Annotated in this window: 47 protein-coding genes (1 of these 47 running past the window's edge); 14 read left to right on the top strand and 33 right to left on the bottom strand. The window is 69.5% G+C overall.

Annotated elements, in window-relative coordinates:
- Both I8N67_RS11570 and I8N67_RS11565 read left to right on the top strand, forming a co-directional pair.
- Positions 1 to 832: the 3' portion of a siderophore-interacting protein gene (locus I8N67_RS11570; protein ID WP_200302777.1), read on the top strand. It extends 14 nt beyond the left edge of the window; 832 of the gene's 846 nt are visible here — the last part of the coding sequence; its start codon lies off the left edge, out of view; it ends in the stop codon at positions 830 to 832.
- 195 nt (positions 833 to 1,027) lie between these two features.
- On the top strand, positions 1,028 to 2,665 hold the full coding sequence (locus I8N67_RS11565) for a serine hydrolase (protein WP_200302775.1): 1,638 nt from the start codon (positions 1,028 to 1,030) through the stop codon (positions 2,663 to 2,665).
- 17 nt (positions 2,666 to 2,682) lie between these two features.
- Here I8N67_RS11565 and I8N67_RS11560 read toward each other — a convergent pair whose 3' ends face one another.
- Positions 2,683 to 3,537 carry an N-formylglutamate amidohydrolase gene (locus I8N67_RS11560; protein WP_200302773.1) on the bottom strand — a complete coding sequence of 285 codons (855 nt, stop codon included), beginning with the start codon at positions 3,535 to 3,537 and terminating at the stop codon, positions 2,683 to 2,685.
- A gap of 204 nt (positions 3,538 to 3,741) precedes the next feature.
- Between I8N67_RS11560 and I8N67_RS11555 the strand changes: the two genes are divergently transcribed.
- Entirely contained in the window at positions 3,742 to 5,256 is a 1,515-nt protein-coding gene (locus I8N67_RS11555; RefSeq protein WP_200302771.1) for an amino acid permease, read from the top strand.
- Between the two features lie 117 nt (positions 5,257 to 5,373).
- Here I8N67_RS11555 and I8N67_RS11550 read toward each other — a convergent pair whose 3' ends face one another.
- Both I8N67_RS11550 and I8N67_RS11545 read right to left on the bottom strand, forming a co-directional pair.
- Positions 5,374 to 6,792, bottom strand: coding sequence for a cytochrome P450 (locus tag I8N67_RS11550; RefSeq protein ID WP_200302769.1), 1,419 nt, complete (start codon positions 6,790 to 6,792; stop codon positions 5,374 to 5,376).
- 1,258 nt (positions 6,793 to 8,050) lie between these two features.
- The gene (locus I8N67_RS11545; RefSeq protein ID WP_200302767.1) at positions 8,051 to 8,239 is read right to left on the bottom strand and encodes a hypothetical protein; all 189 of its coding nucleotides are present in this window, start codon (positions 8,237 to 8,239) and stop codon (positions 8,051 to 8,053) included.
- A gap of 181 nt (positions 8,240 to 8,420) precedes the next feature.
- Here I8N67_RS11545 and I8N67_RS11540 point away from each other — a divergent pair, with 181 nt between their 5' ends.
- The 3 genes from I8N67_RS11540 (at position 8,421) to I8N67_RS11530 (ending at position 11,312) form a co-directional block, all read left to right on the top strand.
- Entirely contained in the window at positions 8,421 to 9,137 is a 717-nt protein-coding gene (locus I8N67_RS11540; RefSeq protein WP_200302765.1) for a hypothetical protein, read from the top strand.
- A 135-nt stretch (positions 9,138 to 9,272) separates the two neighbouring features.
- Positions 9,273 to 10,349, top strand: a complete 1,077-nt coding sequence (locus I8N67_RS11535) for a terpene synthase family protein (protein WP_200302763.1) — start codon at positions 9,273 to 9,275, stop codon at positions 10,347 to 10,349.
- Between the two features lie 21 nt (positions 10,350 to 10,370).
- Positions 10,371 to 11,312 (top strand): RluA family pseudouridine synthase, encoded by a 942-nt coding sequence (locus tag I8N67_RS11530; protein WP_200302761.1) that lies wholly within the window; start codon positions 10,371 to 10,373, stop codon positions 11,310 to 11,312.
- A gap of 18 nt (positions 11,313 to 11,330) precedes the next feature.
- Here I8N67_RS11530 and I8N67_RS11525 read toward each other — a convergent pair whose 3' ends face one another.
- The 6 genes from I8N67_RS11525 to I8N67_RS11500 form a co-directional block, all read right to left on the bottom strand.
- A complete protein-coding gene (locus I8N67_RS11525) occupies positions 11,331 to 12,803 on the bottom strand; it encodes a cytochrome P450 (protein WP_200302759.1) in 1,473 nt (490 codons plus the stop codon).
- 128 nt (positions 12,804 to 12,931) lie between these two features.
- Positions 12,932 to 13,552 (bottom strand): GTP-binding protein, encoded by a 621-nt coding sequence (locus tag I8N67_RS11520; RefSeq protein ID WP_200302757.1) that lies wholly within the window; start codon positions 13,550 to 13,552, stop codon positions 12,932 to 12,934.
- Positions 13,533 to 13,943: a DUF742 domain-containing protein gene (locus I8N67_RS11515; RefSeq protein WP_200302755.1), complete on the bottom strand. Its 411-nt coding sequence runs from the start codon at positions 13,941 to 13,943 to the stop codon at positions 13,533 to 13,535. Before I8N67_RS11515 ends, I8N67_RS11520 begins: the two co-directional genes overlap by 20 nt.
- Complete coding sequence (locus I8N67_RS11510) at positions 13,940 to 14,347, bottom strand: roadblock/LC7 domain-containing protein (RefSeq protein WP_200302753.1); 408 nt, start codon at positions 14,345 to 14,347, stop codon at positions 13,940 to 13,942. The genes I8N67_RS11515 and I8N67_RS11510 overlap by 4 nt, the downstream gene beginning before the upstream one ends.
- Entirely contained in the window at positions 14,344 to 15,981 is a 1,638-nt protein-coding gene (locus I8N67_RS11505; RefSeq protein ID WP_200302752.1) for a sensor histidine kinase, read from the bottom strand. Before I8N67_RS11505 ends, I8N67_RS11510 begins: the two co-directional genes overlap by 4 nt.
- A gap of 338 nt (positions 15,982 to 16,319) precedes the next feature.
- Positions 16,320 to 16,964 carry a TetR/AcrR family transcriptional regulator gene (locus I8N67_RS11500; RefSeq protein WP_200302750.1) on the bottom strand — a complete coding sequence of 215 codons (645 nt, stop codon included), beginning with the start codon at positions 16,962 to 16,964 and terminating at the stop codon, positions 16,320 to 16,322.
- Between the two features lie 192 nt (positions 16,965 to 17,156).
- Here I8N67_RS11500 and I8N67_RS11495 point away from each other — a divergent pair, with 192 nt between their 5' ends.
- The 4 genes from I8N67_RS11495 (at position 17,157) to atzF (ending at position 24,310) form a co-directional block, all read left to right on the top strand.
- Positions 17,157 to 17,984, top strand: a complete 828-nt coding sequence (locus tag I8N67_RS11495; protein ID WP_200302748.1) for an urea amidolyase associated protein UAAP1 — start codon at positions 17,157 to 17,159, stop codon at positions 17,982 to 17,984.
- Complete coding sequence (locus I8N67_RS11490) at positions 17,981 to 18,628, top strand: urea amidolyase associated protein UAAP2 (RefSeq protein ID WP_234045509.1); 648 nt, start codon at positions 17,981 to 17,983, stop codon at positions 18,626 to 18,628. Before I8N67_RS11495 ends, I8N67_RS11490 begins: the two co-directional genes overlap by 4 nt.
- A complete protein-coding gene (locus I8N67_RS11485) occupies positions 18,625 to 22,149 on the top strand; it encodes a 5-oxoprolinase/urea amidolyase family protein (protein ID WP_200302747.1) in 3,525 nt (1,174 codons plus the stop codon). Before I8N67_RS11490 ends, I8N67_RS11485 begins: the two co-directional genes overlap by 4 nt.
- A gap of 511 nt (positions 22,150 to 22,660) precedes the next feature.
- Positions 22,661 to 24,310 (top strand): allophanate hydrolase, encoded by a 1,650-nt coding sequence (gene atzF, locus I8N67_RS11480; RefSeq protein WP_200302745.1) that lies wholly within the window; start codon positions 22,661 to 22,663, stop codon positions 24,308 to 24,310.
- Positions 24,311 to 24,517: 207 nt separating this feature from the next.
- Here atzF and I8N67_RS11475 read toward each other — a convergent pair whose 3' ends face one another.
- From I8N67_RS11475 to I8N67_RS11425, 11 genes are all read right to left on the bottom strand, one after another.
- Positions 24,518 to 27,367 (bottom strand): DEAD/DEAH box helicase, encoded by a 2,850-nt coding sequence (locus I8N67_RS11475; protein WP_200302743.1) that lies wholly within the window; start codon positions 27,365 to 27,367, stop codon positions 24,518 to 24,520.
- A 191-nt stretch (positions 27,368 to 27,558) separates the two neighbouring features.
- Positions 27,559 to 28,521, bottom strand: coding sequence for a twin-arginine translocase subunit TatC (tatC, locus tag I8N67_RS11470; RefSeq protein ID WP_200302741.1), 963 nt, complete (start codon positions 28,519 to 28,521; stop codon positions 27,559 to 27,561).
- Positions 28,522 to 28,571: 50 nt separating this feature from the next.
- Positions 28,572 to 28,859 carry a Sec-independent protein translocase subunit TatA gene (tatA, locus tag I8N67_RS11465; protein ID WP_200302739.1) on the bottom strand — a complete coding sequence of 96 codons (288 nt, stop codon included), beginning with the start codon at positions 28,857 to 28,859 and terminating at the stop codon, positions 28,572 to 28,574.
- A 258-nt stretch (positions 28,860 to 29,117) separates the two neighbouring features.
- Positions 29,118 to 29,312 (bottom strand): hypothetical protein, encoded by a 195-nt coding sequence (locus I8N67_RS11460; RefSeq protein ID WP_200302737.1) that lies wholly within the window; start codon positions 29,310 to 29,312, stop codon positions 29,118 to 29,120.
- A gap of 10 nt (positions 29,313 to 29,322) precedes the next feature.
- A complete protein-coding gene (locus I8N67_RS11455) occupies positions 29,323 to 29,583 on the bottom strand; it encodes a hypothetical protein (RefSeq protein WP_200302871.1) in 261 nt (86 codons plus the stop codon).
- Between the two features lie 65 nt (positions 29,584 to 29,648).
- A complete protein-coding gene (locus I8N67_RS11450) occupies positions 29,649 to 30,728 on the bottom strand; it encodes a helix-turn-helix transcriptional regulator (RefSeq protein ID WP_200302735.1) in 1,080 nt (359 codons plus the stop codon).
- Positions 30,729 to 30,743: 15 nt separating this feature from the next.
- Positions 30,744 to 31,697 (bottom strand): helix-turn-helix transcriptional regulator, encoded by a 954-nt coding sequence (locus I8N67_RS11445; RefSeq protein ID WP_200302733.1) that lies wholly within the window; start codon positions 31,695 to 31,697, stop codon positions 30,744 to 30,746.
- 222 nt (positions 31,698 to 31,919) lie between these two features.
- Complete coding sequence (locus I8N67_RS11440) at positions 31,920 to 32,291, bottom strand: FKBP-type peptidyl-prolyl cis-trans isomerase (RefSeq protein WP_200302731.1); 372 nt, start codon at positions 32,289 to 32,291, stop codon at positions 31,920 to 31,922.
- 61 nt (positions 32,292 to 32,352) lie between these two features.
- Positions 32,353 to 33,345, bottom strand: a complete 993-nt coding sequence (locus I8N67_RS11435) for an FKBP-type peptidyl-prolyl cis-trans isomerase (protein ID WP_200302730.1) — start codon at positions 33,343 to 33,345, stop codon at positions 32,353 to 32,355.
- 130 nt (positions 33,346 to 33,475) lie between these two features.
- Positions 33,476 to 34,837 carry a Pup--protein ligase gene (gene pafA, locus I8N67_RS11430; protein WP_200302728.1) on the bottom strand — a complete coding sequence of 454 codons (1,362 nt, stop codon included), beginning with the start codon at positions 34,835 to 34,837 and terminating at the stop codon, positions 33,476 to 33,478.
- A gap of 9 nt (positions 34,838 to 34,846) precedes the next feature.
- On the bottom strand, positions 34,847 to 36,106 hold the full coding sequence (locus I8N67_RS11425; protein WP_200302727.1) for an MFS transporter: 1,260 nt from the start codon (positions 36,104 to 36,106) through the stop codon (positions 34,847 to 34,849).
- Positions 36,107 to 36,231: 125 nt separating this feature from the next.
- On the opposite strand from I8N67_RS11425, the gene I8N67_RS11420 reads away from it, so the two are divergent.
- On the top strand, positions 36,232 to 37,245 hold the full coding sequence (locus I8N67_RS11420; RefSeq protein WP_200302726.1) for a LacI family DNA-binding transcriptional regulator: 1,014 nt from the start codon (positions 36,232 to 36,234) through the stop codon (positions 37,243 to 37,245).
- A 78-nt stretch (positions 37,246 to 37,323) separates the two neighbouring features.
- Here I8N67_RS11420 and prcA read toward each other — a convergent pair whose 3' ends face one another.
- The 6 genes from prcA to arc form a co-directional block, all read right to left on the bottom strand.
- Positions 37,324 to 38,061: a proteasome subunit alpha gene (prcA, locus tag I8N67_RS11415; RefSeq protein ID WP_200302725.1), complete on the bottom strand. Its 738-nt coding sequence runs from the start codon at positions 38,059 to 38,061 to the stop codon at positions 37,324 to 37,326.
- Positions 38,062 to 38,128: 67 nt separating this feature from the next.
- Positions 38,129 to 38,974, bottom strand: a complete 846-nt coding sequence (gene prcB / locus I8N67_RS11410; RefSeq protein ID WP_200302724.1) for a proteasome subunit beta — start codon at positions 38,972 to 38,974, stop codon at positions 38,129 to 38,131.
- Complete coding sequence (locus I8N67_RS11405) at positions 38,926 to 39,516, bottom strand: endonuclease VII domain-containing protein (protein ID WP_200302723.1); 591 nt, start codon at positions 39,514 to 39,516, stop codon at positions 38,926 to 38,928. The genes prcB and I8N67_RS11405 overlap by 49 nt, the downstream gene beginning before the upstream one ends.
- A gap of 8 nt (positions 39,517 to 39,524) precedes the next feature.
- Positions 39,525 to 39,740: a ubiquitin-like protein Pup gene (locus tag I8N67_RS11400; protein ID WP_030606474.1), complete on the bottom strand. Its 216-nt coding sequence runs from the start codon at positions 39,738 to 39,740 to the stop codon at positions 39,525 to 39,527.
- Between the two features lie 189 nt (positions 39,741 to 39,929).
- A complete protein-coding gene (gene dop, locus I8N67_RS11395; protein ID WP_372443689.1) occupies positions 39,930 to 41,441 on the bottom strand; it encodes a depupylase/deamidase Dop in 1,512 nt (503 codons plus the stop codon).
- A gap of 234 nt (positions 41,442 to 41,675) precedes the next feature.
- Positions 41,676 to 43,442: a proteasome ATPase gene (arc, locus tag I8N67_RS11390; RefSeq protein ID WP_200302722.1), complete on the bottom strand. Its 1,767-nt coding sequence runs from the start codon at positions 43,440 to 43,442 to the stop codon at positions 41,676 to 41,678.
- A gap of 245 nt (positions 43,443 to 43,687) precedes the next feature.
- Here arc and I8N67_RS11385 point away from each other — a divergent pair, with 245 nt between their 5' ends.
- A complete protein-coding gene (locus I8N67_RS11385) occupies positions 43,688 to 43,993 on the top strand; it encodes a ferredoxin (RefSeq protein WP_200302721.1) in 306 nt (101 codons plus the stop codon).
- 90 nt (positions 43,994 to 44,083) lie between these two features.
- On the opposite strand, the gene I8N67_RS11380 is transcribed toward I8N67_RS11385, so the two are convergent.
- The 3 genes from I8N67_RS11380 to I8N67_RS11370 form a co-directional block, all read right to left on the bottom strand.
- Positions 44,084 to 44,659 (bottom strand): hypothetical protein, encoded by a 576-nt coding sequence (locus tag I8N67_RS11380; protein WP_200302719.1) that lies wholly within the window; start codon positions 44,657 to 44,659, stop codon positions 44,084 to 44,086.
- Between the two features lie 251 nt (positions 44,660 to 44,910).
- Complete coding sequence (locus I8N67_RS11375; RefSeq protein WP_200302718.1) at positions 44,911 to 45,813, bottom strand: tRNA (adenine-N1)-methyltransferase; 903 nt, start codon at positions 45,811 to 45,813, stop codon at positions 44,911 to 44,913.
- A gap of 120 nt (positions 45,814 to 45,933) precedes the next feature.
- A complete protein-coding gene (locus I8N67_RS11370) occupies positions 45,934 to 47,499 on the bottom strand; it encodes a site-2 protease family protein (protein ID WP_200302717.1) in 1,566 nt (521 codons plus the stop codon).
- Between the two features lie 218 nt (positions 47,500 to 47,717).
- On the opposite strand from I8N67_RS11370, the gene I8N67_RS11365 reads away from it, so the two are divergent.
- Positions 47,718 to 48,656 (top strand): RecB family exonuclease, encoded by a 939-nt coding sequence (locus I8N67_RS11365; RefSeq protein ID WP_200302716.1) that lies wholly within the window; start codon positions 47,718 to 47,720, stop codon positions 48,654 to 48,656.
- Positions 48,657 to 48,671: 15 nt separating this feature from the next.
- Entirely contained in the window at positions 48,672 to 49,343 is a 672-nt protein-coding gene (locus tag I8N67_RS11360) for a response regulator (protein WP_200302715.1), read from the top strand.
- An 83-nt stretch (positions 49,344 to 49,426) separates the two neighbouring features.
- On the opposite strand, the gene I8N67_RS11355 is transcribed toward I8N67_RS11360, so the two are convergent.
- The 4 genes from I8N67_RS11355 to metH all read right to left on the bottom strand — a co-directional run bounded on the left by I8N67_RS11355 (position 49,427) and on the right by metH (position 57,529).
- Positions 49,427 to 51,010: an ABC transporter substrate-binding protein gene (locus I8N67_RS11355; RefSeq protein WP_200302714.1), complete on the bottom strand. Its 1,584-nt coding sequence runs from the start codon at positions 51,008 to 51,010 to the stop codon at positions 49,427 to 49,429.
- Between the two features lie 95 nt (positions 51,011 to 51,105).
- Positions 51,106 to 52,707 (bottom strand): ABC transporter substrate-binding protein, encoded by a 1,602-nt coding sequence (locus I8N67_RS11350; protein ID WP_200302713.1) that lies wholly within the window; start codon positions 52,705 to 52,707, stop codon positions 51,106 to 51,108.
- 417 nt (positions 52,708 to 53,124) lie between these two features.
- Entirely contained in the window at positions 53,125 to 53,832 is a 708-nt protein-coding gene (locus tag I8N67_RS11345; RefSeq protein WP_200302711.1) for an HAD family hydrolase, read from the bottom strand.
- A gap of 169 nt (positions 53,833 to 54,001) precedes the next feature.
- The gene (gene metH, locus I8N67_RS11340; RefSeq protein ID WP_200302709.1) at positions 54,002 to 57,529 is read right to left on the bottom strand and encodes a methionine synthase; all 3,528 of its coding nucleotides are present in this window, start codon (positions 57,527 to 57,529) and stop codon (positions 54,002 to 54,004) included.
- Between the last annotated feature and the right edge of the window lie 142 nt (positions 57,530 to 57,671).

The raw sequence follows: 57,671 nt of genomic DNA, 5'->3' as shown, positions 1-57,671 counted from the left end.
GGTACGCAGGACCCCGAAGCCCCACTCCGCGCGCGTCGTCCGCACCGAGCGGCTCACCCCGCACATGCAGCGCGTCGTCCTCGGCGGCGATGGTCTCGCCGGGTTCTCACTGCGCGGCAGCACCGACCATTATGTGAAGTTCCTGTTCGGCCCCGAGGGTGTGACCTACCCGGAGCCCTTCGATCTCGAACGCATCCGCGCGGAGTTCCCCCGGGACCAGTGGCCGGTGACCCGGACGTACACCGTGCGTGCCTGGGATCGCGAACTGAGCGAGCTGACCGTCGACTTCGTGCTCCACGGTGACGAGGGCATCGCCGGTCCCTGGGCCACCCGCGTCCAGCCGGGCGAGCTGATCCGTTTCCTCGGCCCGGGCGGTGCCTACGCGCCCGATCCGGAGGCCGACTGGCATCTGCTCGTCGGCGACGAGAGCGCCCTGCCCGCGATCGGCGCCTCCCTGGAGGCTCTCCCCGACGGCGCCCGCGTCCACGCGATCGTCGAGGTCGCCGGGCCCGAGGAGGAGCAGAAGATCAACTCCGATGTGGATGTCGTCTGGCTGCACCGCGGGGACCGTCCCGTCGGCGTCGCCCTCGTCGAGGCCGTACGCGCGCTGGAGTTCCCCGAGGGCCGGCTGCACGCCTTCGTCCACGGCGAGGCCGCCTTCGTGAAGGAGCTGCGCCGCCTGCTGCGCGTCGAACTCGCCATTCCGCGCGAGGACTTGTCGATCTCCGGCTACTGGCGTCTCGGCCACGACGAGGACGGCTGGCAGGCGTCGAAGAAGGAGTGGAACGCGCGCGTGGAGGCGGAGCAGGACGGGGTGTCCGCGACGGCGTGACCGTCATGGTGTGGCGCGTGACCGTCATCGCGTGACCCGCGTGTCCACGAGGGTGGGCCCGTGTGACCTGCGGGTCCACCACCGCGCGCCCCCGTGTGACCTGCAGGTCCACCACCGCGCGCCCCCGTGTGACCCCCGGCGGCCGGGCCGCCTCCTCCACAGGACAAAGCCCGGCTCACCCGTTTGAATGAACGCATGGGTGCTCGACGGACGAGGACACATCGCGGCGGCAGGGCCCGGGGCGCGACGGCCCTGGCCTCGCTCCTGGTCCTCGGCGGTGCCCCGTTCGGTGTCGGCACCGCCTCGGCGGCTCCCCCGCCGCAACCGCCGCCCCAGCTCACTCAGGACGACGTCGACCGGGCGGTGGACGCGCTCGACGGCATCGTCGACCGCGCCATGGACCGGACCGGGGTGCCCGGCGTCGCGGTGGCCGTCGTGTACAAGGACCGGGTCGTCCACCTGGACGGCTACGGCAAGCGGCACGTGGGCCAGGACGGCGAGGTCGGCCCGGACACGGTGTTCCAGCTGGCGTCCCTGTCGAAGCCGCTGGCCTCGACCGTGGTCGCCGGGGCCGTCGGCGACAAGACGGTCGCCTGGGACGACCCGGTGGCCGGCCGGCTACCCGGTTTCGCCCTGAAGGACCCCTGGGTCACCGACCACGTCACCGTCGCCGACCTCTTCTCCCACCGCAGCGGCCTCCCCGACCATGCCGGGGACCTCCTGGAGGACCTCGGCTACAACCGGGAGTACATCCTCGGCCACCTCCGTCAGGAGCCCCTGACCCCGTTCCGCGCGAGCTACGCGTACACCAACTTCGGCGTCACGGCGGCGGGCGAGGCCGTGGCCGACGCCGCCGGGACAAGCTGGGAGAAGCTCTCCGAGGACACGCTCTACAAGCCGGCCGGCATGGACGCCACCAGCTCCCGCTTCAGCGACTACGAGGGCACGAACGACAAGGCCTTCGCCCACGTCCGCGCCGACGACAGCGACCACGACAGCGACAGCAGCGGCAGCGGCAGCGGCAGCGGCTGGGAGGCGAGGCACGTCCGGGACGCCGACGCCCAGTCACCGGCGGGCGGCGCCAGCTCCACGGTCCGCGACCTCTCCCGCTGGCTGCGCCTCCAGCTGGCCAACGGCGAGCTGGACGGCGACCGGATCATCGCCGCCGACCCCCTGGAACGCACCCACGTCCCCGAGATCGTCTCCAACCCACCGCCCGCACCGGCGGGCCGCGCCGGCTTCTACGGCCTCGGCTGGAACGTCGCCTACGACGACCTCGGCCGCCTCCGCCTGAGCCACTCCGGCGCCTTCGCCCTCGGCGTCAACACCAACGTCACGATGCTGCCCGGCGAGCAGCTCGGCATCGCCGTCCTCACCAACGGCGAACCCGTCGGCCTCGCCGACGCCGTCTCGTTCGACTTCTTCGACACGGCCCAGCACGGCAAGCCGACCGAGGACTGGCTGGACCTGGCCGGCCAGATCTACGAGCAGGAAGCCCAGAAGTCCCACTCCCCCACCGACTACACCAAGCCCCCCGAGGACGCCTCCGACGCGCGCCCCGACCCCACCTACACGGGCACCTACGGCAACGCGTACTACGGCCCCCTCACCGTCACCGAGACGGGCGGCGAACTGACCCTGCGCCTCGGCCCGAAGCCCATGACCTTCGCCCTGACCCACTACGACGGCGACACGTTCTACTTCGAGACGGTCGGCGAGAACGCCAGCGGCCCGTCCGGCGTGACGTTCAAGGGCGAGGAGGGCGGCAAAGCGACGACGGTGACGATCGAGGCGTTCGACGAGAACGGCCTCGGCACCTTCAGGCGGGGCTGACGTAACGGGGCAGGGGCTCAGGGGCTCAGGCGGCCGGACACCGCGTCCACAAGCCGCCCGAGCGCGTCCGCCAGCGCCTCCAGCCCCTCCTCCGCCCCCTCCCCCTCCCCCGAGCCCACCCCCACCGGACCACCCGGCTCCGCCATATAGGCATCCCGCCGGATCTCGATCATCAGGGCGCTCACGCGTGGGTCACTCCCGTAGTACTTGAGTGGGACGTACGCGCCGCCGAAGGGCGTGTTGACCTCCGTCCCTCCGAAGCCCGCGAACGCCTCCTCCGCGAGGGCGAGGAGGGCGGGCGGGGTGTGGAAGGGGTCGTGGCCGAGGCAGACGGGGGGCCGGGGGCCGTCGGCGTGGAGTTCGTAGGGCAGGGGCTCGGTCGGGTAGGAATGGACGTCGATGACGACCGCCCGGCCCACGGCCTCCAGACGGCGCGTCACGGCATCGGTCATGGCGGCGGCGTAGGGGTGGAAGTAGCGGTCGATGAGCGGCTGTCCGTCGAGGGCACGTCCGTCGTGGGCGGCGGGGCGCAGGGGCCGGCGGTGCGTGGTCCGGGTGTAGACCGCGCCCATGCCGGCGGCCAGCATCTCCTCCCGCTCGTCCGGGAACCGTTCGGGGTCGACGACCAGTCGGGACAGCCGGTTCACGAACGTCCATGGCCGGACGGCCGACCGGACGGCGGCCGTCTCGGCGATGCGGTCCGTGTGGGCGTCGGTGATGTGGTCCAACTCCCGCTCCAGCGCGGCGTCATCGAGCAGAATCCCGGCCCGTACGGAGGCCGGGATCTCCCGCGAACCGTGCGGTACGTGCAGGATCACCGGCGAGTCCGGCGCCCCCGGCCCGGCCCTCCAGGGGGCCATCGCGTCATTCATCGAGCATCCTCACCGCCGTTGGCCGGAACCGAGCGCGCCCGTCTTCCGGAGCCGTAGAACCCGTAGTACACCCTCACTTCAAGGCCGTGAGGAAATGGGCGCGGCCGCGACACGGTCGCGTGACGCGCGTGAAACAGGGCGTCCCTAATTTCTGTCGCCCGACAGGAATTCTCGCGCCGCTCTGTGCGAAAGCAGGTTGCCGCCATGACGAGCACCGCCCCCGCCGACGTCCGGCCGGATCCACCGCACTCCTCCGACGACCGTTCCCTGACCGAGTTCGGCTACCGCCAGGAACTGCATCGCAGCCTGAGCAGGTACGCCTCGTTCGCCGCCGGTTTCTCCTTCATCTCGGTCCTCACGACCGTCTTCCAGTTCTTCGCCTTCGGATACGCGTTCGGCGGCCCGGTCTTCTTCTGGACCTGGCCGGCGGTGCTCATCGGCCAGCTGATGGTGGCCGCGTGTTTCGCGGAGCTGGCGGCGCGCTATCCGCTCTCGGGCGCGATCTACCAGTGGTCCTCGCGCCTGTCGAACGTCACCTTCGGCTGGTTCGCCGGCTGGATCATGGTGATCGGACAGATCGTGGTGGTCGCGGCGGCGGCGCTCGCGCTGCAGATGGTGATGCCCGCGATCTGGTCGGGCTTCCAGCTCGTCGGCGGCGACCCGGCGCCCACCACGGCGACGGGCGCGGCGAACGCGGCCGTGCTCGGCGTGATCCTGCTGGTCCTCACCACGCTGGTGAACGTGCTCGACAACCGGGTGCTGTCCGTGATCAACCGGGTCGGTGTCACCGCCGAGATCATCGGCGCGATCCTGATCGTCGTTCTCCTGCTCACCCACTCCGAGCGCTCCCCCGGCATCACCTTCCACACCGCCGAGGGCAGCACGGACCTCCTGGGCGCCCTGCTCGTGGGGTCGTTCATGGCGGCGTACGTGATGATCGGATTCGACAGCGCGGGTGAGATGAGCGAGGAGACCCACAACCCGCGCCGCACGGCACCCCGCACGATCCTCACGGCACTCGGCGCGGCCGGCCTCCTCGGCGGGCTCATCGTCCTCGGCGGTCTGCTCGCCGCGCCCAGCCTCACCGACGGCCGGCTGGGCATGGACGGTCTGAGCTACGTCCTGACCAGCAGCCTCGGCGACGGAGTGGGCCGCGCGCTGCTCGCCGACGTGGTGGTGGCCATCACCGTGGCCACGCTCGCGATCCAGACGTCGGCCTGCCGCATGCTCTTCTCCATGGCCCGCGACGGCCAACTCCCCTTCGGGAAGCGGCTCGCCAAGGTCAACCCGCGCACCGGCATGCCCACCGCCCCCGCCCTGGTCGTCGGCCTCCTCGCCGCCGCCCTGCTCCTCCTCAACTTCGCCTCCCCGGAAGCCTTCCTGGCCATCGGCACCACCTGCATCGTGATGCTGTACCTGGCGTACGCGATGGTCACCGGCCCCCTGCTCGTACGGCGCCTGAAGGGCACCTACACCTCCGAGGGAACCGACGAGACCGGCAAGCCCCTCTTCTCCCTCGGCCGCTGGGGCATCCCCATCAACGCCCTCGCCCTCCTCTACGGCCTCTTCATGACCGTCAACCTTGCCTGGCCCCGCGCGGAGGTGTACGACCCGGCGGGCGGCCACTGGTGGTTCCAGTGGTTCACGGTGCTGTTCCTGCTACTCACTGTGGGACTTGGCGTCGTTTATCGGCTGACTCGGGGCCGGGGCGCGCGCTGACTCGGGGCCGGGCGCGCGCACTGCCGCAGAACCTGCCCGGACTCCCCGGGAACCGACCCGGTAGCCGCCGTGGTGTCCCTCATGGGTCGGCCAGTAGCCGCCGCGTCCGGTCCAGGATCACGCTCGGTTCGCGGTCGCCTGTGCGGGTGCTGCGTCCTGGGGCTTCGTGCCCCCCTGGCCGGCCCGCGCGACGGTGCGCATGTACAGCTCTTTGGGACCCAGCGCGAGCGCATACGGTGCCGCCCTGACCCGTCGTCGGCCCGAGGTGTGCTCCAGTCGCCACCGGGCGGCAATGGTCGCCAGCACGAGGGTGGCTTCGGTCATCGCGTAGGCGTCACCGATGCACTTGCGTGCGCCCGTCCCGAAAGTCAGGTACGCGTCGCGAGGGATGGCTTTCACTCGCTCCGGCGCCCACCGGTCCGGATCGAAGTTCTCCGGGTCGGTGTACAGGTCGGCACGATGGTGAATCTGGTAGGGGCTGAGGACGACATCGGTGCCGGCGGGGATCTGCCGACCGCCGAGTTCGGTGTCGACCGTGGTCGTCCGGGTCAGCAGCCAGCCGGGCGGATACAAGCGCATGGTCTCGGTGACGATGTTCCGGGTCATCTCCAGCCGGGGCAGATCCTCGAAGGTGGCGACGCCGTCGGTCAGCACCTCGTCCACCTCGGCGTGGAGTCGCTCCGCGATACGGGGGTGACGTCCCAGCAGGTGGAGTGCCCAGGCCAGGGCTTTGCCTATCGTGTCCGTGCTGGCGAAGAGGAAGGACATGACCTGATCCCTGACCTCTTCGTCGGACAGTCGCGCTCCCTCCGCCCCCGGGGCCGCGAGGTCGTCCTGGGCTGCCAGCAACATGGACATCAGGTCACCGTGGTCGATGCCGTCTGCCCGGTAGTCGGCGATGATGCGGTTGATGGTCTGCTGCGACCGGGTGTAGGCGCGGTCGTAGCGGCGCTTGCCAGGGGTGGGGATGGCGTCGGTATGAGGTGGCAGAAGCATCCGCCGGAACACGCCTTCTTCGAGGGTCACCAGGTCGGCGGCCAGTGATTCCCGGAGAGCTGCGGGCGCGGCGGAGAAGATCGTGGCCGCGGTGGTGCGAAGGCTGATCGTCGTCGTTTCGGCCAGGACATCGATCGTCCGGCCTGCCTGCCACGCGTCGGTCACCGCGCGGGCCTGTGCCCTCATCTCCTGGGCGTAGCCCGGCAGGCGCCCACGGTGGAAGGCCGGCTGGATCATTCGTCGCTGCCGACGGTGGTCCTTGTGCGGGCAGGTTCCGAGACCGTTGCCCAGGAACTCGCGGCTGCGATCGAAGAGGAAGCCGCCTTTGTCGAAGGTGCGGTCGTCCAAGAGAACCCGGCGGGTGAGTTCGGGAGCGCAGACCACGAGGGCGTCGAAGGGACCGAGCCGGATCGTGACGAGGTCGCCGACGGCGGGCAGTGAACGCAGGAAGCGCAGTGGGTCACGCAGGAAGCGCAAAGTGTGGCCGAGCAGCGGCAACGCCCCCGGCGCGGTGACGAACGAGTAGTCGGCCTGTGTCATCGGTCCTCCACCGTTGTGGCGGGCGCCGCCGCGGGACAGGGCTGCGTGAAGCCCGGTCACAGGACCGGCGCAGCCCGCCGGATATCGGCCGAGCACCCACTGCGGCGGGCGGATACTCTTCCACCCGAACGGATCAAATCGCGCCGTACTTCAAAGATTTCAAGGCCCCAAGGCCTCAAGGCCTCAAGGCCTCAAGGCCTCAAGGCCTCAAGGCCTCAAGGCCTCAAGGCCTCAACGGGCAGATCGTCCCTGGCAGTGGCCGGGGACTTGCGGTCCAGGAGCTCGAAAGGGCGGTCGTCGACCGCGCGTCGTGCGCTCAACAGGCCCAGCCAGGCGTTCACCCGGCGGCCTGGATCTCATGCGGCAACCTCCTTGGAGGTGAACCGCGATCGCCGTGCGATCACAGCCCAGGGTCCCAACGCCCGTATTTCCCCTGGAGAGTGCCCTGTCAGTTCGGAGCACAAGCCAACTGCACGAGGGCGCACGGAAGTATGAACTTACCGCACGGAGGTGCGAACATACCCTTCCCGCTCTCCCCGCGACTTCGTGCGCCCCCGTTCCGCCCCTCGGCGTGCAACTACCAGTTGCACAAACCTCGTTGCGAGACGCGCCGAGGCTCAGGGAAGGAACCACCGCGCGCGCAGGGCGTACGACTGCACGCATGGCGCCGTATGGCGGGAGGGAAGGCTATCCCTGACCCTGTACTTCGGCATGCCCCGATCGGATCCCCATGGCTTTCGCCTGCGCTGCGGAGATGAGCCGCTATGAATAGTTTCCGTAAAACATGTCACTCTCTGGGAGAAGCGCCGGCACTGGCCCGGGAGACGCAGCGCTGCCTCGACCGGGCTGCTGCCGCAGGCCTGGAGACACAGCAGCCCAACGGCTCGTGGGCGACACCCCCACGACCACGCATCCTGGAGAACGCCCTCGCGGCCTTCGCCCTGGCCAAGGCAGGATGCCGTTCTCCACACCAGGATCGTGTGCATGCGTGGCTGCGGCAGGCCGAACCCCAGCGGCACGACGCCTTCACAGCGGCCGCGGACGAATGGCTTCGCGCCCTCGCCCTTGATGTCACAGACCCTCCGGCCATGCCCGCTCTACCACACGTCGGTGCCGCACACCGGCGTCGCCGGATACTTCTGCAGACCCTCGGCGTGGCAGCGGGCGTGCCGGATTGCCTCCCGCACGAACTCCTCACCCACGCGACAGAGGCCCTCAGCCATGAAGGCGGCGCTTCGCTGACGGGTTGGCATCGAGCTCAGCTCCTGTCCGCCCAGATCATCGCCAGGGACGCGGCCGGCTTGCCGGTGGACGACGACGTCGTTGCCGCGTTGACCGCCGAGCAGGCCCCGGACGGTTCGTTCCACGCCATGCCGCTGGTCACCGCCATGGCCTGCTTGGCGCTGACCCGGGTCGCACCGGGACGAGCTGCCGCGCGCCGTTGCATGGCCAGGCTCCTGGCAGACCAACACGCGGATGGGACATGGCGGTTCACCACGTTCGACATCTGGGACACCGGCCTGATGGTGCGCTGCCTGCGTGGCCACTCCGTTTTCGACACCCATGCCCGGCCCGGGGCATTGACTTTCCTGGCCCGGGCCCAGTCGTCTCGAGGGGGGTGGGGAAGTGTGTCGGCAGCGATCGCGGGCAATGGCCTGGCCTGCGACGCCGACACCACAGGGAACACCCTGCTCGCTCTGGCCGGCACAGAACAGGGCCGCAAGGCGTGGCCGGCCGCCGCCGACTACGCGCGCGACCACCAGGACCACCGGGGACTGTGGACCACTTGGACAACCACCAGTGACACCGTGGCCCAGGACACCGTCGCGCACATGGTCGCCGGAATACTCGCCCACGCCCCCGAGGAGGTCGGCGTGCAGCAGGCCGCTCGCTGGCTTCTCCAGCAGCACCGCGGTGCCGGTCGCTGGACCGCCGACTGGTACGTATTCCCCGGCTATCCCGCAGCGGAGATCGGCCCCGTGGTGGGCTGGGACACCGTCGCGGCCCGCTCGGAGGCCAGGACGCTGGCGGCCACCCAGAACGGGGACGGCGGCTGGCCGGCCTTCCCTGGGGCGAGCGGTTCGAGCCCGGCCGCGACAGCCCTCGCGGCAACCGTTCTCACCCGCTCCCGCGCCGGCACACCACAGGCGCTCCGGCGGGCCGCATGCTTCCTCATCGAAAGCCAACTGGACGACGGCACCTGGATCGAACCCGCCCCCTATATGTGTGGCCCACGCCCGTTCCTTACGGATGTGGCGTCCCAGGCACACGCTCTGACCTGCCGCGGACTTATCGACCTTGTGCGACACACGGCCGCGGGCCCTCTCCCGTCTCCGGCGGTATGAACCCTGACAGGCCACTCTCACTACGCGACCAACTCGCTCAGCCCCTTGGGCCGTTCCCTACCGGCCCGCCCGGACGCGACTTCACCCACCGTCGGCCGGCCGCACCTCGGGCCGGCGACCAGGAAGGGAGTACCCATGAACGAGTCGCCGCGTGGACCGCTCTCCATACCCTCGCTGTGGTGCCCGATCCCCAGCCAGATCCACCCGCAACGAGCCTCGATCACCGCGTTCCAGCTCGAGTGGAGCATCCGTCACGGACTCGCCATGAGCCGCCACGAGATCGAACGCCTCGCCACCGCGGACATCGCCGGGCTCGCGGCTCGCTTCGTTCCGCGTGCCACGCTCGCCGGCGCCCAGACCATGGCCGCCCTGCTCACCTTGACGTTCGTCATCGACGACCTGAACGACGACGGACGGCTGCGCGGCCTGCCCGACGACTTCGCACGCTACGCGGCGACGCTGTCCCGCGCGCTCGACCGGAGTCGACCCGCAGAACCGGCCGACCCATCGGTGCGGGCTCTGAACGACATCGGCCGGCGTCTCAGGCACGCGGCATCTCCGGCACTCACCGCACGGCTCGTACGAGACTTCCGAGTCACCCTCGCCGCCGAGGTGCGCGAGAGCGCGAACAACGTCCGCCGTCTGCCGCCCGACCTGGACACCTATGTGCGGAACCGTCTCGCCACCACCTGGGTGCTGCCGCTCGCGGATCTCGCCGCCACCGTGGACGGTGTCGAACCGGCACTCACGGATCTGGACCGGCCACAGGTACGGGCCCTGACGGAGATGACCAGCCTGATCCTGGGCTGGGACAACGACATATGTGGCTACGCCAAGGACCGTCACGACGGTACCGAGGACGTCAACAACCTCCCTGACGTCCTCGCCCGCACCACTGGCTCCGGCCCCGCCGAGGCCCTCACCCAGGCCGTGTCGATGCGCGATCGGGTGCTGGCGTACTGGCTGCGTCTGTGCCGCGAGGTCAACGAGACCGCGGGTCCCGCGCTGGCCGGCTACCTCGCGAACCTCGCGTCCATGATCCGCGGACACCTCGACTGGGCCGCGACCTGTCCCCGCCACACCGTCCCTCAGGGCGGCTCCGTCATCCGGATCCCAGCCGCCCGCCGTGCCTGCGGCACCCCCGCCCCGGACCCGCTGAGGATCCCCTCGATCGCCTGGTGGAGGAATCTGCCGGACACACTCGCCGGGTGACCTCTCGATACGCTGGATGTGATGAGACGCCGTAGCCCGCCCCCGCCTTCTCCCCTGCCACAGCGTGACGGGGTGGACCCGATGCGCGTACGGCTGCCGGTCGGCGACGCGTGGGCGACGGTGCGGGATCATCTCGTGGCGCGGCTGGCGGCCGGAGCCGGAGTGATCGACGCCATGCTGGACGAGGGACGGATCGTGGACGTCAGCGGGCGTCCGGTGCCGCGGGACATGGCGTACGTGCCGGGGATGTCGGTGTGGTTCCACCGGGAGCTGCCCGACGAGGAACGGGTGCCGTTCACGGTCGACGTCCTGTACCGGGACGAGCATCTGGTCGTGGCCGACAAGCCGCATTTTCTGGCTACCACCCCGCGTGGCAGCCATATCGCCGAGACGGTCCTGGCACGGCTACGGAGGCAGTTGGACATCCCTGCGCTGGGCGCGGCACACCGGCTGGACCGGCTGACGGCCGGGCTGGTGCTGTTCACCGTACGGCCGGAGGAGCGAGGCGCGTACCAGTCCCTGTTCCGGGACAGACGGGTGACCAAGGAGTACGAGGCTGTGGCGCCGCACGATCCAGCGCTGGTCCTGCCCCGCACCGTACGCAGCCGGATCCTCAAGGAACGCGGGGTCCTTGCGGCCCGCGAGGTCGAGGGTGAGCCCAACGCCGTCAGTCGGGTCGAGTTGCTGGAGCATCGGGACGGGCGCGCCCGGTACCGGCTCATGCCGCGTACCGGACAGACTCACCAGCTGAGGGTGCATATGAGCGCGTTGGGGGTGCCGATCCTCGGCGATCCCCTCTACCCGGTGGTGACCGGCCCCGTGACGGTCGGTGACTTCCGGCGCCCGCTCCAACTGCTGGCGCGGTTGCTGGAGTTCACCGATCCGATCACGGGGCGCGAGCACCGATTCGTCAGCCCGCGGGGGTTGCGGTCCTGGTCGCACTACGAGGAGTGGGCCGGATAGCCCCGGTGCCCGGTCGCCTCACTTGCCGCCCCACCAGCGCAGGCTCAGGAGACGCCGGAACAAGGTGGGCCGACGAGCCGGCTCGGGCGTCGGCTCGGCGGCCGGGGTGGCGGGTTCAGGAGCTGTGGACGGTTTCTGCTGCGTGCCGACGCGCCGGTTGTTCGGGTTCTGCCTCGGTACCGGGTTGACGGAGGGTCGCTCCATGACGTCTTGCTGAGTCTTCGGCGCGAACGTCACCGGCAGCTCCACCAGGTGCCGGTTCGAAATGGACTCCCGCCAGCACAGCTCGTGCTCCTCGCAGGCGAGTTGCACGTCCGGGAGGCGCGTCAGCAGTGCGTCGACACCTACGTCGGCGATGGCGCGGCCGATGTCCTGACCCGGGCACTCGTGCGGGCCGCCGCCGAAGGCGAGGTGGGAGCGGTTGCCCTGCATGTTGGCCTTGAGGTCGGGGCGGACCTTCGGGTCGATATTGCCCGGCGCGATGCCGAACAGCAGACCGTCGCCCTTGCGGATGCGCTGGCCGCCCAGCTCGGTCTCCTGCTTGGCGAAGTAGGCGAGGACCGTGCTGAACGGCGGCTCGTCCCAGAGGGACTGCTCGACCGCCTCGGGAACGGTCATCTGGCCGCCGTTCAACTGGGCACGGAAGCCGGGGTCGGTGAGCACGATGCGCATCACATTGGCGAGGAGGTTGGCGGTCGCCTCGTAAGCGGCGTAGAGCACCACCCGGAGATGTTCACTGACCTCGTCGTCGGTGAGCCCGGCCGGGTGTGTGATGAGGTGGCTGGTGAAGTCCTCCTGGGGTTGGGCGCGGCGGCGGATGGTGAGCCGGCCGAGGACGTCCACGACGTAGGCGTTGCTGGCGATCGCGGTCTCGGTACCCTTGAGCGCGTCACGAGCGGCCTGCACCATCCGGTCGTTGTACTCCTCAGGCATGCCGAGGATCTCGCACAGGACCGCCATCGGCAGATGCTCACAGAACTGGCCGACCAGGTCGGCCCTGCCCTCCTCGCAGAACTGGTTGACGAGGTGCTGGGTCGCGCGGTTGATGTGACGGCGAATGCCCCGGAAGTCGATGGTCGACATGGCGCCCGAGACCGCGCCGCGCAGTCGAAGGTGCTCGTCGCCCTCGGCATGACAGCAGATGGGCTGCCATGCGATGTGCGGCATGAGCGGGTGATCGGGCCTGATCGTGCCTTCCTGCAGAGGAACCCACAACCGGGTGTCCCTGCAGAACTGCGAAGGCGTGCTCACCATGTGCATGTTCTCGCTGTGCCCGAGCACCACCCAGATCGGCACGTCGTCGTGGAGCAGGGCGGGGGCCACGGTGCCGTGCTCGGCCCGTAGTTTCTCGTACACGGCTCCCAGATCCTCCGCCTCGGGGCCGTACAGGCGGCGCAGCCCGCCGGGGGCCATGCCGTGGGCGGGGCATCCGGGGGGTGGCCCGAGCGTGAGGTCGTCCGTTCCTGCGGGGGAATGGGATTCAGGCGTCACGATGATCGCTCCGAAACTGAAGTGGATCCGGTGTCTGGGGAGTTGCTGGGGCGACCGGGAGGGGACTTCCGTGCAGGACGACACGGCTCCCGGTCAAGGGACTTGGTGGGGGGGGAATCAATCGGCGCTCATGCCGACGCTCCCGTCGCGGTCAGCGAGTGCAGGAAGCGCATGAGGGTCATGAGGACGTCGCGGCTGGAGGCCCGGCGGCGCGCGTCGCAGCGGATGATCGGGATCTCCTCGGCCAGGTCGAGCGCCTGGCGCAGTTCCTCGATCGGGTAGCGGGGCGCGTCCGGGAAGTCGTTGATCGCGACGACGAAGGGCACCCGGCGTTCCTCCAGGCGGCCCATGACGTCGAAGCTGACCTCCAGCCGGCGGGTGTCGACCAGGACGACCGCGCCGAGGGCCCCTTCGAACAGGCCGTTCCACAGGAACCAGAACCGCTCCTGTCCGGGGGTGCCGAACAGATAGAGCACCAGCTGGTCCGTGACGCTGATGCGGCCGAAGTCCATGGCCACGGTGGTGGCCGTCTTGGACTTGGAGCCGAAGTTGTCGTCGACTCCGATGCCGGCCTGCGTCATGGTCTCCTCGGTCGTCAGCGGCCTGATCTCGCTGACGGAACCCACCATGGTCGTCTTGCCGACCCCGAAACCGCCCACGATCACGATCTTCGCCGCGGCCTGCGCGCTGTGCGGCAGGTGGTCCTCGGTCCGTGGACCCGTGATGGTGTCAGAGCTTTTGAAGTCCATGCATCACCGCTTCGAGGAGGGAACGGTCCGCTTGCGCCTGCCGGACGACCGGTGCGCGCGCCTGTACCAGTTCGGCCGTCAGCAGCTCGGTGAGCAGGACGGTCACCACGCTGATCGGCAGGTTGAGATAGGCCGAGATCTCGGCCACGGACAGGGGTGCCTGGCAGATCCGGAGCAGCGCCGACTGCTCCGGCGCGGCGGACGGCGGCGGCTCGGCGCGCGCCACGATTAACGTGACGAGGTCGATCGGGGCCCGCTCGTTGTCCTCCCCCGTGAGGATGTAGAGGCGCTCGGGAGGCCGCTCGCCCCTTCCGTCCTCGGGCACCTCCGGGGGAGGCGGGGGAGGTGGTTCCTGCTTGGGTTGGCGCCGCCGGCGTTGCGGAGGAGTCATACGGTCTGCCCGTTGCGGCGCGGCGGACTGGTGAGGTGGGCGCCGATCCGGTCGACGAGGTCGCGCATGCGGTTGCTCATCAGCCCCGGCTCCGCGATCTCGTTGGCGAGCACCGCGAGATAGGCGTTGGAACCGGCGGCCATCAGGTAGAAGTAGCCGCCGTGGATCTCGATGATGACCATCCGCATCTCGCCGTCGCTCTGCGGGATCTCCCCGGCCACGGCCCCGGCCAGGCTCTGCAGTCCCGCGCAGGCCGCGGCGACCCGGTCGGCGGCGTCCGGATCACCGCCGTGGCGGGCGATCCGCAGTCCGTCGGCGGAGAGCACGACGATCTGCTGGATGCCGGGTACGCCGTCGGCCAGATCCTTCAGCATCCAGTCGAAGTTGGCCCGTTGCTGGATCACTTGAGGTCCCCCTCGTCGTCGGCCTCCGTGCGGGCCGGCTCGGTGTTCGCGGTGAGAGCGGTGGACGCCGTGGGGTCGTCCGGGTTGCTGGCTGCGTTCGGGTCGGGGTCGCCCTTCAGCCCGGCCATGAACGCCTCGACCCACATGCCGGGCGGCGGCAGTTCCTTCTCCGGCTCGGGCTCCGGCTGCCACACGGGCGCGGCGGCCATGGCGGCCTCGGCGGCGGCTTCCGCGGCGGCGGCCTCGGCGTACTGCTGGCTGAGCGGGATGGTCTGCCGGCTGCGGCGCTGCGGCAGGCCGTTGGCGGTCCACTCGGTGACGACGGGGACGTCGTCCTCCATGCCCTGACCCATGTCTTCCGCGGAGCTCGGGATCCGCGGTCCGGTGGTCGGGCGGCGACGCTTGGCCTTGCGGTTGGGGGCCTCGACTCCGCCGGTGTCCATGGTGGGGACGGAGGCGGCGCCGATGCCGTGCGCGAATCCGGGGGCCGGCTCTTCGGTGAGCATGTCGCGGGGTACGACGACGACGGCGCGGACACCGCCGTACGCGGACTGCCGGAGCGAGATCTGCATGTTGTACATCGTCGAGAGACGGCCGACGACGGCGAGGCCGAGGCGCGGGCTGGTGCCGAGTTCCTGCAGGTCGACGCCTGCCTGGGCCTTGGCGAGCATGTCCTCGACCTTGGTGCGGGTCTCCTCGCTGAGGCTGACGCCGCCGTCCTCGATCTCGATGGCGATGCCGGTCTGCACCTCCACGGCGGTGACGTGCACCTTGGTGTGGGGCGGGGAGTAGCGGGTGGCGTTGTCGAGGAGTTCGGCGCAGGCGTGGATGACCGGCTCGACGGAGACGCCGTTGACGTTGACCTTGGCGATGGAGTGCAGCTCGATGCGGCGGTACTCCAGGATGCGGGACATCGCGCCGCGCAGGCAGCTGTACAGCGGGACGGGCCGGGGCCAGACACGGCCGGGACGGCTGCCGCCGAGGACGGCGATGGAGTCGGCGAGCCGGCCGATCAGCGCGGTGCCGTGGTCGATACGCAGCAGGTCGTCGAAGACCTCGGGGTTGCGCCCGTGGTCCTCCTCCATCTCGCGGAGTTCGTTGTTCTGCTGATGGACGATCGCCTGGACGCGCCGGGCGATGTTGACGAAGGAGCGCTGCGAGGAGTCGCGCATCGCTGCCTCGCGGTCGATGATGGCGAGCACCATGCGAACCAGCTCACGCTGCGATGCGGGAAGTTCACGCCACTCGACGTCACCGTCGATGACATGACGAATCACCTCTGAGGGGGATTCTCCGCCGTTCAGCCGGTACAGCGCGGCGGGCAGGATCTCCTTGCCCAGCCGGATGAACTCCTGGTCGTGGGAGGCGATCCGCTCTTCGAGGAAGGCGGTCCGCCTGCCGTGTTCGGTACGCAGTTCACGGACCGCGCGGCGGCCGCCGCGCACCGCGACGACGGCGACCGCGATCAGCAGGAGCGTGGCGACGGCTCCGCACAAGCCGACGGCGAGCCGGACCGACCCCGTCACCAGGGAGACGGTGGCCCCGGTCGCCGCGGCCATCAGTATCGCCGGTAGCGGCAGCACGCGCGCGTAGGGAAGTTCACGGCCACCGGGAGGCGATTGAACACTCACCATGTATGCCCTCTAAAGACAGTTCGGCTGACGGTCGGGGGAGTTGCTGGGAGGTGCTGTGGGTTGCTCGGGTTGTTGGGGTTCATCCGCGAATCAAACTGGATCTTCGGTATTTTTTGGAACAAGCGCACGAATACACCTCAACTCGGTGCGCTGCGGGCGAGCTTAGTCCGACCGGATCATCGCTGTGTCATATTCAGCAACCGACTGAAATCACCCGCGCGACAGGAGTACGCTCTGGTGATTTACACGCTGGGACGCCATTCGCACACGCTGCGTAATCGCGAACGGACATACGAAAAGTGCCTCTTGACAGGGTGATTCGATGCCGGCGGCAGCGCTCAGGGGGCCCAGACGCCGGCGATCCGCAGCGCGGCGTCCGCCGTCGCCTCCGCGAACGCGGACACGGGACGGTCCGGGTCGGAGCGGTGCACCAGGATGACGCCCTCGATCAGCCCGAAGACCAGGTCCGTACGCAGGTCCAGCTCACCCTTGGCCAGCGCCCCGCCCTCAGCCGTCGCGGCGATCAACTGCCGGTAGGCGTCCTTGAGTTCCGCCCGTACGGCATGGAAGCCGGCGAAGCGCTCGGCGCGGACCTCCGGGAGGAGGTAGAGGCCGCCGAGGTTGTGCGGGCCGCCACAGAGGAAGCCGACGTCGGTGCGGCACAGCTCCCACAGCCGGTCCTCGGCGGGGGCGGCGTCCCGGGCGAGGAGCTCGCGGGCGCAGGTGAGCGACGGCGTGACCGTGGACTCCAGGAGCTCGGCGAGCAGCTCCTCCTTGCCGGAGACGTAGTGGTACATGGACGCCTGCCGCATACCGGCCAGCTCGGCGACGGCGCGGGTGGTGGTGGCCGCGTACCCCCGCGTGGTGAACAACTCCGCCGCCGCCGCGAGCAGTTCGTCCCGGGCCGACAGCCCGGTCTCCGGGCGCCGTGCGGCCCGGGGCCTGCCGACCCGCCGCCCACCCGTGGCACCCGCGCTTCCCATGTGTTCGATCCTCGCACACGGCGCCCACGCATCCCCTTTGCCCGATCACGCGGTTCCCCGGGGCCCCGGCGAGGCACGATCATCGTGAGGGGTCGGTAACCACCCCGCAACGCACGGGACATGGCGCCGACCCGCCCCACACCTAATTTCTGTCAAGCGACAGAAATAACCGGAGCAGCCGGAGGTCCCGCGATGGCGACGACATCGACGACGTACGGAGCACGTGATCACGCCCGGGCGCAGGAGGGCACCCGGGCCGAGGCGATGCCGGTGGTACCGGCGAGCGGCTGGCCGCAGCCTCCCTGCGAGCCGGAGCGGCTGGTGTGGGCGGAGACGGTGGCGGGCGGGAACTACACGCACCGCGTGCTGGCCCGGGGCACCGAGGTCCGGCTGACCGACCCGCACGGCGACGCGTGCGCGCATCTGCTGCTCCACCACGCCGACCGCCCCTGGGAGCGGCTGAACGTCGCGGACACGGTCAAGGTCCAGTGGAACGCCTACCTCGGTGCGGGCGTACTGCTCCTGTCCGACCAGGGCCGCGTCCTCGCGTCGGTCGTCGCCGACACCTCGGGCCGGCACGACGCGCTGTGCGGCACCTCCACCCTCGTACGCAACACCGAGCGGTACGGGGACGGCGCCTCGCAGTCGCCCTCCCCCGCCGGACGCGAGCTGTTCAAGCTGGCCGCCGCCAAGAACGGCCTCGAACCCCGGGACCTGCCGCCGTCGCTCTCCTTCTTCCAGGGCGTGGCGGTACGCGACGACGGCACCCTCGACTTCACCGGCTCCAGCGGCCCGGGCGGCAGCGTGACCCTGCGCGCCGAGCAAGACGTGACCGTACTGATCGCCAATGTGCCGCACCCGGCCGATCCGCGCCCGGAGTACGTCAGCACGCCGCTGAAGGTGCTCGCCTGGCGCGCCGAGCCGACCCGCCCCGGCGACCCCCTGTGGGACGCCACACCAGAGGGCCACCGTGCCTTCCTGAACACCGCCGAGTTCCTCGCCGCGAGGGGAGTCGCATGAAGACCGAACGCATGAAAACAGAGCGCGTCAAGACCGTCGTCCCGGCCAGGGCCGCCTGGTCGTCAGTGATCCGCACCGGCGAGACCCTCACCATCACCGACCTGCACGGCAACCAGGCCGTCGACTTCCTCGTGTACGACGCCCATGACACGGCCGTCCGCTACAGCGGCCCCGACACGATCCACGCGCAGGGCGGCATCTTCCTCACCACCGGCAGCGTGCTGATGTCCAACGAGTGCACACCGCTGATGACCGTGGTCGCCGACGACGTCGGCCGGCACGACACGGTCGGCGGCGCCTGCTCCAAGGAGTCGAACTCCCTGCGGTACGGACACCACACCTGGTCGCAGCACGCCTGCGTGGACAACTTCCTCGCGGAGGGCGCCAGGCACGGCCTCGGCAAGCGTGACCTGGTGTCGAACATCAACTGGTACATGAACGTGCCCGTCGAGAAGGACGGCACCCTCGGCATCGTCGACGGCATCTCCGCCCCCGGTCTCGCCCTCGCCCTGCGCGCCGAACGCGATGTGCTCGTCCTGGTCTCCAACTGCCCCCAGATCAACAACCCCTGCAACGGCTTCGACCCCACCGCCGTGGAGATGACCGTCGAGGCGCCCGCCGAGGCCCGGGGGAACCCGGCATGACCTTCGACACGCTGCTCGTCGCCAACCGGGGCGAGATCGCGGTACGGATCATCCGCACCGCCCGCGAACTGGGCCTGCGCACGGTCGCCGTGTACTCGGACGCCGACCGCGCCGCGCCCCACGTACGCCTCGCCGACCGGGCCGTACGCCTCGGCCCGGCGCCCGCGAAGGAGTCGTACCTCGACCCGGACCTGATCCTGAAGGCGGCCAAGGACACGGGCGCGGGCGCCATCCATCCGGGCTACGGCTTCCTCGCCGAGGACGCGGCCTTCGCGCGGCGCTGCGAGGACGCCGGCATCGTGTTCGTCGGGCCTACCCCGGACCAGCTGGAGCTGTTCGGCGCGAAGCACACCGCGCGGGAGGCGGCCGAGGCGGCGGGCGTCCCGCTGCTGCCCGGCACCGGTCTGCTGTCCTCGCTCGACGAGGCCCTCGACCGTGCCTCGGCGATCGGCTACCCGGTGATGCTCAAGGCGACCGGCGGTGGCGGCGGTATCGGTATGTCTGCATGTCGCTCCGCCGATGAACTGACCGACGCCTGGGAGCGGGTGCAGCGCGTCGCCGCCGCCTCCTTCTCCTCCGCCGGTGTCTTCCTCGAACGCCTCGTCGAGCGGGCCCGCCATGTCGAGGTGCAGGTCTTCGGCGACGGCGACGGCCTCGTCGTCACCTTCGGCGACCGCGACTGCTCCCTCCAGCGCCGCAACCAGAAGGTCGTCGAGGAGGCCCCGGCCCCCGGCCTCCCCGCCCTCGTGCGCGAGCAACTGACCGCCTCCGCCCGCGACCTGTGCGCGAGCGTGGAGTACCGCTCCGCCGGCACCGTCGAGTTCGTCTACGACGCCGCACGCGAGGAGGCCTACTTCCTGGAGGTCAACACCCGCCTCCAGGTCGAACACCCGGTCACCGAGGAGATCTACGGCGTCGACCTCGTCGCCTGGATGCTGCGCCTGGCGCGCGGCGACTCCGCCGTCGTACAGGCCCCCGGGGCACCCCGCGGCCACGCCGTGGAGGCCCGCGTCTACGCCGAGGACCCGGCGCGTGAACACCGGCCGAGCGCGGGCCTGTTGACCCGGGTCGAGTTCCCGCAGGGTGTCCGCGTCGACGGCTGGGTGGAGACGGGCACCGAGGTCACGACCTCGTACGACCCGCTGCTCGCCAAGGTCGTCGCGTACGGCTCCGACCGCGCGCACGCCCTGCGGCGGCTCGACGAGGCGCTGGCCAGGACCCGCGTCGAGGGCATCGAGACGAACCTGGGTCTGGTCCGGGCGGCCCTGGACGACCCGGACTTCCGGCGGGCCGCCCACTCCACGGCCACCCTCGCGGCCGTCACCGACCCGACCCCCCGGATCGAGGTCGTCTCCGGTGGCGTCCTCACCACCGTGCAGGACTGGCCCGGCCGTACCGGCTACTGGCAGGTCGGCGTCCCGCCCTGCGGCCCCATGGACGACCTGTCCTTCCGCCTCGGCAACCGGGCGCTCGGCAACCCCGAGGGCGCCCCGGGCCTCGAATGCACCCTCCAGGGACCGTCTCTGCGCTTCACCCACGCCACCACTGTCTGTGTGACGGGCGCTCCGGCCCCCGTGACCGTCGACGGCTCACCGGTCGGGCAGTGGGAGCCGGTGACGGTGCCGGCCGGGGCCGTCCTGTCCGTCGGCGCGCCCACCGAACACGGCCTTCGCACGTACGTGCTCTTCGCGGGCGGCGGCGTGGACGTCCCGTCGTTCCTGGGCAGCGCGGCCACCTTCACCCTGGGCCGCTTCGGCGGCCACGGCGGCCGGGCCCTGCGCACGGGCGACGTACTGCGCGGCGGGGCGGTCGCTGAAGGCGGTCCCGTCCCGGAGCCGGCCCGTCCGGTGTTCGACTCCTCCTGGCAGGTGGCCGCCCTCGAAGGCCCGCACGCCGCACCGGAGTTCTTCACCGAGGACGACATCCACGAGTTCTACGCGGCCGACTGGAAGGTCCACTTCAACTCGGCCCGCACAGGTGTACGACTGGTCGGTCCGAAGCCCCGCTGGGCCCGCACCGACGGCGGCGAGGCGGGCCTGCACCCCTCCAACATCCACGACACCCCGTACTCGGTCGGCGCCGTCGACTACACCGGCGACATGCCGGTCCTCCTCGGCCCCGACGGCCCCTCCCTCGGCGGCTTCGTCTGCCCGGCCACGGTCATCTCCACCGAGCGCTGGAAGCTCGGCCAGTTCCGCCCCGGCGACACCGTCCGCTTCCTCCCGGTGGCGGACGACGCCTCGCCCCGCCGGGCGATCGTCGACGGCGGCGTACTGGCCCGCGACGGCGATGTGACGTACCGCCGCAGCGGCGACGACAACCTCCTGGTCGAGTTCGGCCCCATGCAGCTCGACCTGGCCCTGCGCATGCGGGTGCACGCCCTGATGGAAGCGGTCACCGAGGCCGCCCTCGACGGCGTGAGGGACCTCACCCCCGGCATTCGCTCCCTACAGATCCGGACGACCCCGACGACCCTCCCCCAACCCGAACTCCTCACAGCGGTACGGGAGATCGTGGCGGCCCTCCCCCCGGCGGACGAACTGGTCGTCCCCTCCCGCACGATCCACCTCCCCCTCTCCTGGGACGACCCCGCGACCCGCGAGGCCATCGCCCGCTACATGGCGGGCGTCCGCGACGACGCGCCCTGGTGCCCCTGGAACATCGAGTTCATCCGCCGCGTCAACGGCCTGGACTCGGTCACGGACGTGTACGACACGGTCTTCGCCGCGGAGTACCTCGTCCTGGGCCTGGGCGATGTGTACCTGGGCGCCCCGGTCGCGACCCCGCTGGACCCCCGCCACCGCCTGGTGACGACGAAGTACAACCCGGCACGCACCTGGACCGCCGAGAACTCGGTCGGCATCGGTGGCGCGTACCTCTGCGTCTACGGCATGGAAGGCCCTGGCGGCTACCAGTTCGTCGGCCGCACCACCCAGGTCTGGTCCCCCTGGCAGCAACGCGGCGCCTTCCAGTCCGGCTCCCCCTGGCTGCTCCGCTTCTTCGACCGCATCAAGTGGTACCCCGTCGACGCCGACGAGCTCCTCGACCTCCGCGCGGACATCGTCTCCGGCCGCTTCGTACCACGCGTCGAGGAGGGCGTCTTCTCCCTGTCCGAGTACGAGACCTTCCTGACGGAACACTCCGATTCCATAGCGGAGTTCAGGTCCAGGCAGCAGGGCGCCTTCGCGGCGGAGCGGACCGCCTGGGAAGCGGCCGGCGAGTTCACGAGGGCCGAGACGGCAGCGGCCCCACCAGCTCCTACCGCAACGGTGCACATCCCCGAGGGCGGCCACCTCATCGAGGCCGAGTTCGCCGCCTCCGTCTGGCAACTCAACGTCCGACCGGGCGACCGAGTGACCACCGGCCAGCCCCTTCTGGCCCTGGAGGCCATGAAAATGGAGTCCCGCGTCCACGCCCCGATGGACGGCGTGATCGACCAGATCCTGACCAGACCCGGCGCCCAGGTCGAGGCAGGCACAGCCTTGCTGATCCTGACCCCGTCGGGCCCAGAAAATGCCTGAGACGCCGCGATGCGCTCCGCGACCGGCCAGGTCACGGAGGCCTCGGACACGGCCCGGCAGCAGGTGGGCGGCTCCTCCACCGGGGGCATCGAACCGGGCGCGGAGGCGTGTGGCCGGCCACATCTCTGGGCGACTCACGACCCGCCGGAGTACGCGGCCGACCACACCGCCGGCCGCCCGCACCCCGCCGGTGGTACGCGGCCGACCACACCGCCGGCCTCCCGACAATCCCACCGGTGGTACGCGGCCGACCACACCGCCGGCCTCCCGACAATCCCACCGGTGGTACGTGGCCGGCCAACCCACCGGCCGCCCGACAATCCCACCGGGGTGCGGCCTCGCCCGCCCCGCCGGGTACCTCACAACACCACCGGTGGTGCGCGGGCAACCGCTGCACCGGGCGCCCGATGACCGTGGTGGTGTGTGGGCAATCGTTCCGCAGGGCGGAACGGGTGGGCACACGCCGCCCACCGGCCCGCAGCCGACGGAACCACCCCGCCAAGGAGCACAGATGTCGACCCTGACCCGAGTTCACCTGGCCTACGCCCGCATCGCAGCCGTAGACCGCCCCGAGATCTGGATCGACCTGCGCCCCCGGGCCGAGGTGGAGGCCGAGGCAAGGGCCATTGATGCCCGCCTCGCCGCGGGCGACCGGCTCCCCCTCGCGGGCCGCCTCTTCGCCGCCAAGGGCAACATCGATGTGCACGGCCTCCCCACGACCGCGGGGTGCCCGGCCTATGCGTACCCGCCGGAGGCCGACGCCCCGGCCGTGGCCCGCCTGCGCGCGGCCGGCGCGATCGTCCTCGGCACCACGAACCTCGACCAGTTCGCCACCGGCCTGGTCGGCACCCGCTCACCCCACGGCGCCGTCCGCAACGCCGTCGACCCGTCCCGGATCAGCGGCGGCTCCAGCTCCGGCTCAGCCGTGGCGGTGGCGCTCGGCATCGTCGACCTCGCCCTCGGAACGGACACGGCCGGCTCCGGCCGGATCCCCGCCGCGTTCAACGGCATCGTCGGCCTGAAGCCCACCCGCGGCCTGGTCCCGACCACCGGCGTCGTCCCGGCCTGCGCCTCCATCGACTGCGTGACGGTGTTCGCCCGCACCCTCCCCGAGGCCGAAGAGGCACTCGCCCACCTGGCCTCCCCGCCCGACCGCACCCTCCCCGCGCTCCCACAGCGCACGCCCGGCCCATGGCGCGTCGCCGTCCCCCCACGCGAGCAGCTCGGCGAGCTGGACGAGGGCTCGGCGGAGGCCTACGAGGCGGCCGTGACCCGGCTGAGGGCAGCGGGCGCGGACGTACGCCCCCTCGACCTCACCCCGTTCAGCGAGGCCGCGGCCATGCTGTACCAGGGCGCGTTCGTCGCCGAGCGCTACACAGCCGTGGGGAGCTTTGTCGACAAGGCAATCGCGGACGGCGTCGACTCCCTCGACCCCACCGTCGCCGGCATCATCACCCGCGCCCGCGACATCCCGGCCCACCAGCTCTTCGCCGACCAGGACCGGCTGGCCGTCCTGCGCACCCGGGCCCTGGCCGAACTGGCCGACGCAGACGCCCTGTTGCTGCCGACCGCCCCCGGTCACCCCACGCTCGCCGAGGTCGCCGCCGACCCGCTGGGTGCCAACGCCCGCCTCGGCCGCTTCACCAATTCGACGAACCTCTTCGACCTGGCGGCGGTCGCCGTCCCCGCGGGCGAGGTCCGCGGCCTCCCCTTCGGCGTGATGCTGATCGGCCCGGCCTTCACGGACGAACGCCTGGCCCGGATCGCCACCCTCCTGCTGCCGGAGGCCCGCCTGGCCGTCGTGGGCGCCCACCTCTCGGGCCAGCCCCTCAACTCCCAGCTCCTGGCCCTGGGCGCCCAGCTGGAACAGACGACCACGACCGCCCCCGTCTACCGCCTGCACGCCCTGGACACGACCCCGCCCAAGCCGGGCCTGGTCCACGTGGGCGAGGACGGATCACCGGTCGAGGTCGAGGTCTGGCGCCTCCCGGCAGAGGGCCTGGGCCGCCTGCTGACCACCCTCCCCCGCCCCATGACCCTGGGCACCATCGAACTCTCCGACGGCACCCGGACCCCGGGCTTCCTCTGCGAACCGACCGCCCTGCGAGAAGCCCCGGACATCACGGAGTACGGCGGTTGGAGAGCGTATCTGACCCGCTGACCAGACCCACGGCCGCCGACCGACCCCGCCCGACCCACCGCCGGCGCCCCTCAACCGAGGGGCGCCGGCGGCGCTTTTCAGGGGCGCGGGGCTGAATCAATATGCGGCTCTGCCGCGTGGGCGCGACCAGCCACAATCAACCCGCACCCGCCGAACAACCCACCCCCCACATCAGGCGCCCCCACAACCGGCGCCCACTCACACAACTCACCCAACCGACGAGTAAGCCACAACCCCCCTCAACAACCCCTCAACAGCCTTCCGCGCACTCTTCCCCACAGTCGACCCCGGCGGCGCGGCCGCCGACACCTGCCCCAGCACATCGATCACCTGCTTACACCACCGCACAAAATCCCCCGCCGGCATCTCCGCCTCACGCAACACCTCGTCGAGCCCCTTCCCCGAGGCCCACATATACGCGGCCCAGGCGAACCCGAGGTCGGGCTCCCGCTGCCCCACCCCTTCGCTCTGCCTGATCCGGAACTCCTCCTCCAGCGCGTCCAGCCGCCCCCAGATCCGCACCATCTCCCCCAGCGCGGCCTTCGCGTTCCCGGACGGCAGCTTCGGCGCCATCGCGTCGTCGCCGCTCCGGGCCTCGTACACGAGCGCCGAGACACACGCGGCGAGCTCAGCCGGCCCCAGACCCTCCCACACACCGGCCCGCAGACACTCACTGGCGAGCAGGTCCAGCTCGCCGTAGAGCCGCGCGAGCCGCTTCCCGTGCTCGGTGACCTCGTCGCTGCGCAGATAGTCCAGCTCGGTCAGGAGCGCGACGATGCGGTCGAAGGTCCGCGCGATGGTGTTCGTACGTCCTTCGATGCGCTGCTCCAGCTGCGCGGTGTCCCGCTTGAGCCGGTAGTAGCGCTCGGCCCAACGCGCGTGATCCTCACGGTCGTCGCACCCGTGGCAGGGGTGGGCTCGCAGGTCGGCGCGGAGCCGCGCGATCTCACGGTCGTCGGCGGCGGCCGCCCGCCGCCTGCCGTGCCGGTCGGGCACGAGGTGTCCGGCCTTGGTGCGCAGCGCGGAGGCCAGGTCCCGCCGCGACTGCGGCGAGCGCGGGTTGAAGGACTTCGGGATCCGCATCCGCTCCAGGGCTTCCACCGGCACCGGGAAGTCCATGGACGCCAGCCGCTTGACCTGCCGCTCGGCGGTGAGCACCAGCGGACGCGGTCCGTCGTGGTGCTCGAAGCCGCGATGGCCGTTGGACCGCCCGGCGGGCAGTCCGGGATCCAGCACCAGCGCCAGGCCCGCGTACTTGCCGGTCGGGACATGGATGATGTCCCCCGGCTTCAGCTTCTCCAGCGCCACCGCGGCCTCGGCCCGCCGCTGGGCGACGCCCTGCTTGGCCAGCTCTGTCTCGCGGTCCTTCAGCTCCCGCCGCAGGCGCGCGTACTCCTCGAAGTCCCCGAGGTGGCAGGTCATGGACTCCTGGTAGCCCTCGAGGCCCTCCTCGTTGCGCTGCACCTGCCGGGAGATCCCGACGACCGACTTGTCGGCCTGGAACTGCGCGAAGGACGTCTCGAGCAGCTCGCGCGAGCGGTGCCGGCCGAACTGCTCGACCAGGTTGACCGCCATGTTGTACGACGGCTTGAAGCTGGAGCGCAGCGGATACGTCCGGGTGCCCGCGAGTCCGGCCAGGTGGTCGGGGTTCATGCCGCGCTGCCACAGCACGACGGCGTGGCCCTCGACGTCGATGCCCCGACGCCCGGCACGACCGGTCAACTGGGTGTACTCACCGGGGGTGATGTCGGCGTGCTGCTCGCCGTTCCACTTGACGAGCTTCTCCAACACCACCGAGCGCGCGGGCATGTTGATGCCGAGCGCGAGGGTCTCGGTGGCGAACACGGCCTTGACCAGGCCGCGTACGAACAGCTCCTCGACAACTTCCTTGAACGTCGGCAGCATGCCCGCGTGGTGGGCGGCGATGCCGCGCTCCAGGCCTTCCAGCCACTCGTAGTAGCCGAGGACATGGAGATCCTCGTGCGGGATCGACGCCGTGCGCTCCTCGACCAGGGCGCGCACCCTGAGCCGTGCGTCGTCGTCGTTCAGCCGGAGTCCCGCGTAGAGGCACTGCTGGACGGCGGCCTCGCAGGCGGCGCGGCTGAAGATGAAGGTGATGGCGGGCAACAGGCCTTCGGAGTCGAGCCGTTCGATGACTTCGGGGCGGCTCGGGATCCAGATCCGGGAGCGCTGTCTGCGCTCGCGCTCACGGTCGGCCTCGCGCATGGCGCGGCCGCGTCTGCGGTCCTGGAAGGAGGGGCGGCTGGCCTCCATGCGCGCCATGCGCGTGAGGTCGGGGTTGACGGCCTTCTTGTGGCCCTCGCCCTCCTCGAAGAGGTCGTACATCCGCCGTCCGGCGAGGACATGCTGGAACAGCGGCACGGGCCGGTGTTCGGAGACGATCACCTGGGTGTCGCCGCGCACGGTGTCCAGCCAGTCACCGAACTCCTCCGCGTTCGACACGGTCGCCGAGAGGGAGATCAGGGTGACGGACTCCGGGAGGTGGATGATCACCTCTTCCCAGACGGCGCCGCGGAAGCGGTCGGAGAGGTAGTGCACCTCGTCCATGACCACATGGCCGAGGCCCAGGAGGGTCTGGGAGCCCGCGTACAGCATGTTCCGCAGGACCTCGGTGGTCATCACGACCACCGGGGCATCGGAGTTGACACTGTTGTCGCCGGTGAGCAGGCCGACCTTGTCGGCCCCGTAGCGGCGGCACAGGTCGGCGTACTTCTGGTTCGACAGCGCCTTGATGGGTGTCGTGTAGAAGCACTTCTTGCCCTGCTGGAGGGCGAGGTGGACGGCGAACTCGCCGACGATCGTCTTGCCGGAGCCGGTGGGGGCGGCCACGAGCACGCCCTTGCCCGCTTCGAGCGCCTGGCAGGCCTCGATCTGGAAGGGGTCGAGACCGAAGTCGTACATCTCGCGGAAGGAGGCGAGCGCGGTGGCCTGCTCGACAGCGCGCCTGCGTGCTGCCGCATACCGCTCGGCCGGTGAGAGGTCCTCTGTCATCGTGCTTTCGAGACTACCGGCCCGCACTGACAACAGGACGATCATTATGCGGATCGGTGCCCGGGCGGCACAGGATCACCGCAGTTCAGGGCACCGCAGGGGGCCGGGGGCGTGGTCCGGGGCACACGACGGCGCACGAGGCGCCGTACGCGATTTCGCGCCATGGCGTGCGAACGGCCGGGTGCGCCGTGTGGGCGCCCCGGCCGCGTACCGGTCCGAGGGGTGTCGTCCCCGCGTCAGGTGACGTCGTCGTAGCCGTTGATCCGGTCGCGCTCGGTCTCGGGGGACGGCGACGGAGCGGGCAGGGCCCGGCTGGTCGATACGGTCTCGACCTCGCCGACGTCCTCGGGGGTGAGGTCCAGTTCGGAGGCCTCGTCGTCGCCCGGGTTCATGGCCTCGCGGCGGGCCCGGCGCTTGTCGTTGGTCAGCGCGATGGCACACGCGCAGAAGTACAGGACCCAGATGGGGCCCGCCAGCGCCAGCATGGAGATCGGGTCGGTGCTGGGGGTGGCGATCGCGGCGAAGAGCGTGATGCCCAGGATCATGCCCCGCCACCAGCCGGCCATCTTCTCGCCGGAGAGGACACCGCCGAAGTTCAGCATCACGAGCAGCAGGGGCAGCTCGAAGGAGAGGCCGAAGACGACGATCATCCGCATGATCAGGTTCAGCAGATCATCGAGGGGAAGCTGGTTGTCGCTTCCGATGATCGAGAACTCCAGCATGACCGACGCCATCTTGGGCAGCGACCAGTAGGCGAAGTACGAACCCGCGAGGAACAGCGGGAAGCCCGCCGCCACGAAGCCGAGGCCGTACTTCTTCTCGTTGCGGTGCAGGCCCGGCGCCACGAACCCCCAGAGCTGGTAGAGCCAGACCGGGGCGGCGAGCACCACGCCCGACGACAGCGAGACCGTGAGAGCGAGTGTGAACGGGCTCAGCAGACCGTTCTGCACGATGCGCGCGCAACTGGTCTGACTGGTGTCCTTCGCCAGTTCGGCGAAGCTGTATTCGCATCCCACCGCCTGGAGAATGGGATCCGTGAAGAACTGGATGATGTCCTTGTAGAAGACGGCAGCGATGACCGTCGTGACCACGATCGCCAGCAGGCTCTTGACAAGGCGGTTCCGCAGCTCGCGCAGGTGCTCCGCGAGGGGCATCCGCCCCTCGGGATCCTTCTCCGTCTTGCGGGCAGACTTGAGCAACCCACGTCCTCATCTCGTGCGGCAGGCCGGAAGTCTTGTCCGGCCTTGCGTCAGCGCTTGGTCGTGTCCGTCGGCTCGGCGACCGGACGGGAGCTGGTCACGTCACCGGGGGCGGCCTGGATGGTGCGCTGCGCCGGGGCCTCGGCGTTCGGGTGCGGAGGCGCGGCAGCCGCGGTGGTGTCGTCCTGGCCGTCGGACTTCATGGCCTTGGCCTCGCTCTTGAGGATGCGAGCGGACTTGCCGAGCGAGCGCGCCATGTCCGGAAGCTTCTTCGCGCCGAAGAGCAGGATGATGACGACGAGGATCAGAATGATCTCGGTGGGGCCGAGCCTACCCATAGCTGTCTACCTTCTTCACCGAGGCGGCGGGTGGGAGCCGTCCGACCGGTCGGACAGGTGTCCGAACGATCGTCCTGGCAGCGATCGTAACTCTCAGGGGTGAACGCTAGGCAATCCCTGGGCGCACTCCCGATTCGCGACTCGGGCCTCGTTCTCCGGGCCGCGACACGCAGCGTACCTGCCGAAGGTGAGAAAGTGACAGGGCGAAGTGGCGCAAAACGCACTCGGCGGGCAACTCACAGCGGCCTCGACCTAAAGTCACAGAGCGTCCACAGAGCGGGCCGCGCTCGCGGTCGCCCGCTCCAGGTCCTCCGCCGCCCGATTGATGCGCCGGGCCGAGTCCGTGACCTGCCGACCCAACCGCTGAGCCTCCACGAAAACCCGCACGGCGAGCACCCCGAGCACGACCAACCCCAGAAAACCCATAGCTACAGCGAACATCGGCCAGAACATGGCGACGACCCTAGCTCGCCGAGTGCAGCCGCAGCGTCCGGACCCCGCCGCCGGTCAGCAGCTCGACGATCCGCTCGCCGGCCGGCTTACGGACGGCGACTCCGCACTCGGGGCAGGTGAAGGAGTAGAAGGTGGTCTTGCTGGTCGCTCCGATGGCCAGCCGCAGTGCGTTCGCACCCAGCTCGACATGGGCACGGCAGTCCGGGCAGCCGACCCTGAACACCACGTCGACCGCCCGCTTCATGCCCCCGAAGGCGGCCGCCACGGTCATCTCCTGAATCTCCTGCACCCCGGACTTCACGCCGGACGTCACACCGGACACAATCGACCCGCCGCTCACAGCCCTCGCTTCTCCCTGTCCCGGCCGCTCCGATCGTCCCGGCCGCTCCGGTCGTTCGCCGTCGTCGCGCCCGTCACCGTCGTCGTACCCGTCGCGACCTCGTCGTAGGCCTCCAGTGCCTCGCGGGCCGCTCGGCGGGCGGCGGCGGCGAGGTCCTGCGGCGAGACGATCCGGCCGTCCCGCCCGAGCCGCAGCGCGAGCCGCCTCAGCGAGGCGGGGTCGGGGGTGCGCAGGCTGATGCGCAGACCGCCGTCCGGCAGCTCCTCCGCGCTGTCGTGCGGGTAGTACTCGGCGACCCAGCGCCCGCCGGGGCCGACCTCCACGACGACCTCGGGGTCCTCGGCGGCGGGCTGCACCAGAGCCTGGGACAGGTCCCGCAACTCGATCTCGGGCGGCGCGGACGGCTCGTCGAGAATCTTGATCTCGGCGACCCGGTCGAGCCGGAACGTGCGGCGGGCCTCCGAGCGGCGGCACCAGGCCTCGACGTAGGTGTGACCGACGCTGACCAGCCGAATCGGGTCGATCTCGCGTTCGGTGAGCTCGTCGCGGGCGGGCGAGTAGTAGCGGATCCACAGCCGCCGGCGCTCCGAGATGGCCCGGTCGACGTCCGCGAAGACACCGCCCTCGGCCTCGAAGGTGACCGACAGCCGCGAGCTGGCGCCCGCCGCCTCCCCGGCCGCCGTCTCGACCTTCGCGGTGGCCCGCAGCAGGGCCTGCCGGTCGCTCTCGCGCAGCCCGGGCAGGGTGGTCACGGCGCGGGCGGCCACCAGCAGAGCGGTGGCCTCGTCGGCCGCCAGCCGCAGCGGCTCGGCGGCCTCCGCGCCGAGGGCGGCCGGGTTGTGCCACCAGATCCGCTCACCGTCGGTGTCGATGTCGAGCAGATCACCGCCGCGGAAGCTGGTCCCGCACATGGGCAGCACATCGAGATCCGAGACCAGCTCGTCCTCGGTGATCCCGAACGCACGCGCGACGTCCTCGATCCGGGCGCCGGGGCGCTCCCGCAGATACGTCACGAGGGAGAGCATCCGCCGGGTCTGGTCGATGGCGTTCCCCGGCCGGGCCGGTTTTCCCACCACGTTCTTACGTCCCCCTCAACCCTTGGCCACGGCACGCAGCCGGTCCACCACATCGGCCCGCAGCTCGGCGGGCTCCAGGACCACCACGTCGGGCCCGAACTCCACCAGCCAGGCATCCAGACCGTGCCCGTACGGAATCTCCAACTCGTCCCAGCCGTCCCCGAGTTCCCGTACGGCCGAGGCCTTCGCCCGCAGCGGGTAACCGGCGCCCCCACGCAGTCGGATCAGCGCGGAGCGGTCGGCTCTCTCGCCCGCCCAGCTCGCGACCGTCTCCCGCACGGTGACGACGTCCGGGACCTCGACGGTGAAGGCGCTGCCCCGGCTGCGGACCTTGCCGGTGATCCGGGAGAGCCGGAAGACCCGCTCGGCACCCCGGTCGCGGTCCCAGCCGGCGAGATACCAGTGGCCCCGCCAGCACTCCAGGGCCCACGGCTCCACCTGCCGGGTCTCGGGGCGGGCGGCGGTGGCCTTGCGGTACTCGAACACGACCGGACGGCGGTCACGACAGGCCAGCATCAACGGCTCGAACGCGGCCTCATGGACCGGGATGCGCGGCTCCAGGGCGCCGTGCGCCTCGTACGGGTCGACGTCCTCGGGCAGCCCGGCCGCGCGCAGCTTCTGCAGGGCGCCACTCGCGGCACCGGCGAGACGCGCCTGCTGCCAGACCTTCGCGGCGAGACCGAGGGCCGCGGCCTCCTCGGCGTCCAGGGTGATGGGCGGGAGGCTGTTGCTGTCGCGGCGGGCCAGATAGCCGACCTCGCCGTCGAGGTTCTCCACCGTCTCGATGACCAGGCCGAGTTCGCGCAGATCGTCCTTGTCGCGCTCGAACATGCGGTTGAAGGAGTCGTCGGTCCCCGCTTCGAGATAGGCCTCGATGGACCCTCGCAATTCCCGCTTGCTGAGCGGCCGGCGCGTCCCCAGCAGACACAGCGCCAGGTTCATCAACCGCTCGGCCTTGGCAATGGCCATCGACGCCCTTCCCTCTGGGTGCTTCTGCCGGATGACCGTACCGCTACGAAGCGTCGCGGCAAAAGCCGAGGGTCCATGCCCGAACAGGCATGGACCCCAGCCGATCAGGTCCGGTCTGATCCCGGACCCACATGGAACGACGATCAAGCGGATCGATCACCCGGACAGACAGCCGATACGACGATCAGACTTCACTCCGGCCGGTCGGACCCCACCCGTCGATCAGACCTTCACCAGGTCGCAGACGAAGATCAGCGTCTCGCCGGGACCGATACGGCCACCGGCACCGCGGTCGCCGTACGCGAGGTGCGCCGGAATGACCAGCTGACGACGGCCACCGACCTTCATGCCCTGCACGCCCTGGTCCCAGCCGGCGATGACCTGGCCGACACCGAGCCGGAACTCCAGCGGCGTACCCCGGTTCCAGGACGCGTCGAACTCCTCACCGGTGGAGAAGGCCACGCCCACGTAGTGCACCAGGACGGTGTCACCCGCCTTGGCCTCCGCACCGTCACCCACCCAGATGTCCTTGATCTCAAGGTCCGCCGGGGGCTCGCCACCGGGGAAGTCGATCTCGGGCTTCTCAATGCTCACGTCTTCAGGCTCCTGCTTGTGTATGTACGGGGCAACGCCGGACAGTCTCGCATCCCGGGTGCTACATCTTCGCGAGGATGTCCACCGTGAACACCATCACGGAATCCTTCTTGATGTCACTGCCACTCGGCGGCGTGTCCCCGTAACCCAGCTTCGGCGGGATCACGATGAGAAGGCGACTGCCCACCTTCTTGCCGGTCATACCCTGCGACCAGCCCTTGACTACCTGCTGCAGCCCGAACGAGCTCAACGCCTCCCGGCTGTACGAGGAGTCGAACTCCTTGCCCGTGTCCCACAGCACACCCCTGTACTGCACCAGAAGGCTGTCCTCCGCACCGACCACGGCGCCGTCACCCTCGATGATGTAGTTCGCCACGAGCTTCGTCGGCGGGTCGACCTTCGGCACCTCGATCGTGGGCGCCTTGCCGTCGGTGTTGGTGCTCACCTTCGGCAGATCCACATTGTCCTGCGCGACCTTCGTGCCCTTCGCGGAACTCTTGGCGTTGAACGTGTCCTGCACATCCACGACGAAGACCAGCGTGTCGGTGCCCTTGATACCCGCCGAGGCATTGCCCTCGGTGCCGTAACCCCAGGTCGGCGGCACAGCCATCTCGACCCGGCTGCCGGCCTTCTTGCCCGCCAGACCGTACCGCCAGCCGTCGATGATGCCCTGCGGCGTCAACTGGATGACCAGCGGCGTCTTACGGTCATAGGAGTTGTCGAACACCTTGGCGGTGGCCCAGACCTGACCCAGGTAGTTCGCCTGGATGTAGTCACCCTCCGCGACCGTCCGCCCCGTGCCCGCGATGACCGTCTTCACCGCCAGATCCTCCGACGGATCACCACTGCCCTTCGCCACGGTCGGCTTCTCGTCGAACTTCGCACCGTCCGTGATCGCGGGCAGCGGACCATCCACGATCTTCGGCGGCTTCGCCGCGCTCGCCGACGCGGACGGACTGCTGCTCGCCTTGGCCGAGTCGGACTCACCGTCACCACAGGCGGCGAGCGTGACCAGTCCAGCGGGAACAGCGATGAGGAGGGAACGTCGGCGCACGGTGAAGGCCTCGTATCGGTCGATCTTGTCGGATGGCGTGCGCGCAACTCTACGGCGTGAGAAGGGCGCCGTACGGCAAACGTACGGCGCCCCGCGTTGCGTTCCGGAATCGCTCCCGAAACCTCGCTGCTCACATTCCCGCGATCAGCTTCTCCACCCGGTCGTCGACGGAACGGAACGGGTCCTTGCACAACACCGTGCGTTGTGCCTGGTCGTTGAGCTTCAGATGCACCCAGTCGACCGTGAAATCACGACGCTGTTCCTGTGCACGCCGGATGAAGTCACCGCGCAGCCGCGCCCGAGTCGTCTGCGGCGGAACCGACTTGCCCTCGAAGATCTTCAAGTCATTACAGATGCGGGTGGCTTGGCCTTTCCTCTCCAGGAGGTAGTACAGACCACGACGGCGGTGGATGTCGTGATACGCGAGGTCTATCTGCGCAACCCGCGGATGCGACATCGTCATGTTGTGCTTGGCCCGGTACCGCTCGATGAGCTTGTACTTCATCACCCAGTCGATTTCGGTACCGATCCGGTCGAGGTCCTCGGCCTCGATCGCGTCCAGCGTGCGGCCCCACAGCTCCAGGACCTGCTCGACGGTGCCCGTACGGATGCCGCGGCGCTCCACGAAGTCCACGGCCTTCTCGAAGTACTCGCGCTGCACCTCCAGCGCGGAGGCCTCCCGGCCGCTGGCCAGCCGCACCTTGCGACGGCCGGTGAGGTCATGACTGACCTCGCGGATCGCCCTGATCGGGTTCTCCAGAGTGAGGTCACGCATGACCGTGCCCGCCTCGATCATGCGCAGCACCAGGTCGGTGGCACCGACCTTCAGCAGCATGGTCGTCTCGGACATGTTCGAGTCACCCACGATGACGTGGAGACGGCGGTACCGCTCGGCGTCCGCATGCGGCTCGTCGCGGGTATTGATGATCGGCCGGGAGCGGGTGGTCGCCGAGCTGACGCCCTCCCAGATGTGCTCCGCGCGCTGGCTCACGCAGTACACCGCACCGCGCGGGGTCTGCAGCACCTTGCCCGCACCACACAGCAGCTGCCGGGTGACGAGGAACGGAATGAGGATGTCCGCGAGCCGGGAGAACTCCCCGTGCCGGGCCACCAGATAGTTCTCGTGGCAACCGTACGAGTTGCCCGCCGAGTCCGTGTTGTTCTTGAAGAGGTAGACGTCGCCCGCGATTCCCTCCTCGTGCAGGCGGCGTTCGGCATCGACCAGCAGTCCTTCGAGAATGCGCTCGCCGGCCTTGTCGTGAGTGACCAGTTCGGTCACGTTGTCACATTCGGGTGTCGCGTATTCCGGATGTGAGCCCACGTCGAGATAGAGGCGGGCCCCGTTCCGCAGAAACACATTGCTGCTGCGGCCCCATGACACGACACGGCGGAAGAGGTACCGAGCCACCTCGTCAGGAGACAGACGGCGCTGTCCCCTGAACGTACACGTGACGCCGTACTCGTTCTCCAGCCCGAAAATGCGGCGGTCCATGACTGAACATTACGCCCGATCCACCGAGCTGAAACGGGGTTCGGCAGCACGGTTTGGATCATTTTCCGAAGAGACCGCAACCACCGCACCCTCAGAAGGAACAGCGAGTACCCGCCCCGTCGCCAGCAGAACCAGCAACGACACGGCCCCCGCGGCCCCCGGAACCACGAATCCCCACCACGTCCCACCCCACTCCACGACCGGCCCCGCGACACCCGTCCCGACCGACGCGCCCACCGTGAACGTCGTCACGATCCACGAGAACGCCTCCGTCACCGTCCCCCGCGGCGCGTGCCGGTCCACCAGCACGAACGCACACGCGAGAGCAGGCGCCAGGAACACCCCCGCGAGCGCCGTCAGCGCCGTCATCCCCACCGGACCCGGCAACAGCGTCAACGGCACGTAACACACCGCCAGCAACCCGACCAGCACCTGCAGTCGACGCTCCGGCGCGCCACCCCACTGCCGCGCCCCGTACGCCAGACCACCGACCAGCGCACCGAACCCGACACCCGCCATCAGCCACCCGTACACCGCGTCCCCGCCGCGCCCGTCCGCGTACGACACGGCCGCGACCGTGATCGACCCGAGCGCGATCCCCACGAACAGGAACGCGCCCAGCAGCGCCAGCAGCCCAGGCGAACGCAGCGCACCCAGCCAGTGCGCCTCGCGCGGCGCCGAACGCCAGGCACGCGAAGGCGGCGAGGCGACCACCCAGAGAGCCCCCAGCACCCCGATCACGCTCAGCACGACCAACGCCGCCTGAGCCGACCACAGCGCCACGCACAGCGTCACCAGCAGCGGCCCGACCGTGAACATGACCTCCTGCGCCACCGCGTCCATCGCGTACGCCGTGTGCACCTGCTCCTCCTTGCGGAGCACGCTCGGCCACAAGGCCCGCAGACCACCCTCCAACGGCGGCGTGAACAACCCGGCGACCACCATCGAGACATACGCCGGCGTCAGCGGATCGAGGCCCACGAAAGCGAACGCCGTCATCCCGAGCGCCGAGACCAGCGCGGCGGGCAACTGCACCCGCGGCTGCCCGTACACATCCACCAACCGCCCCAGCAGCGGCTGCCCCACCGCGTTCGCGACCCCGTACACCGCCGCCAGCGCACCCGCGAGGCTGTACGAACCTCCCTCCGCACGCACGAACAGCACGACGGCGATCGCGGCGGTTGCGTTCGGCAACCGCCCCACCAACGTGCCCGCGAGCAGACGCGCGGCATGCCGCGCCCTGAGGATCTCCGGGTATCCGGCGGCCATGTCCTGCCTCTCGACGGCTCCCGTCGGCTCACGACGGAGGAAGTGTTACGTATAACGTCCTCAGTCATACGTACCATGTGCGCTGTCCGCCAGTCCAGACGAAGAGACGAAGGAGCAGACCCACGGTGGCACGAGGTACCACACGGCCCACGAGCCGTGACGTCGCCCAGGCCGCCGGCGTCTCCCAGGCAGCCGTCTCCCTCGTCCTCGGCGACAAATGGCGCGGCCGCGTCTCCGAGACCACCGCCGAACGCGTACGCGAAGCAGCCCGCGAACTGGGCTACCGGCCCAACCTCGCCGCCCGCAACCTACGCCTCGGCCACACCCGCACCGTGCTCCTCGTCGTACCCGCCCTCACCACCGAATTCTTCGCCGGCGTCTACACCGGCGCGGCCCGCGTCGCCGCCGAACACGGCTTCGGCGTCGTCCTCTACCCCTCCCCCCAGGGCGTCGGCCCCGCCCGCGACCCCTTCGCCTCCGCCCAGGCCGCCCTCGACGGCGTCATCGCCTCCTCCATGGCCGCCGACGCGCTCAGCGCGATCCGGGGCGACCAACTCCCCCTGGTGATGCTCGACAGCGACCCCGACGGCAGCCTCGGCGCCGCCACCGTCAACCTCGACATCCGCGACGGCGTACGACAGATCGCCGAACACCTCCTGGAACTGGGCCACCGCCACTTCCTGCACCTCGCCGCGGACGTACCCTCCTGGACCTTCGACATCCGCGCCCGGGAACTCGCGGCACGACTCGGAGCGATCCCGGGAACCTCCCTGCGGACCACCGCCGCACCGATCTCCATCGACGACGCCCTGACCGCGACGCAGACCGCGCTCGCCGCGCCCGGCCCCCGACCCACCGCACTGGTGTGCGACGACGACAAACTCGCCGCCGGCGCCTACAAGGCCGCACGCCGACTGGGCCTACGCGTACCGGAGGACATCTCCGTGACAGGCCTCGACGACCTCGCACTCGCCACCGCACTCGACCCCGAGCTGACCACCGTCCGACTGGACGCGGAACTCTTCGGGGAGCGCGGCATGCAGGCCCTGCTGGCCGTCCTGGACGGCCGCACACCCGCGGAGGGGGACATTCCCGTAGAGCTGGTGGTTCGGGCGTCCACAGCGCCCCCAGGCCACTGAGCACCACCGAACGCCGCGCGCCCCGGCCTGTGACGGCCGGGGCGCACTACGGGCAGGGTTCGCAGCGGCGTGCTGGTGCTACTCCTCCTCGGAGCTTTCGGCCTCCGTGCTGGCGCCGTCCACTTCCAGCAGCCGACCGAGCTGACGACCGACGATGCGCTTGAACTTGCGCTTCTGGGGACGCGTACGGTCGAGGACAGCGACCTCCAGGCGCTCGGCAGGGATCTCCCGCTGCGTGCCGTTCGTGTCACGGGAGAGAGCCTGGACAGCGAGCTTGAGGGCATCGGCCAAGGACATGCCGTCCTCGTGACGCTGATCCAGATACGTACTGATCTGCTCGGCGTTACCGCCCACCGCCACCGAGCCGTGCTCATCGACGATCGAACCGTCGTGCGGCAGACGGTAGATCTGATCACCCTCGGGAGTCTCACCGACCTCGGCGACGACCAGCTCCACCTCGTACGGCTTCTCGGCCGCGGAGGAGAAGATCGTGCCCAGCGTCTGCGCATAGACATTGGCGAGACCACGGGCGGTCACATCGTCACGGTCATAGGTGTAACCACGCAGGTCGGCATAGCGCACACCACCGATCCGCAGGTTCTCGTACTCGTTGTACTTGCCGGCGGCCGCGAAGCCGATCCGGTCATAGATCTCGCTGAACTTGTGCAGCGCGCGGGACGGGTTCTCGCCGACGAACACGATGCCGTCGGCATACTGCAGCACGACCAGGCTGCGGCCACGGGCGATGCCCTTGCGGGCGTACTCCGCCCGGTCGGCCATGGCCTGCTGGGGTGAGACATAGAACGGCGTCGACACCGGTTATCCGTCCCTTTCTGTCGAAGTCACTGGATCACCTTGATAAGAAGGCCGTCGACCGGATCGGCTAGAGCAGGGCAGCGCGCGGGCCGTCGGGCTGCTCCATGCGCCGCTCCAGGATCGAGCGGGCGATCTCGGACGACTCGTCGTCGGTGAGCCGACGGAAGCCGTCCTCGGTGATCACGGTGACGATCGGGTAGATCCGGCGGGCGACATCGGGACCACCGGTCGCCGAGTCGTCGTCTGCCGCGTCGTACAGGGCCTGGATCACGAGAGTCGTGGCCTGGTCCTCGGTCAGATCGTCACGAAAGAGCTTCTTCATGGCACCGCGCGCGAAGATCGACCCGGAGCCGGTGGACGCGTAACCGCTCTCCTCGGAACGGCCACCCGTCACGTCGTAGGAGAAAATACGGCCCTTCGCACGGTCGACGTCGAAACCGGCGAAGAGCGGGACGACTGCCAGACCCTGCATGGCCATGCCCAGATTGGAACGGATCATGGTCGACAGACGGTTGGCCTTGCCCTCCAGGGAGAGCTGGGCGCCCTCCACCTTCTCGAAGTGCTCCAGCTCCAGCTGGAACAGCTTGACCATCTCCACGGCCAGACCCGCCGTACCGGCGATACCCACCGCCGAGTACTCGTCCGCCGGGAACACCTTCTCGATGTCCCGCTGCGCGATCATGTTCCCCATCGTGGCCCGGCGGTCACCGGCGAGCACCACACCACCGGGGAACGTCACGGCCACGATCGTCGTGCCGTGCGGGGCCTCGATCACGCCCTGGACCGGCGGCAGCTGCCGCTTGCCGGGGAGCAGCTCCGGCTGGTGGTCCGACAGAAAGTCCATGAAGGACGACGACCCTGGCGTCAGGAAGGCAGCTGGTAGACGCCCGGTGCTACGAGTGTTGGCTTCCACGCGTTTCCTTCCACGTATGTCGCAGCCCGCCTTATGACGTCGGGCCGATCCTTGAACTGCCCCAGCGCCGCGTTGCAGCTGAAGCACAGTACGCCTCGGACCCTACCCGTCTCATGGCAGTGATCCACATGAGCCGGCAAAGCCGCCAAACAGATACAGCAGACGCCCCCTTGGGAGGCGATCAACTCGTCGCGTTCGGCTTCGGTGATGCCGTACTGGCGCCTCAGGTGGTCCTGCCGAGACGGCGCTGCTCGGCATGTCTTGCAGCGCGTGGACAGACCATCGGATGCAGTGGCATTGCGATGCCACTCGCCGTGTGGCTTGACCTCACCGCACGTCCGGCAGAACTTGTGTCCGTCGGGTACATCGACTTTCTCTCGAACCGTCTTGCCGCGTGCTTCTTGGCGTCGCCGGTGGTACTCGGCCGCGCATTCACGGCAATTGGCCTGCAGACCATCAGGTCGCGACCTGTTGCTCGCGAATGCGCCGGCCGGAAGCACTTGCTGGCAAGCCGAGCACTTCTTCAACCCCCCATCGTTCATGGATGTGACTACTGTCCACCCTTTTGAACGAACGAGCGTACGAAATCCTCGGCATTTTCTTCCAAGACGTCGTCGATCTCGTCCAGAACCGAGTCGACGTCGTCGCTCAGCTTCTCCTGCCGCTCCTTGAGGTCCTCCGATGCCTGCGCCTCGGGTGCCTCCTCGACCTCTTCAGTGGAACGTGTGGCCTTCTGCTGTCCGCCGCCGGTGTCCTTGGTCGCCATAACCCTCAACCCCGCTCTGTTGCCCGACATGGTCGACAGGTCGGCATTCCTGCCGATCGGTGATGATCAGACCCTACAAGCCGGGTCTGACATTGGCCCCGTTGTTTCCACAACGTCCGGGGACCACCTCGATGATTCCCGGACGCCGCTGTTTCCACCCTGCCCCGCTGATCGGGGATGAACCCCGGTTCAGCGGCCGGACAGGACCCTGACCAGGTCTTCTGCCGTGCGGCAGCGGTCCAGGAGCTCCTTGACGTGATTTCGCGTTCCGCGAAGCGGTTCGAGGGTTGGGACGCGCTGGAGCGAATCCCGACCGGGAAGGTCGAAGATCACCGAGTCCCAGGAGGCGGCCGCGACGTCGTCGGCGTACTGCTCCAGGCAGCGGCCTCGGAAGTACGCGCGAGTGTCCTCCGGCGGCTTCGTACGGGCCCTCTCGACGTCCGTCTCGTCCAGGAGCCGCTTCATCTTGCCGCGGGCCGCCAGACGGTTGTAGAGGCCCTTGTCGGCGCGTACGTCGGCGTACTGGAGGTCGACGAGGTGGAGCCGGGCGGCGTCCCAGTCGAGGTCGTCGCGGCGCCGGTAGCCCTCCATGAGTTCCCGCTTGGCGACCCAGTCCAGTTCCCCGGAGAGGCTCATCGGGTCGTTCTCCAGCCGGTTGAGCGTGTCCTCCCAGCGACTGAGGACATCCTTCGTCTGCTCGTCGGCATCCGCCCCGAAGCGCTCCTCCACGTATTTGCGTGACAGCTCGTAGTACTCCATCTGGAGTTGTACGGCGGTCAGGGTGCGTCCGCTGCGGAGGGTGACGAGGCGTTGCAGGGTCGGGTCGTGGGAGACCTGGTGCAACGTGCGTACGGGCTGGTCGACGGCCAGGTCGACGGCGATGAAGCCGTCTTCGATCATGGACAGGACCAGCGCTGTCGTGCCCAGCTTCAGGTAGGTCGAGATCTCGGAGAGGTTCGCGTCGCCGATGATCACGTGGAGGCGGCGGTATTTCTCCGCGTCGGCGTGGGGTTCGTCTCGGGTGTTGATGATGGGGCGCTTCAGCGTCGTCTCCAGGCCGACCTCGACTTCGAAGTAGTCGGCGCGCTGGCTGAGCTGGAAGCCGTGTTCGTGGCCGTCCTGGCCGATGCCGACGCGGCCGGCGCCGGTGATGACCTGGCGGGAGACGAAGAAGGGGGTGAGGTGGCGCACGATGTCCGAGAAGGGGGTTTCCCGCTTCATCAGGTAGTTCTCGTGTGTGCCGTAGGAGGCGCCCTTGTTGTCGGTGTTGTTCTTGTAGAGGTGGATGGGTTGGGCGCCGGGGAGCTGGGCGGCGCGTTCGGCGGCCTCGGCCATGATGCGTTCGCCGGCTTTGTCCCAGAGGACGGCGTCGAAGGGGTTGGTGACTTCGGGGGCGCTGTATTCGGGGTGTGCGTGGTCGACGTAGAGGCGTGCGCCGTTGGTGAGGATGACGTTGGCGAGGCCGATGTCCTCGTCGGTGAGCTGGCTGGAGTCGGCGGCCTCGCGGGCGAGGTCGAAGCCTCGCGCGTCCCGCAGCGGGTTCTCCTCCTCGAAGTCCCAGCGGGCCCGGCGGGCCCGGTGCATCGCCGCGGCGTAGGCGTTGACGATCTGGGACGAGGTGAGCATGGCATTGGCATTGGGGTGGCCGGGGACGGAGATCCCGTACTCCGTCTCGATGCCCATTACTCGCCGTACGGTCATGCGGCCCTCCTTGCCCGGCGGCGTCCTCGGTCGGGGACGCCGCTCAAGTACCGCTGGCGCTCCGGTGCGTGTGCGGTGCCCGGTCCCGCACTGCGCGACTCGGCGGTACGAAAGAGCCTAGAACGGCTCTGCGCTGGTGGGGAGATCATTTGCGTCATTGCCTTGCTCCGGCCGTGTCCTGGAAAACAGTCGGCTGCGGGTACCCGGTGAGGGCACCCGCAGCCGCCCTGTGTTTTACAGGTACTGACCGGTGTTCGCCACCGTGTCGATGGAGCGTCCGGTGTCGGCGCCCTGCTTTCCGGTGATCAGGGTACGGATGTAGACAATCCGTTCGCCCTTCTTTCCGGAGATTCGGGCCCAGTCGTCCGGGTTGGTGGTGTTGGGCAGGTCCTCGTTCTCCTTGAACTCGTCCACGCAAGCCTGGAGGAGGTGGGAGACGCGGAGGCCCTTCTGGTTCTTGTCGAGGAAGTCCTTGATGGCCATTTTTTTGGCGCGTCCGACGATGTTTTCGATCATGGCGCCGGAGTTGAAGTCCTTGAAGTAGAGGACTTCCTTGTCTCCGTTGGCGTAGGTGACTTCCAGGAAGCGGTTTTCCTCGGATTCGGCGTACATGTGTTCCACTGCCGTCTGGATCATGCTCTGGACGGTGGTGGCCTTGGAGCCGCCGTGTTCGCCGACGTCGTCCGTGTGGAGCGGGAGGCGTTCGGTGAGGTACTTCTGGAAGATGTCCTTGGCCGCTTCGGCGTCCGGACGCTCGATCTTGATCTTCACGTCGAGCCGGCCGGGGCGCAGGATCGCGGGGTCGATCATGTCCTCGCGGTTCGAGGCGCCGATCACGACCACGTTCTCCAGGCCTTCCACGCCGTCGATCTCGGCGAGCAGCTGCGGGACGATGGTGTTCTCCACGTCCGAGCTGACACCGGAGCCGCGGGTGCGGAAGAGGGATTCCATCTCGTCGAAGAAGACGATGACGGGGGTGCCCTCGCTGGCCTTCTCCCTGGCACGCTGGAAGACGAGGCGGATCTGCCGCTCGGTCTCGCCGACGTACTTGTTGAGGAGTTCGGGGCCCTTGATGTTGAGGAAGAAGCTCTTGCCCTGGGCCTGGCCGGTCACCTCGGCGACCTTCTTGGCGAGTGAGTTCGCCACGGCCTTGGCGATGAGCGTCTTGCCGCATCCGGGGGGGCCGTACAGAAGGACACCCTTGGGCGGACGGAGTTCGTGCTCCTTGAAGAGGTCCGGGTAGAGGTAGGGGAGCTCGACGGCGTCGCGGATCATCTCGATCTGGTTGCCAAGGCCACCGATCTGTTCGTAGCCGATGTCCGGGACCTCTTCGAGGACGAGTTCCTCGACCTCGCTCTTGGGGACGACTTCGTAGACGTAGCCCGAGCGCGGTTCGAGCAGGAGGGCGTCGCCGGGGCGGATGGTGATGTCCAGCAGCGGCTCGGCGAGCCGTACCACCCGTTCCTCGTCGGTGTGCCCCTGGACGAGTGCGCGCTCGCCGTCCTCGAGGATCTCCTTGAGGGTGACGATGTCTCCGACGCTCTCGTATTCCATGGCCTCGACCACGTTGAGAGCTTCGTTGAGCATCACTTCCTGGCCACGCCTGAGCTCTTCCAGCTCGACGCTGGGGCTGACGTTCACCCGGAGTTTGCGGCCTCCGGTGAAGATGTCGGCCGTGCCGTCCTCGTTCGCTACGAGGAAGACACCGAAGCCGGCCGGTGGCTGTGCGAGCCGGTCGACTTCTTCCTTGAGGGCCACGATCTGGTCGCGGGCCTCACGGAGCGTGTTGGCCAGCCGCTCGTTCTGTGCGGACACGCCGGCCAGATTGGTCTGCAGCTCGACGATCCGCTCTTCGAGAATCCTCGTGTGTCGCGGAGAGTCGGCGAGCTTGCGTCGCAGGACGGCGATCTCCTGCTCAAGGTAGGCAATCTGCCCGGCCGGGTCGTCGGACCCTCGTCCCGGGCGGATGCCGCGGTTCATGTCGTCGTCGTGGGCTGCCACGGTCCTCACCTCCTCCAAGGGGAGCTGGACGCTTCCAGACCCTACCTGGGTGGGTGTCGATTGAAACCCCTAGATCACAAAGACGGTCGGGGTGTGTCCGATCTTCACCCTTGCGCTCTCCCTCACGCCAGGGGAATACCCACCGAACATGGTTGGGAAGCCGCCCCAGGTAGGGTCGAAGTGTTCAACACCCGTCAGAGCCCGCATCGTTCCCGACCGGCTCGATGAGAGAAACGGCAGAAGAGATGACCGTGCAGCAGGAGGCCGGGGCCGAGGGTGAGGCGCTGGAGGTCTGGATCGATCAGGACCTGTGCACCGGCGACGGCATCTGTGCCCAGTACGCGCCCGAGGTGTTCGAGCTGGACATCGACGGGCTGGCCTATGTGAAGAGTCCTGAGGACGAGTTGTTGCAGGCCCCGGGGGCGGCAACACCCGTTCCGCTGCCGCTTCTCACGGATGTGGTGGACTCCGCGAAGGAATGTCCGGGCGACTGCATCCATGTGCGTCGAGTCTCGGACAGGGTCGAGGTCTTCGGTCCTGACGCGGAGTGACCCGGCGGGTACTCCGCGTCGGGCTGTGTCTGCTTTCTCACACCGGGTTTGCCGGGTGATCACTTCCCGTACGTCTGGCCGCGGGCGGTGTCAGACGCTTTGTGCTCCGGCGGGCGTCGAGCGTACGAACGCCCCGTTCTTCCACTGCCACTTGAGGGGGTCCGTCACGTCGGGGCAGCAGTTGGGGATGTCGGTCGACGAGTAGCCGTGCAGGGTGGCGGTGACGACGGCGTCGCGGACGGCGAAGTCGGTGACGGTCTTGCGGGCCTTCGGGGCGACGAGGGTGGCGATCAGCCGGGGTGCCGCGGTGTCCGTGGAGCGGGTGAGGACGTACACGCTGTCGGGCGGGGTGCCCATGCTGGCGTCGCAGTGCACGACGGCGACGGTCTCGGGGCGGCCGTCGCCGTCGAGGTCTCCGGAGCGCTTCGCCTTCACGACGATCCCGACGGGTCCGCAGTCGAGGGGGAGGTCCACCTCGGTGGGGTCGGGGGGCGCTACGACGGCGGGGGCCGGTGCGGCCTGGGGGCCTGGCTGGGCCGCTCTGGCCGCGTCGGGCTGGAGGGCGGACGAGAGGGCCATGACTCCGGCGAGGGCGGTGGCCGTGGCGAGCCAGTGGATGGGGCGGGTGTGCGCGTGTGCCAGTTCCGGGACGGCGGATTGCTGCACTAGGAGCGTCTCCTGAGGGTGCTGTGCCGGTTGGGATGCCCCGCATGGTGCCACACGTCACAGGGGGTTGGAACGGCGGGGTACGTGGTTCCCGCAGCTTTCCGGCGGCGCGTCAAGGGGTGTGCGCCGTGGCCGAGTTCCCTGGCGCTGTCGGGAACTCGGCCACGTCAATGGCGCGTTGTGCGCGGCGCGGAGGCTGCCGGCCACCCGTCGGCGAGGCCCCCGGGCCCCGCGGCGGGTGGGGGGGCGGCTCAGCGGCCGGCGCCGCCGTCGGCGTTGGGGCCGGTGTAGTCCTCGCCGTAGGCGCCCTTGGAGGGGCGGCGGCGGCGCATGGGGGGCTCGACGCCGTCGGCGAGGCGGCGGGCGGTGAGCAGGAAGCCGGTGTGGCCGATCATCCGGTGGTCCGGGCGGACGGCGAGGCCTTCGACGTGCCAGTTGCGGATCATCGATTCCCAGGCGCTGGGCTCGTTGAAGCAGCCGATCTCGCGGATGGATTCGACGGTGCGGGCGAGCTGGGTGGTGGTCGCCACGTAGCAGCAGAGGATGCCGCCGGGGACGAGGGCCTTGGACACGGCGTCCAGGCATTCCCAGGGGGCGAGCATGTCGAGGATGACGCGGTCGACGTCGGGGTCGCTCAGGTTGTCCTGGAGGTCGCCGACGGTGAGCTGCCAGGCGGGGTGGGGGCCGCCGAAGTAGCGCTCGACGTTCGCTTGCGCGATCTCGGCGAAGTCCTCGCGGCGTTCGTAGCTGTGCAGCATGCCCTGGTCGCCGATGGCGCGCAGCAGGAAGCTGCTGAGGGAGCCGGAGCCGACGCCGGCTTCGACGACGCGGGCGCCGGGGAAGATGTCGGCGAAGGCGAGGATCTGCCCCGCGTCCTTGGGGTAGACCACGGCTGCGCCGCGGGGCATGGACAGGACGTAGTCGGGGAGCAGGGGGCGCAGTGCCAGATAGGCGACGTTCCCCGTGGTGCGGACAACGCTGCCCTCGGGAGCGCCGATCAGCTCGTCGTGGGGGAAAGAACCCTTGTGGGTGTGGAAGTTCTTTCCCTCTTCGAGCGTGAACGTGTAGTGGCGGCCCTTGGGGTCGGTCAGCTGAACCTGGTCCCCGACCTTGAAGGGCCCGCGCCTGCGGGCGGCACCGGTCGGTTCGGACATGTGAACAGCCTACCGGTCCCCGCGGGGGCCTCCGACCACCGCTTCATCGGCCTGCGCGGGCGTGCGACGGGCGGGCGGGGGAGCACCGCGTTGGGAGGGCGGGTGCCGGGAGGAGGTTGGTCAGGAGGGTCGGGCCATGGCTTTGACGAAGGCCTTTTCCACGTCGGACGCGGAGAGGACGCCGTAGATCTCGCCGGAGTCCTCGACGACCAGGTACTCGGTGGCGGGGGCGGCGCGGAGGGCGTCGAGGAGGTCTTCGCCGGCGAGTTCGGCGGAGACGCGCATGCCGTCGGTGAGGTCCTGGGCGAGGCCGCTGACGGCGACCCAGGGGCGGCGGTGTTCGGGGACGCCGACGATGGCGGCTTCGCGGACGAGGGAGACGGGTTCGCCTGCGGGGTCGACGACGACGAGGGCGCGGGCGCCGGCTTCGTTGGCGCGGCGCAGTGCCTCGGAGAGGGGGGTGTCGGTCTCGACGGGGACGGCGCGGCGGGTGAGGGTGCGGGCCTGGAGTTCGGGGAGGTGTTCGCGCAGTCGGGCCATGCGGAGGCTGTTGCCGGCGCCGGTCCAGATGATGGCGGCGAGGATCGCGGCCAGCAGGGCGTCGAGGACGGTGTCCATGCCGACGCTGTCCTCGGCAGCGGAGCCGAGCAGTCCGGACTGGGTGAGCAGGGGCAGTCCGATGAGCACGGAGATGGCGAGGGCGCGGCCCACCCAGGCGGCGGCGACGGTGCCTGTCATCGGTCTGCCGGTGATCTTCCAGACGACGGCGCGGAGCATGCGGCCGCCGTCGAGGGGCAGTCCGGGCAGCAGGTTGAACGCGGCCACGATCAGGTTGGAGATCATCAGGCCGGCGAGCAGGACGCCGGGGACGGTGCCGGGTTCGACGGCCTGGAGGGCGACGTAGAAGATGCCCGCGAGGATCAGGGAGAGCAGGGGGCCGACGAAGGCGAGGACGAATTCGCGGCCCGGGGTCTCGGACTCCTTCTCGATCTCGGAGACGCCGCCGAAGAACTGGAGCTGGATGCGGCGCACCGGCAGTTTGAAGCGGAGGGCGGCGACCGTGTGGGCGAGTTCGTGGACGAGTACGGAGGCGTAGAAGGCGACGGCGAAGAAGAGGGAGACCAGGTAGCGGGCGCCGCCGAGTTCGGGCAGGACGCGGTCGAGTTGGCCGCCGAAGACCCATGTGATCAGGGCGGCGACGAGGAACCAGCTGGGCGCGACGTAGACCGGTACGCCGAAGGGGCGGCCCATGAGGATGCCGCCGCCGGGTTCTTTGGGGCGCTTGGGGGGCTTGGTGGGGGGGAGTTGGGGGCGTGCGGAGGCCGCTGTGCGCTCCGGGTCGTCCACCGGTGCCTTGTGCAGGTCGGCCGGGGTGGTTTCCTCCGGGGTCGCCTTGTCCGGGGTCGTCGTGTCCGGGGTCGTCGTGTCCGTCGGCGGCTTCGTGTCCGTCGGCGGCTTCGTGTCCGTCGGCGGCTTCGTGTCCTCGGTGGGGTCGGCGGCCTTGGCGGCGGGCTCCTCGGCGGCGGGCTCCTGCGGGGCGGCGGCGTCCTCGGGGTGCTTCGGGTTCTCGGGGTTCGTCGGGGGGGTGCTTTCCGCCGCCGGTGTCTCGGTCGGGTCGCGGTGTGCGCGCTCGGGCGCCTCGTCGCTGCCGGACCGCGGCTGCCCGCTCCCGCCGCTCGTCTCCACGATGTCCCCTCGTTCGAAGCGTCTTCCGCGCCCGGTGGCCGGGCGGAAGGGTCTGTGGTCGATGCTATGCGGTCGTCGTGGTGGGTTCCGCCCCGGCACCCCCTCTGTTTTCCCCCGCGCCGCATGTGTCACACGGGTGTCGACGTGCGGTGTCGGGGGCGGTGGTCGTACGAGGCCGTGGCTGTCACTGTCAGTGGTGGGCCGTATGGTCTGTCGTCATGGAAACCAGCACCGACCGCACCGGCACCGGCCCCGAGGGCGGCGACCCGGTGGGCGGCGAAGGCGGTCGTCCTGCCGTGCGGGCCGCCGCGCCTCCCGCCTCGCTGTCGCCCTCACGTGCGGGCGATTTCATGCAGTGTCCGCTGCTGTACCGGTTCCGGGTGATCGACCGGTTGCCGGAGAAGCCGAGCGAGGCGGCGACGCGCGGCACGTTGGTGCACGCGGTGCTGGAGCGGCTGTTCGACGCACCGGCGGCCGAGCGGACGGTTCCGCGTGCCAAGTCGTTGGTGCCCGGGCAGTGGGACCGGCTGCGGGAGACCCGGCCGGAGGTGGTCGAGCTGTTCGCGGACGACCCGGAGGGTGAGCGGCTGGCACGCTGGCTGGGTGAGGCCGAGCGGCTGGTCGAGCGCTGGTTCACGTTGGAGGATCCGACGCGGCTGGAGCCCGCCGAGCGCGAGATGTTCGTGGAGGCGGAGCTGGAGTCGGGGCTCCGGCTGCGCGGGATCATCGACCGGGTGGATGTGGCGCCCACCGGTGAGGTGCGGATCGTCGACTACAAGACGGGGAAGGCGCCGCGGCCGGAGTACGCCGAGGGCGCGCTGTTCCAGATGAAGTTCTACGCGCTGGTGGTGTGGCGGCTGAAGCAGGTGGTGCCGCGCCGGCTCCAGCTCGTCTATCTCGGCAGTGGTGATGTGCTGACGTACGACCCGGTGGTCGCGGATCTGGAGCGGGTGGAGCGGAAGCTGCTCTCACTGTGGGAGGCGATCCGGCTGGCCACGGAGAGCGGGGACTGGCGGCCGCGGCCGACCAAGCTGTGCGGTTGGTGTGATCATCAGGCGGTCTGTCCGGAGTTCGGTGGGACTCCCCCGCCGTATCCGCTTCAGGTGAGGTCAGCCGAGTCGGGCGGTGCGGCGCAGGGCAGAATGGGGCCGGACTAGCCGAAGGAGACTTTCGTGGCCATCCGCGTCCTACTGGTCGACGACCAGCCGCTGCTGCGTACCGGGTTCCGGATGATTCTGGAGGCGGAGCAGGACATCGCGGTCGTCGGGGAGGCCGGGGACGGCCTTCAGGCGATCGACCAGGTGCGGGCGCTTCAGCCCGATGTGGTTCTGATGGATATCCGCATGCCCCGGATGGACGGGGTGGAGGCGACCCGGCAGATCACCGGGCCGGGGCGGGACGGTCCGGCGAAGGTGCTGGTGCTGACCACCTTCGATCTGGACGAGTACGTGGTGGAGGCGTTGCGGGCGGGTGCCAGTGGGTTCCTGTTGAAGGACGCTCCGGCGAACGAGCTGGTGCAGGCGATCCGGGTGGTCGCGGCGGGTGAGGCGATGCTCGCGCCGAGCATCACGCGCCGGCTCCTCGACAAGTACGCGGAGCATCTGCCGTCGGGTGACGAGCCGGTGCCGGACACGTTGCACACGCTGACCGACCGTGAGGTCGAGGTGCTGAAGCTGGTGGCGCGGGGTCTGTCGAACGCGGAGATCGCCGCCGATCTGTTCGTCAGCGAGACCACGGTGAAGACGCATGTGGGTCATGTGCTCACCAAGTTGGGGTTGCGGGACCGGGTGCAGGCGGCGGTGTACGCGTACGAGAGCGGGTTGGTGCGCCCCGGCGCGCAGTAGGCGGGCCGCACGGTGACAACGCGCCGAGGGCGCCCTCTTCCGGTGGAAGAGGGCGCCCTCGGTCGTCGGGGCGGTGTCGGGGGTCAGCCCTTGCTGATCTCCCAGAAGCGGAACACGGTCGACGCGTCCAGGCAGTACTCCAGGCCGTAGACGTCGTCGCGGACGACGGCGTACTGGTTGGCCTGCCAGACGGGGAGGAGGGGGACGTCGGCGGCGACGATGTTCTGGAGTTCGGCGTACTCCTTCTCCGTGGAGGAGCGCTCGCTCTGGGCGGCGGTCGTCGTGAGGAGTTCACCGGTGATGGTGTCGTTGGTGTAGTTGTTGCCAAGGACGTTGCCCTTGCCGAAGAAGGGGCTGGTGAAGTTGTCGGGGTCCGGGTAGTCGGGGACCCAGCCCTTCACGTAGACGCCGTACTTGCCGGCGGCTATGTCCTTCTCGTACTGGTCGAAGGCGACGGACTCGACCTTGGCGTCGAACAGGCCGCTGTCGTTGAGCTGTTCGGCGATGGCCTTCAGTTCCTGGTCGGTCGAGGGGCCGTAGCGCGACGGGGTGGACCAGAGGGTCAGTTCGACCTTGTCGGTGATGTTGTCGGCGCGCAGGGCGGCCTCGGCCTTGGCGCGGGAGGGGCGGGCGCCGTAGGTGTCGAAGAAGGCCGTGTTGTGGCCGGTGATGCCGGCCGGGATGATCGAGTACAGCGGGGTCGCGGTGCCCTGGTAGACCTCGTCGACGAGGGACTCGCGGTCCAGGAGGTAGGCGATGGCCTGGCGGACGCCGAGCTTGCCGGTGATGGGGTCGTCCATGTTGAAGACCAGGTGCTGGACCTCGGCGCCGGAGCCGTCGACGATGTCGACGCCGTTGGCGGTGGAGGTCTCGGTCTCGATGTCGGAGATGTCGGCGGCGCTGAGGCCGCGGTAGGTGACGTCGAGTTCGCCCTCGAGCAGGGCCTGCTTCAGGGCGTCCTGATCACCGTGGAAGAACTTGAGGGTGACGCCCTCGTTCTCGACGTCGGCGGTGCCCCGGTAGTTCTCGTTGACGCTGAAGACGGCCTCGTCCTCGCCGAAGGACTCCAGCTTGTAGGGGCCGGAGCCGACCGCCTCGCCGTCCTTGCGGAGGCCGTCGGCGTCGTAGGCGCTCTCGTCGACGATGGAGCCGGCGCCGGAGGCGATCTTGCTGGGGAAGGTGGCGTCGGCGTACTTGAGGTTGAAGCGGACGGTCTTGTCGTCCGGTGTCTCGACCTTGCCGAGCATGGGGAACATGATGGCCGGGCCGACCTCGTCGTTGATCTTCAGCATGCGGTCGAAGGAGAACTTGACGTCCTTCGCGGTGAGCGCCTCACCGTTGCTGAACTTCAGGCCGTCCTTGAGCGTGCACTCGTAGACCTTGGTGCCGCTGTCCGTGAAGGAGCAGTCCTCGGCGAGGTCCGGTTCGGGCTCGGTGGCACCGTTGGGGAAGCTCAGCAGGGACTGGAAGACGTTGTTGAAGAGGAGCCAGGACCCGGGGTCGTAGCCGGAGGCGGGGTCGGTGGCGAGGACGTCGTCGGACATCCCCATCACCACGTTGGAGCCGGAGTCCCCGGATCCCCCCGATTCGGAGCCGCAGCCGGTCAGCAGGCCGGCGGCCAGCCCTGTCGCGATGGTCAGGACGGGCCACTGCGTGCGCATGTTCACGTATCGATGCCTTGTGTCGTCGGGTGCGTTGGGGACGCTCCGGGCTCCCCCAGAGGCCGGCAGGCCTCTGCCCGGGGCGGGGATCGAGGTGTCGATCAGTTGCCCACGCCGCGGCCCAGCTCCCAGAGCTGGAGCGTCGAGGCGGAGTTGAGGGCGTATTCGGCGCCGGTGATGTCGTCGCGGGCGGCGACGTACTGCTTGCCCTGCCACAGCGGCAGGATGGGCACGTCGTCGGCCACGATGTCCTGGATGCTGGCGAGGCTGTCCACGGCGGTGAGACGGTCGGCCTCGCGGCGGGACTCCGGGATCAGCTTGCCGCGGATCTCCTTGTTGGCGTACGGCGAGCCGAGGAAGTTGTCCTTGTCGAGGAAGGGCGCGAGGTAGTTGTCGGCGTCGGGGAAGTCCGGGAACCAGCCCATGCCGTAGACGGCGTACTCGCCTTCCTGCTCGGCGGGGCGGAACGTCGACCAGGGCGCGCCCTTGATGGTGACGTCGAACAGGCCGCTGTCGTCGAGTTGCTTCTTCAGCAGCTCGAACTCCTTCTTCGTGGCCGCGCCGTAGTGGTCGGTCGTGTAGTGGAGGGTCAGCTTCACCGGGGTGGTGACGCCGGCCTCCGCCAGGGTCGACTTGGCCTTGGCGATGTCCGGGTCGCCGTACTTGTCGAAGAAGGAGTTGGAGTGGCCGGTGATGCCGGCCGGGACGAGCGAGAAGAGGGGTTCGACCTGGGAGCCGTACACCTTGGAGACGAGTTCGGCGCGGTCGATGACCTCGGCCATGGCCCGGCGGACGGCGGTGCTCTCGACCGGGGCGGCGTCGGTGTTGAAGGCGAGGTAGCGGATCTCCAGGCCGGTGGACTCGACCACGTCGATGTCGCTGTCGTCGGACGCGGAGAGCTTGTCGATCTGCTCCGGTGTCATGGTGCGGGTCATCAGGTCGATGTCGCCGTCCCGCAGGGCGGTGCCCATGGCGTCGGCGCCGGCGAAGGAGCGCAGCTCGACCTTGTCGTTCTTCGGGTCCAACTGCCCCTGGTAGTTGGGGTTCTTGGTGAAGACGGCCTTGACCAGCTCGTTGTTCTCGACCTCGGTGTCCATGGTGTACGGACCGGAGCCGTCGACCTGGAAGCCGTCGCGCAGTTTGCCCTTGTCGTAGTCGGCCGGGTTGACGATGCCGGCGACCGGGGTGGAGAGCTTGTACGGGAGGGTCGCGTCGGGGCTGTTGAGGTGGAAGATCACCTCTTTGCCCTTGGTCTCGACGAGGTCGATCGTGGACAGCAGGGCGAAGACACCGCTGTCGGCCTTGAGGGCGCGGGCCCGGTCGATGGAGAACTTCACGTCCTCGGCGGTGACCGGGTCGCCGCTCGCGAATTTCAGGCCGTCGCGCAGCTTGCAGACGTAGCGCTCGTTGCCGGTGTCGGTGAAGGAGCAGCTGGAGGCGGCCTCGGGTTCCGGCTCGCCGTCGCCGCGGGGCTGGACCAGGAGGGTCTGGACGGTCTGGCGGAGGATGTTCCAGGTGCCGACGTCGTAGGCGTAGGCCGGGTCGACGGGGGCCGGGGCCTCCTTCGAGGCGGTGAACCGGTCGGTGGTGCCGACGACGATCGCGTCACCGCTGCCGCCCGCGCTGTCCGTCGCCTGGCAGGAGGCGAGCACCGGGGTGAGCAGACCGATCAGGGCCGGCAGCACCAAGGTCTTGCGGTTCATTGCTCGAAATTCTCCAGAGCTGTGTTCCGAGACGGGTGCCGGCGGGGTGGTGCGAGCGCGTCACGGGAAGTACGGCGATGTTCTCGTGTCGAGATTAGCCCGCACTGTCAGAGTGGCTGGTACGCACCGGAGTTGGGCCCTCCTCACGCTGCGGAACCGGCTGCGGACACACCGGTGTAGTGCGCACGGAATGTTTGGGGCGCTCTTCACCAATCGGGACACAAACGCGCGGCGAACGCGCTCCGAAGGGGGGCCCGAGCGCGCATGGACGGCGCGCCCGAACCCCCTTCGAGTGGCAAACCTCACAAGCCGAAAGGGCTTCACATTCGGCGGAATTCAGTCACTGCGGCGAATTCGTTGCAGCGATCCGAATTCCCGGCCGGAACCCCATGAGTGATCTTGGAATTCCTTGTATTTTCAATTGCTTACGTGATCACCGATCAGGCCGCGCAGGAACGGCAGGTCGACCTCTTCCAGTGAGGTCACGACGGTGCGGCGGGCGGCGGGGGCGATGGGGGCGACGGACGGGACGGCCACCACGTGGCAGCCGGCGGCCTCGGCGGCGGCGACACCGGTCGCGGTGTCCTCGATGACCGCGCACCTGGCCGGCTCCGCGCCCAGCCCGGCGGCCGCGAGGAGGTAGGGGTCGGGGAACGGCTTGGTCCGCTCGACCTCGTCGCCCGCGACGGTCAGCGCGAAGTGCTGGGGGCCCAGGGAGGTGAGGACGCGGTCGATGATGCGCCGGTGGGAGGCGGAGACCAGGGCCGTGGGGACGCCGTGCGCGGCGAGTTCGGCAAGGAGTCTGGACGCGCCGGGCATCAGCGGCAGCGCGCGTCCGATGCGGGCCTCGAAGCCGTCGTTGAGCAGGACGGACAGCTCGGGCAGGGCGATGTCGGCGCCGGTGGCCTCGATCAGGAAGCCCGCGCTGCGGCTCATGGGGCCGCCGACCACGACATGGCGCCAGGAGTCGTCGAGGGTGTGCCCGAGACCGGCGAAGATCTCGACCTCCACGTCCCACCAGAAGCCCTCGGTGTCCACCAGGGTGCCGTCCATGTCCAGGAGCACGGCCTGCAGTGCGGAGCCTTCGGCCGTACGGGTTCCGAGCGCGGGGATCGTCGTGGTCATCCGGCGCACCTCCTTGTGGGACGAGCAGGCCGGTTCCCGGATGGGGAACCGGCCTGCGGTGGACCGACCAGTGTACGACGCCGCGCTCGGAAGCGCCCTTTGTCGGGGACCGCGCTGTCGCCCGCGCCGGGCCGGCGGCCTCGAAACACCGCTCGACCCGGCGGAGCGCTCAGCGGGCGTTGAAGTACTTCGCCTCAGGGTGGTGGATCACGATCGCGTCCGTGGACTGCTCGGGGTGGAGCTGGAACTCCTCGGAGAGGTGGACGCCGATCCGCTCGGGCTCAAGGAGCTCGGCGATCTTGGCGCGGTCCTCCAGGTTGGGGCAGGCGCCGTAACCGAGGGAGAAGCGGGCACCCCGGTACTTGAGGTCGAACATGTCCTCGATCGCGGCCGGGTCCTCGCCGGCGAAGCCCAGCTCGGAGCGGACGCGGGCGTGCCAGTACTCGGCGAGGGCCTCGGCCAGCTGCACGGACAGGCCGTGGAGTTCGAGGTAGTCGCGGTAGGAGTCGGAGGCGAAGAGCTTGGCGGTCTCCTCACCGATGCGGGAGCCGACGGTGACGACCTGGAGGCCCACGACGTCAGTCTCGCCGGACTCCTCCGGGCGGAAGAAGTCGGCCAGGCACAGCCGTCGGCCGCGGCGCTGGCGGGGGAAGGAGAAACGGGTCCGCTCGTTGCCCGCGTCGTCCAGGATGATCAGGTCGTCGTCCTTGGACACGCACGGGAAGTAGCCGTAGACGACGGCCGCTTCGAGCAGGTTCTCGGTCTGGAGCTTGTCCAGCAGGCCGCGCAGCCGGGGCCTGCCCTCGGTCTCCACGAGCTCCTCGTACGTGGGCCCGTCGCCGGTGCGGGCCTGCTTGAGCCCCCACTGGCCCTTGAAGAGGGCACCCTCGTCGAGCCAGGTGGCGTACTCCTTGAGCTGGATGCCCTTGATGACGCGGGTGCCCCAGAAGGGCGGGGTGGGGATGGGGTTGTCGATGGCGACGTCCGAGCGGACGTGGCCCTCTTCGGGGCGCTCCTCGACCTGTACGGCGGCGGCCGCACGGACGCGGCGCTGCTTGAGCTCGGGCAGCTTGGCGCCGGGGACGCCCCGCTTGACGCCGATCAGAGCATCCATCAGGCGCAGGCCCTCGAAGGCGTCGCGGGCGTAGCGGACCTCGCCCTCGTAGATCTCGTGGAGGTCCTGTTCGACGTACGCCCTGGTCAGGGCGGCACCGCCGAGGATCACCGGGTACTCGGCGGCCAGCTTGCGCTGGTTGAGTTCCTGGAGGTTCTCCTTCATGATCACGGTCGACTTCACAAGGAGGCCGGACATGCCGATGACGTCGGCCCTGTGCTCCTGCGCGGCTTCGAGGATCGCGGAGACCGGCTGCTTGATGCCGATGTTGACGACGTTGTAGCCGTTGTTGGTGAGGATGATGTCGACGAGGTTCTTGCCGATGTCGTGGACGTCGCCGCGGACGGTGGCGAGCACGATCGTGCCCTTGCCGTCGTCGTCCGTCTTCTCCATGTGCGGTTCGAGGTAGGCGACGGCCGTCTTCATGACCTCGGCTGACTGGAGGACGAACGGGAGCTGCATCTGGCCGGAGCCGAAGAGCTCGCCGACGACCTTCATGCCCTCCAGGAGGGTGTCGTTGACGATGTCGAGGGCGGGTCGGGTCGTCAGGGCCTCGTCGAGGTCCGCCGCCAGGCCGTTCTTCTCGCCGTCGATGATGCGGCGCTGAAGTCGCTCGTCCAGGGGCAGGGCGGCGAGTTCCTCCGCCTTGCCGGCCTTGAGGGACTTGGTGGTGGCGCCCTCGAACAGGGCCATCAGCTTCTGGAGCGGGTCGTAGCCCTCCGCGCGCCGGTCGTAGACGAGGTCGAGGGCGGTGGTGACCTCCTCCTCGCTGAAGCGGGCGATGGGGAGGATCTTCGACGCGTGCACGATCGCCGAGTCGAGGCCCGCCTTGACGCACTCGTCGAGGAAGACCGAGTTGAGCAGCATGCGGGCGGCCGGGTTGAGGCCGAAGGAGATGTTGGACAGGCCGAGGGTGGTCTGCACGTCCGGGCGGCGGCGCTTGAGTTCGCGGATCGCCTCGATCGTGGCGATGCCGTCCTTGCGGGACTCCTCCTGGCCGGTACAGATGGTGAAGGTCAACGTGTCGATGAGGATGTCCGACTCGTTGATGCCCCAGTTCGTCGTCAGGTCCTCGATCAGCCGTTCGGCGATGGCGACCTTGTGCTCGACGGTACGGGCCTGGCCCTCCTCGTCGATCGTCAGCGCGATCAGCGCGGCGCCGTGCTCCTGGGCCAGCTTCGTGACCTTGGCGAAGCGGGACTCCGGTCCGTCGCCGTCCTCGTAGTTCACCGAGTTGATGACGGCGCGCCCGCCGAGCTTCTCCAGGCCTGCCTGGAGGACGGGAACCTCCGTGGAGTCCAGAACGATCGGCAGCGTGGAGGCGGTGGCGAAGCGGCCGGCGAGTTCGTTCATGTCGGCGACGCCGTCGCGGCCGACGTAGTCCACGCACAGGTCGAGCATGTGCGCGCCCTCGCGGATCTGGTCGCGGGCCATCTCCACACAGTCGTCCCAGCGGGCGTCGAGCATGGCCTCGCGGAACTTCTTCGACCCGTTGGCGTTCGTCCGCTCGCCGATCGCCATGTACGCGGTGTCCTGGCGGAACGGGACCGTCTGGTAGAGCGAGGCGGCGCCGGGTTCGGGCTGCGGCCGGCGCTCGACGGGCGTGGCGCCCTGCACGCGCTCCACGAGCTGCCGCAGGTGCTCCGGGGTGGTGCCGCAGCAGCCGCCGACCAGGTTCAGGCCGTAGTCCCGTACGAAGGTGTCCTGGGCGTCGGCCAGGCCCTCGGGGTCGAGCGGGAAGTGGGCGCCGTCCTTGGTGAGGATCGGCAGGCCGGCGTTGGGCATGCAGAGCAGCGGGGTGGTGGAGTGGCGGGACAGATAGCGCAGGTGCTCGCTCATCTCGGCCGGGCCGGTCGAGCAGTTCAGGCCGATCATGTCGATGCCGAGCGGTTCGAGCGCGGTCAGCGCGGCGCCGATCTCCGAGCCGAGCAGCATCGTGCCGGTCGTCTCGAAGGCCATGGAGACCAGCAGGGGTACGTCGAGGCCGGTGGCCTCCATGGCGCGGCGGGCACCCAGGATCGACGACTTCGTCTGGAGGAGGTCCTGCGTGGTCTCCACGATCAGGGCGTCGGCGCCGCCGGCGAGCAGGCCCTCGGCGTTCGCCTGGAATCCGTCGCGGAGCGTGGTGTAGCCGATGTGGCCGAGGGACGGCAGCTTCGTACCCGGGCCGATGGAGCCCAGGACCCAGCGCTGGCGGCCGTCGCGGGCGCCGAACTCGTCGGCCGTCTCGCGGGCGATGCGAGCGCCGGCCTCGGACAGCTCGTACACGCGCTCGGCGATGTCGTACTCGGACGCCGCCGTGTGATTGGCGCCGAACGTGTTCGTCTCGACGCAGTCGACGCCCACCGAGAAGTACGCCTCGTGGACGAAGCGCACGATGTCGGGCCGGGTGACGTTCAGGATCTCGTTGCAGCCTTCGAGGTTCTCGAAGTCCTCCAGCGTGGGGTCCTGGGCTTGGAGCATGGTGCCCATCGCGCCGTCGGCGACCACCACGCGGGTCGCGAGGGCCTCGCGCAGCGCGGCGGTTCGGGCCCGGCCGGCGGCGGCTGCGGACGAGAGGGACGGGTTCGGCGACGAGGCCATGGAGATGCTCCCTGGAATGCGACGGCTGTCGGCTTTGCGGCTTCCCGTGGAAGGCGCACGCCGCCAGGGTAGCCCGGAGCGCCACGGATGGTCAGGGGCGTCCACGGGACGGACTGGCGTGGCGCGCTGGGCGTGGCGCGCT

This window comes from Streptomyces adelaidensis (genome assembly GCF_016598475.1).
In the GTDB taxonomy this organism is placed as follows: Bacteria; Actinomycetota; Actinomycetes; order Streptomycetales; family Streptomycetaceae; genus Streptomyces; species Streptomyces adelaidensis.
The sequence above is the reverse complement of the archived record's forward strand: the minus strand, read 5'-3'. Positions and strand labels throughout refer to the sequence as shown.

What these genes read in the sequence shown, in the direction of transcription:
- I8N67_RS11545 (WP_200302767.1), bottom strand. Translation starts at nt 8,239, where the DNA reads ATGCAACGGCGCGCGGCAGCTCGTCCCGGTGCGACCCGGGTCAGCGCC.
- I8N67_RS11385 (WP_200302721.1), top strand. Translation starts at nt 43,688, where the DNA reads ATGACCGTGCAGCAGGAGGCCGGGGCCGAGGGTGAGGCGCTGGAGGTC.
- atzF (WP_200302745.1), top strand. Translation starts at nt 22,661, where the DNA reads ATGTCGACCCTGACCCGAGTTCACCTGGCCTACGCCCGCATCGCAGCC.
- I8N67_RS11535 (WP_200302763.1), top strand. Translation starts at nt 9,273, where the DNA reads ATGAACGAGTCGCCGCGTGGACCGCTCTCCATACCCTCGCTGTGGTGC.
- I8N67_RS11400 (WP_030606474.1), bottom strand. Translation starts at nt 39,740, where the DNA reads ATGGCGACCAAGGACACCGGCGGCGGACAGCAGAAGGCCACACGTTCC.
- I8N67_RS11495 (WP_200302748.1), top strand. Translation starts at nt 17,157, where the DNA reads ATGGCGACGACATCGACGACGTACGGAGCACGTGATCACGCCCGGGCG.
- I8N67_RS11565 (WP_200302775.1), top strand. Translation starts at nt 1,028, where the DNA reads ATGGGTGCTCGACGGACGAGGACACATCGCGGCGGCAGGGCCCGGGGC.
- I8N67_RS11405 (WP_200302723.1), bottom strand. Translation starts at nt 39,516, where the DNA reads ATGAACGATGGGGGGTTGAAGAAGTGCTCGGCTTGCCAGCAAGTGCTT.
- I8N67_RS11520 (WP_200302757.1), bottom strand. Translation starts at nt 13,552, where the DNA reads ATGGACTTCAAAAGCTCTGACACCATCACGGGTCCACGGACCGAGGAC.
- I8N67_RS11365 (WP_200302716.1), top strand. Translation starts at nt 47,718, where the DNA reads ATGGAAACCAGCACCGACCGCACCGGCACCGGCCCCGAGGGCGGCGAC.
- I8N67_RS11375 (WP_200302718.1), bottom strand. Translation starts at nt 45,813, where the DNA reads ATGTCCGAACCGACCGGTGCCGCCCGCAGGCGCGGGCCCTTCAAGGTC.
- tatA (WP_200302739.1), bottom strand. Translation starts at nt 28,859, where the DNA reads ATGGGTAGGCTCGGCCCCACCGAGATCATTCTGATCCTCGTCGTCATC.
- I8N67_RS11560 (WP_200302773.1), bottom strand. Translation starts at nt 3,537, where the DNA reads ATGAATGACGCGATGGCCCCCTGGAGGGCCGGGCCGGGGGCGCCGGAC.
- I8N67_RS11445 (WP_200302733.1), bottom strand. Translation starts at nt 31,697, where the DNA reads ATGGCCATTGCCAAGGCCGAGCGGTTGATGAACCTGGCGCTGTGTCTG.
- I8N67_RS11460 (WP_200302737.1), bottom strand. Translation starts at nt 29,312, where the DNA reads ATGTTCTGGCCGATGTTCGCTGTAGCTATGGGTTTTCTGGGGTTGGTC.
- I8N67_RS11455 (WP_200302871.1), bottom strand. Translation starts at nt 29,583, where the DNA reads ATGACCGTGGCGGCCGCCTTCGGGGGCATGAAGCGGGCGGTCGACGTG.
- dop (WP_372443689.1), bottom strand. Translation starts at nt 41,441, where the DNA reads ATGACCGTACGGCGAGTAATGGGCATCGAGACGGAGTACGGGATCTCC.
- I8N67_RS11530 (WP_200302761.1), top strand. Translation starts at nt 10,371, where the DNA reads ATGAGACGCCGTAGCCCGCCCCCGCCTTCTCCCCTGCCACAGCGTGAC.
- I8N67_RS11515 (WP_200302755.1), bottom strand. Translation starts at nt 13,943, where the DNA reads ATGACTCCTCCGCAACGCCGGCGGCGCCAACCCAAGCAGGAACCACCT.
- I8N67_RS11490 (WP_234045509.1), top strand. Translation starts at nt 17,981, where the DNA reads ATGAAGACCGAACGCATGAAAACAGAGCGCGTCAAGACCGTCGTCCCG.
- I8N67_RS11500 (WP_200302750.1), bottom strand. Translation starts at nt 16,964, where the DNA reads ATGGGAAGCGCGGGTGCCACGGGTGGGCGGCGGGTCGGCAGGCCCCGG.
- I8N67_RS11425 (WP_200302727.1), bottom strand. Translation starts at nt 36,106, where the DNA reads ATGGCCGCCGGATACCCGGAGATCCTCAGGGCGCGGCATGCCGCGCGT.
- I8N67_RS11555 (WP_200302771.1), top strand. Translation starts at nt 3,742, where the DNA reads ATGACGAGCACCGCCCCCGCCGACGTCCGGCCGGATCCACCGCACTCC.
- metH (WP_200302709.1), bottom strand. Translation starts at nt 57,529, where the DNA reads ATGGCCTCGTCGCCGAACCCGTCCCTCTCGTCCGCAGCCGCCGCCGGC.
- I8N67_RS11505 (WP_200302752.1), bottom strand. Translation starts at nt 15,981, where the DNA reads ATGGTGAGTGTTCAATCGCCTCCCGGTGGCCGTGAACTTCCCTACGCG.
- I8N67_RS11475 (WP_200302743.1), bottom strand. Translation starts at nt 27,367, where the DNA reads ATGATCGTCCTGTTGTCAGTGCGGGCCGGTAGTCTCGAAAGCACGATG.
- pafA (WP_200302728.1), bottom strand. Translation starts at nt 34,837, where the DNA reads ATGGACCGCCGCATTTTCGGGCTGGAGAACGAGTACGGCGTCACGTGT.
- I8N67_RS11485 (WP_200302747.1), top strand. Translation starts at nt 18,625, where the DNA reads ATGACCTTCGACACGCTGCTCGTCGCCAACCGGGGCGAGATCGCGGTA.
- I8N67_RS11350 (WP_200302713.1), bottom strand. Translation starts at nt 52,707, where the DNA reads ATGAACCGCAAGACCTTGGTGCTGCCGGCCCTGATCGGTCTGCTCACC.
- I8N67_RS11345 (WP_200302711.1), bottom strand. Translation starts at nt 53,832, where the DNA reads ATGACCACGACGATCCCCGCGCTCGGAACCCGTACGGCCGAAGGCTCC.
- I8N67_RS11550 (WP_200302769.1), bottom strand. Translation starts at nt 6,792, where the DNA reads ATGACACAGGCCGACTACTCGTTCGTCACCGCGCCGGGGGCGTTGCCG.